Raw genomic sequence first — 57,671 nt, forward strand, 5'->3', positions numbered from 1 at the left:
CGCCGAGGCCCGTGAAGAAGCAGAAAACCTGCTGGCCTTGCTGACCCCCATTTGCAAAGCCTTTATGACCGAGACCGGTCTTGAGGTGACTAACCACGGCATGCAGGTGTTCGGTGGCCATGGTTTTATTCGCGAGTGGGGCATGGAGCAACTGGTGCGTGACTGTCGCATCGCGCCTATCTACGAGGGTACCAACGGCATTCAGGCGCTGGATTTGCTTGGGCGCAAGGTCCTGGGCAGCCAGGGCAAGCTGCTGCGCGGTTTCACCAAGATCGTGCATAAATTCTGCGAGTCGCAAGCGGCTAATCCGCAGTTCAGTGCCTATGTCAGCCAATTGTCTGGCTTGAACAAGCAATGGGGCGAGTTGACCCAGCAGATTGGTATGGCGGCGATGAAGAACCCGGATGAAGTCGGCGCGGCCTCCATGGATTACCTGATGTTCTCGGGCTACGTCATCCTTGCCTATTTGTGGTTGCGCATGGCTTTGGTTGCTTCAGAAAAACTCGCAGCAGGCAGTGGCGATGCTGAGTTCTATCAAGCCAAGCTGGACACCTGCGAGTTTTACTTCAAGCGCTTGTTGCCACGTACCGCAGCTCACCTCGCTGCAGCCCAGGCAGGCAGTGATTGCATGATGAGTATGAGTGCTGAAAGTCTCGCATTCTGACCAGTGGTCGGCTGACCAAGACCCGCCATCTGGCGGGTCTTTTATTTTCAATAATATGCAAACGCTTTGTGAATTAATGGTCACAACTCGACCCTATGTGTCGCCAATGTTGTTCGGGTACACTCGAAAGTCTGTTGCGAATCTGTATTCAAGTTTTGAGGAATGACCCATGGCGGACTACAAAGCCCCACTGCGCGATATGCGTTTTGTACTTAACGAAGTTTTTGAAGTATCCAAGCTTTGGGCTCAGTTGCCAGCTTTGGCTGAAGTGGTTGATGAAGAAACCGCCAACGCAATTCTTGAAGAAGCTGGCAAAGTGACTGCCGGTATTATCGCGCCGCTCAACCGTAGTGGCGACGAGGAAGGCTGCACCTGGAGCAACGGCGCGGTGAAAACCCCGGATGGCTTCCCGCAGGCATACAAGACCTACGCCGAAGGCGGTTGGGTGGGTGTTGGTGGTGATGCCATGTTTGGCGGCATGGGCATGCCCAAAGTGATCTCGGCCCAGGTTGAGGAAATGGTCAACTCAGCTAACCTGTCGTTTGGCCTGTACCCTATGTTGACTGCAGGCGCCTGCTTGTCGATCAACGCCCACGCCAGTGAAGAACTCAAAGAAAAGTACCTGCCAAATATGTATGCCGGCACCTGGGCGGGCTCCATGTGCCTGACCGAGCCGCACGCAGGCACTGACTTGGGCATCATTCGCACCAAGGCTGAGCCGCAGGCTGATGGCAGCTACAAGGTCAGCGGTACCAAGATCTTTATTACCGGCGGCGAACACGACCTGACCGAAAACATCATTCACCTGGTATTGGCCAAGCTGCCAGATGCTCCGGCAGGTCCGAAAGGCATCTCGCTGTTCCTGGTGCCTAAGTTCATGGTCAACGCCGATGGCTCGCTGGGCGAGGCAAACAGCCTTTCCTGTGGCTCGATCGAGCACAAGATGGGCATCAAGGGTTCAGCCACCTGCGTGATGAACTTTGATGGCGCAACTGGCTACATCATTGATGCACCGAACCGTGGACTGGCAGCCATGTTCACCATGATGAACTACGAGCGTCTGGGTGTCGGTATCCAGGGCTTGTCGACCGGTGAGCGTTCTTATCAGAGCGCGATTGAATATGCGCGCGAACGTATCCAGAGCCGCGCCCCGACTGGCCCGGTTGCAACGGATAAAGCCGCAGACCCGATCATCGTGCACCCCGATGTACGGCGCATGCTGCTGACCATGAAATCCTTGAACGAAGGCGGTCGTGCATTCTCCAGCTACGTGGCCATGCAACTCGATACTGCCAAGTTCAGTGAAGATCCGGCTACGCGTAAACGTGCTGAAGAGTTGGTTGCACTACTGACACCTGTGGCCAAAGCTTTCCTTACCGATGTCGGGCTGGAAACCACAATTCACGGCCAGCAGATTTTCGGCGGTCATGGGTTTATTCGTGAGTGGGGCCAGGAGCAGTTGGTTCGCGACTGCCGGATCACCCAGATCTACGAAGGCACCAATGGTATCCAGGCGCTCGATCTGGTTGGCCGTAAGGTGATTGGCAGCGGCGGTGCGTTCTACAAGCACTTCGCTGACGAAATCAAAGCCTTCACCGATTCGGCTGATGCCTCGCTGGCCGAGTTTGTTGAGCCGCTCAAAGGTGCAATCAGCATTCTTGAGCAGATGACAGCGGACCTGCTGGAGCGCGCCAAGAGCAATCCGAATGAAATCGGTGCGGCTTCGGTCGAGTACCTGCACGCCTTCGGCTATACCGCCTATGCCTACATGTGGGCGCTGATGGCGCGCACGGCGCAGGCCAAGCAGGGTGACGATGACTTCTATGCGAGCAAGCTCGGCACAGCACGCTTCTACTTTGCCCGTATTTTGCCGCGCATCCACTCCTTGAGCGCTTCGGTCAAGGCAGGTAGCGAAAGCCTGTATCTGCTTGACGCTGCGCAGTTCTAAGCAGTCGTTTCGGCAACTAGAAAACCCGCTTCGGCGGGTTTTCTAGTACTGGACAATCAGTTATTGCTGATGCGCTCAGCCAGTGATGGATCGTCAATAAAGCGGTTGCGGATGCCTTGTAGCTCGGCTATCTGATCGTTGCGGGCCTTCTCGGCGGTATCGGGCGGATCGATCTGGTTCCACTGCTTATACATCTGCACCGGGCCAATTATCGGCAAATCGTATTCGCTGGCCATGTAGAAAATTGCCCGAGCAATGTTGCCTTTGGCGTCATCACGGGGTTCAACCAATTGAAAGGTGGCCTGCATCTGACAGCCAATGTCGGCCAGCTTATTGGCTGCGCTGTCATTTAATTCCCCGAACTGTGCGTTACGCCGAACTAGCTCTGCACGGGTTAATGCCGGATAGAGGTTGTGTAAATCGGCCTTCATGTAGGGGTAGCGGGGGTTGACCACCGCGCACTGGTTATCGGTGGAGCAGTGCAGGGCGCGCTTGAGTTGCTTGCTGTTATAGATCTCGCTAAGGGTCAGCAAGCCACTTTGCTGGTCGAATGCCTGGCCACAATAGAGGGTTGCGCCGCCGTTTGCGTAAAGCGTTTTCCACAACAGTTGTTCGGCGCTCTTGTGGTCAGCCGTTTGTGTTTGTCCCCCGGTCGGGCCAGCCAGGCTGGTGTTGCAGGCCAGGCTAGAGAGGGTGAGCAGGATCAGCAGTTTTAGAGGTGGCATGGGCGGCGGGTGTCTGTCTGATTGTTTCATCTAAATGTGAGCAAAATCGCAGAAGAATACAAGCCGATCAAACGCTTGGTAGGTTTGATATAGCGAAATGCTTACACGCAGCGTCATGTTTTAGCCCTGTTGCCTATAACGGCAATAGCCTAAATTAGATTGTGTGGACGTAGTGCAGGAAGCACGTATTACTATCATGGATACGATGGAATGCCTGCCAGGATGGCAAGCAGGTCAAGGATGATCGGATACAGTCTGCATGAACCTCGCTTTTAAAGCGGGGTTTTCTTTTTTCCGGGGTTTGCTTTTTGGCAGCCTCCAGCCTCTTTGTGTTGGCGGGTTACGCCGCAACGCTGCGCTGCGGCTTACCTTTCACTCAGGCCTTGTGGTGCAGTTCGACCCACTTTGCATAGGCGTCGATAAATTTCTGTAGAAAGGGTTTGACGCTGTCACTTAGCTGGCCGTTGTCGTCGAAGAAACTACCGGCACCGCCCAGGTAGGCTTCTGGCTGCTGCATCATTTGTACATTGAGAAACACCATCGACTGACGCAGGTGATGGTTGGCACCAAAGCCGCCAACGGCGCCCGGCGATGCGCTTAGCACTGCACCTGGCTTGTCACTGAACACACTCTGGCCGTAAGGGCGTGAGCCAACGTCAATGGCGTTCTTCATTGGGGCCGGTACCGAACGGTTGTACTCTGGGGTGACAAACAGCAGCGCATCAGTTGCCTTCACTTCATTGCGAAACTCTGTGTAGGCATCGGGCGCGGGTTCGACATCGATGTCTTCGTTGTACAGCGGTAAAGCACCGATTTCGATGATCTTCAATTGCAATGATGGCGGTGCCAGGTCAGCCAGGGCCAGTGCAAGTTTGCGGTTGATCGAGGCTTTGCGCAGGCTGCCGACCAAGACGGCAACGGTGTATTGCTTGCTCATAAATGCTCTCTGTGCTGATTGATGGAAACGCAGCATCTACTGATGCGGTAGAACAGACTATAGCTACAAATGGTTGACAGCCGTATTTCACAAAGGTTGAACCGCAGCCAAAAAGGGTAGAACCTGCAGCCTAATCGTCATCTAGTTTGTGGATATTCAACTTACAAAAGTTACTGCCCAAGCGCACGTTGGGCCTTTGCACCATTTCTTTCGCTGAACTGCCTCCTGAGCTCTACCCAATGAAGCTTTCAAGGAGTACATCATGAATACCTACAGTCTCACCCACTTTGATTTGTTCGACCCGGCACTGCAGCTTGAAGCTGAAGAGCTCACGGGGCCATTGTTCGTGCATGACGCAATCGCAAGGCATGACGCTGCGACTGATATCCACCAGAAAATTGTTGGTGTCATAGCCTCGCTTGAGCAGCTGAGTCGTCAGTTGGGCGCTACTGCAAGGCAGCCGAAAGCGGCAAAGCGCATGCAGCGTTAGCCCGGTCGGGGATACATGTGGCGCCGGTTTCAGCCACTGTTTGCTGGGCGCCGTTGCTAGGGACGGCGCTGAGTAAATACAAAGAGGCTGAACTGTCGAGGCAATAGCGAGTCAAAATTTGCGTACCCAATGCCGGGGCATCCACAAAGGAGCTTTTCAATGGATCTGATCCGAATTTTGATCGCCATTTTGTTACCGCCGCTTGGTGTTTTCCTGCAAGTTGGTCTGGGGGGCGCTTTCTGGCTCAATATACTGCTGACCTTGTGTGGCTACATTCCAGGTATCATTCACGCCGTCTGGATTATTGCCAAGCGTTGAGTGCTTTGCCTGGCACCGCGCTTGATGTGCGGTGCTGGAGAGTCATCCGACACCCTGCGAAGACTGGCTTCTCGCAGGGTGTTTTCATGTCTGGAGCATGTTTTTCAAGCTGGCCAACGGTCTGGCAAAGCTTTCGGATTGTGCGGTTTTAATCCTTAATTGAGTGTCGCTTTCAGGCCCATGGCGCCTTCGGCGAAGAGCCGGGCGTCCATCAGTTTGGGGTTGCGTACAAGGGGGGCGAATGCCATGCGCTGCACAATATCGCGCTGCAGGTCTACGCCGGGGGCTATTTCTATCAGCTCCAGGCCCTGCGCCGTGAGTTGGAACACGCAGCGCTCAGTGACGTACAGCACGGGTTGGCCACGCTCGGTTGCGTGTTGTCCGGAAAAGGTGCGGTGCTCGACCTGTTCGACAAACTTGCACATATCGCCGTCCTGATTGATTTTCAGTTGGCCATCGACAATCCGGATATCCTGCTTGCCCGCACAAAAGGTGCCGACAAAGACCACTCGCTTGGCGTTTTGACTGATATTGATAAAACCGCCAGCGCCCGCCAGGCGACTGCCAAACCTGGATACGTTGAGATTGCCTTCAACATCGGCTTGAGCAAGCCCGAGAACAGCCAGGTCAAGCCCGCCGCCGTCGTAGAAGTCGAATTGATAAGGTTGGTCGAGCAGTGCGCTGTGGTTGCTCGCGGCGCCAAAATCCAGGCCAGAAGCGGGTACGCCACCAATCACCCCGGGTTCAGCTGTGAGCGTGAGCATCTCAATAATGCCTTCCTCGGCTGCAACGGCCGCAACGCCTTCGGGCATGCCAATACCGAGGTTGACCACAGCGCCGGATGACAGCTCCATGGCGGCGCGCCTGGCAATCAGCTTGCGTACCTCAAGCGGCATGGGAGCGAGGCTGTCGAAGGGAACGCGGGTTTCGGCGGAAAAGGCCGGGTTATAAGCCGTGGCAAAGGTCTGTTGATGGTTTTCTGGTTGAGCGACCACGATGCAGTCCACCAGAATCCCAGGGATCTTCACATCACGCGGGTTGAGCGTGGCGCATTCAACGATGCGTTCGACCTGTGCAATGACCAGGCCGCCGCTGTTGTGCGCAGCCATGGCGATGGCCAGGCTTTCAATGGTCAGGGCTTCACGCTCAAAACTGAGGTTGCCGTCAGTGTCGGCGCTGGTTGCGCGGACTATTGCGACATCAATTGGAAAGGTCGGATAAAACAGATAGTCCTGGCCATCAATTGGCATCTTGCGCACCAGTTCAGCCTGGGTGCGCTGGTTGAGTTTACCGCCGCCAAAATCCGGGTCGACAAAGGTGCCCAGGCCAACTTTGGACAGCTGCCCGGGTTTGCCTGCTGCGATGTCACGAAACAATTGCGAGATCACCCCTTGCGGCAGGTTGTAGGCCTCGATGCGGTTTTCCACCGCCAGCTTCTGCAAGCCCGGCACCAAGCCCCAATGCCCGCCGATAACCCGGCGCACAAGTCCCTCGTGGGCAAGATGGTTGAGGCCGCGTTGCTTGCCGTCACCTTGACCTGCGGCGTACACCAATGTCAGGTCGCGCGGGCTCTGCTCCTGTTGGAAACGCTGCTCCAGGGCGATGGCGATTTCTTCGGCAAATCCGATGCCGACGAATCCGCCTGTGGCGATATTGCTGTTATCGGTTATGCGCGCCACTGCTGCGGCCGCGCTCATGACTTTACTCATGGTCAATACTCGAAAACTAAAGAAGTCGAAGGCTGGCGTGAAACACCCATGCCGAGGTCGGTAGCCCCGGCATGGTTATGGTTTAAAAGCTGCCGAACAGGGTGCCGAGGGTAATCACCACCACCAAGGCAAGCATTGGAAAGGCCACGGTATTGACGAAGATGAACTTGTACGACTCGCGGTGAGTGAGCTTACAGATCGCCAGCAAGGAGATGACCGCGCCGTTATGCGGCAAGGTGTCCATGCAGCCTGATGCCATTGCCGCGACGCGGTGTAAGAGTTCCGGGCTGATGCCTGCCGAGGTGGCCAGCGTCATGTACTGTTCGCCGAGGGTTTTAAGGGCGATGGACATACCGCCAGATGCCGAGCCAGTGATACCCGCCAGGATATTCACGGCAACCGCCTCAGATATCAGCGGGTTATCAGATACACCGAGGACCAGGTCGCGGATCACCACAAAACCGGCGAGGGAGGCGATAACCGTGCCGTAACCGACTTCGGCTGCGGTATTCAATATCGGCAACATGGAACCAAATGAGCCGTCGTTGACGGTCTTCTTCAGGTCCATCCAGCGCTTCCAGTGCAGCACAATCAGCAGCAGAACAGCGACGGCCAAGGCCACGATAATCGCCCAGATGCCAATCAGGGATTTAGCGTCAGACAAACCACCAAACTCAGGCTTGGCCAAGTAACTGGCATCGATATTCGGCAAGATTTGCTTGGCCATCAGGAAGTTCAGGCCAATAACCAGCAGTATGGGCAGCAGTGCCAGCCAGAAGCTCGGTGTGTAGGCGTGCGTCTCCAGAACCGGATCATCCTGGTGTTCGCCGTAGCCTTCACCGGCTGCTTTGAGTTTGCGCGCTTGAGCGGTCAGCCACCAGGTGCCTAAACCAAACATAATGGCGCCCGCAATAATCCCCAGGCCCGGCGCAGCAAAGGCGTCGGTGCCGAAGAACGGATTGGGAATCGCATTCTGAATTGCCGGAGTGCCCGGCAGTGCGGTCATGGTGAAAGTAAATGAACCCAGGGCAATTGCGCCCGGGATCAAGCGCTTGGGAATACCCGCCTCGCGAAACAGTGCGGCGCCAATTGGATACACGGCGAATGCCACCACGAACAATGAGACGCCGCCGTAAGTGAGAATGCCGCAGGCCAGCACAATGGCCAGAATGGCACGCTCGCTGCCGACTTTAGCGACGATGCCGTGGGCAATGGCGCGAGCAGACCCCGAGTCGTCCATTAACTTGCCGAATAATGCCCCGAGCAAGAATAACGGGAAGAACTGGATCACATAGCCGCCCATGGCCTTCATGAATACTTGGGTGTAGGTGGGCAGCAGCATGCTGGCTTCGCCGGAAAACAGCAGCGCCAGCAGGGCAAGCAATGGGGCGAGGATCAGCACGTTGATGCCGCGATACGCGAGGTACATCAACAGTGCGAGCGAAATCAGAATACCAAGGGTACCCATAGGTCATTCCTTTTTGTTGTTGTTTTAGGCGCCGCTCTGTTTGGCGGGCCGGCCAAAGCTGTGCGTCACAAACAGGCATACGCACATCCCAGGTTCACTAGAGCGAAAGCTGTGCCAAGTGGTTCAAGACTTTAGTTGTATTTAGGTGCAGGCCCCCAAGAGCCGGCCTTTCCAGCATTAAAGAGCAGCAGTAATTAGCGTTAAAACCTGGAGTTGTGCTGGCTAAATGTGTCCATTTAATTAGGCATGTCTTAGATGTTGGAGTGAATAGCGAGTGATGTGTCTAGTTTTTTAGACATTAAACGGCTCGCTGTTTGGCGCAGTCAGCGCTCGGCCAAACCATGCTGCTGCAATTTGTTGTACAGGCTGGCGCGCGATATTCCCAAATGAATTGCCGCTTGCCTGCGGTTACCGGAGCAGGCGTCAAGGGCCACCTGCAGCGCTTGGCGTTCCGCATGTGCCAGGCTGTGAGCCAATGGTGTCGGCTGGTGCGCGTTCGATGGCAGTGTCGATCGGATTGGTACATCGGCAGGCGCAGAGGCGCTCGGGGTGAATGAACCGAGTAGTGGTTGAATCAATTGCGCATCGAGCAAGGTGCCTTCGGCCGCTAATTGCACCCGTTCCAGCAAGTTGCGTAGCTCGCGTACATTACCCGGCCACAACTGCCTGCTCAGCAGTTGCAGGGCGCCTTCGGTCAGTTCCATGGGGGGCTGCCCCGAGCGATTGGCGATGTCATCGAGCAGGTGCTCGACCAGCGCAGGAATATCTTCTCGGCGCTCTCGCAGCGCAGGCACTTTCAGGCTCAGTACATTGAGGCGGTAATACAGGTCGTCACGGAACTGTCCGTTGGCAACCTTGGCTTCCAGGTCGATATGGGTGGCGGCGATAACCCGTACGCTCAAGGGCTTTACCTGATTAGAGCCCAGTGGCTCGACTTCCTGCTCTTGCAGTACCCGCAGTAATTTGGCCTGCAATGGCATGGGCAGGTCGCCAATTTCATCGAGGAACAAGGTGCCGCCATCGGCCAGTTCGAACTTGCCAATCCGGGCTTTGCGATCTGCGCCTGTGTAAGCGCCAGGAGCCGTGCCGAATAACTCCGCTTCGACCAAGGTTTCCGGAATCGCCGCGACATTGACCGCAACAAAGGCACCGTTGGCGCGTGGCGAGAGATTGTGGATGCCTTGGGCGAGCAGTTCTTTGCCAGTGCCGGTTTCGCCACGAAGCAGCACAGTTGCATCCAGCTGAGCAGCGCGCCGGGCTTGGCGTTTGACTTCGCTGGCCGCGTGGCTGGCACCAATAAAGCCGGCGATGGTGTAGCGTGCTCGCCGGGCCTTGGCCAGTTCATGCTGAGTGGCAAGCAACTGATTCTGCAGAACGTTGTACTTGGCCATTAATGGTTTTAGATGGCGGGCGCGGTCAAACAGGACAAACCCCAAGGCGCCAACCAAGGTGCCGTCTTCATCGCAGAGCGGAATCCGGGTCACCACAAAGTGCTCATCGCCGAATGCCATCAGGTCAAGCATGCTCGGTTGACCACTTTCGACGACTTCCCGCAGCCTGCTGGCGGGTAGAACCTCTTCGATTTCTTTGCCCAATACAGAACGGACATCGCTGATGCCAACCTTCTGCGCGTACTTGTCGTTTATCCATACAATTCGCGCTTGGCGATTGACTGCGATGGTGCCTTCGCACTGTGCATTCAGGTGGTCGAACAGCAGCGGCATGGCCACGGCGCGAAAGCGCTCGGGTGAGACGCCGACGATCAAGCCATCATGGTCGAGGTCTTCGCGGGAAATAGTCATCGCCAGCAGCATCCTGATAAGACAATCTGGCGATTATGGCCAGCGCCGGACCCTGTTGTCCAAAGCCGGCGCATCATGCCTTTTGATAATGGCGCTTTGTGCAGGCATTTGAGATAGTTAGTAGGCTATGCGCTCGCCGCTAGCGAGCCACTCGCGACTCAAAAGGTCAAACGAGGGGGTTCAACGCATAAATGCGTGCATTTGGTGCCAACCCGGTACACCCAGGCGACTCATCCGCTCGCCGCTGGATCTGCCGATCATCGTTTTGAATACTGTGATCGAGCCTTGAACCCTATTAAATAAAAAAACGATATCGATCCACATCAAGGATGCCCGATGAAATTTCCCCGTTGCTTTACGTTGCTTGCAACTGCCGCTGCTTTGTCTATTGCGATGACTGCCCAGGCGCGCGAATACTCAGTTTCAACCGTTCTCTCAGATGCCTTCCCATGGGGCCAAGCTGCGCAGAAATGGGCGGACCTGGTCAAGGAACGCTCTGAAGGGCGCATCACCCTGCGGGTGTATCCGAACGCTCAATTGGTTGCTGGCGACCAGACCAAAGAGTTTTCGGCAATGCGCTCGGGGCTGATTGATATGGCGGTTGGCTCGACCATCAACTGGTCGCCACAGGTGCCGGAACTCAACCTGTTCTCCGTACCCTTTTTGATGAAGGACAACGCAGACCTCGACGCCATTACTCAGGGCGAGGCGGGCAAGATGGCGTTCAGTGCGATCGAGAAGCGCGGCATCATGCCGTTGGCCTGGGGGGAAAACGGCTTTCGTGAACTGTCCAACTCGGTCAAGCCGCTACGCGCACCGGCTGACCTTGCAGGCTTGAAAATCCGGGTGGTGGGCTCTCCGTTGTTCCAGGATACCTTCTCTGCGCTGGGTGCCAACCCGACGCAAATGAGCTGGTCCGATGCCAAGCCTGCATTGACCACTGGCGCGGTCGATGGCCAGGAAAACCCAATCTCGGTGTTCGATGTGGCGCGGGTCGATCAGGTCGGTCAAAAGTACCTGACGCTGTGGCACTACATGGCGGACCCTCTGATCTTTGCGGTCAACCAGCGTGTCTGGAAAGGCTTGCCGGAAGCTGACCGTGAACTGCTGCGTCAAGCTGCACTGGACGCGGGTAAGTGGGAAATCGAGTTGTCCCGTGGTCAGCAAGCACAACGTTTGGCCGATATCCGCTCGCGTGGCGTGGAAGTGGTTGAGCTCAGTGATGCTGAACGCAGCGCCTTCGTTGAGGCGACGCAAAGCGTTAAGCAAAACTGGACGCCGAAAATCGGTCCTGAGTTGATGAAGGCTGCCGAAGACGCCATCGCCAAGCCCTGATCCTATGTGACCCGCAGGCCTTCAAACTTGCGGGTATGTTTGAGGTTTTTATGAATAAACAACCGGACGCACGCATAGAGCGTGCGCTGGCGACGTTGGCGCTGGTGATCATCAGCCTGATCAGCCTGGCTAACGTGGTGGTGCGTTATTTCACCAACGCATCTTTTGCATTCACTGAAGAGTTTTCAGTGTTCCTGCTGGTGATACTGACCTTTGCCGGTGCCTCTGCGGCGCTACGGCGTAATCGGCACATTCGCATCGGTATGCTCGAACGCATGTTCCCGCGTCTGCGTACACCGCTGATCTTTGTGCAGTGGCTGGCAGCGATAACGGTGCTGGGTTTGATTGTCTGGTATGGCGGTCAATTCGCGCTTGAGGAATATCAATGGGATTCTGAATCACCGGGCTTGGGCTTGCCCAACTGGTGGTATGTGGTGTGGTTGCCGGTGTTGGCGCTGTTTATGGCATTTCGACTGACCCAGATGAGCCTTGATCGGCTGCGCGGGAGACTCAGCGATGAGCCCTGATATGGTGTTGATTGTCAGCTTCATCGGTTTATTGGTGCTCGGTGTTCCCGTTGCGTTTGCCTTGGGGCTTTCCGGTGCTATCGGCATTGTTGCTGGTCTTTCGCCAGATATGTTGGCGACATTGGGCACCAACACCTATAACGGTGTCGCCAAATACCCGCTGATTGCGATTCCGTTGTTTATCCTCACCGGTTTGGTGTTTGAAAAGGCCGGTGTGGCCCTGCGCCTGGTGCGCTTTGCCCAGGCGCTCATCGGGCCACGTCATGGCGGCCTGGCGCTGGTTGCGATCCTGGTCTGCCTGATCATGGGCGGCATGAGCGGCTCCGGTCCGGCCGATGCCGCGGCCGTGGCCATGGTGATGTTGCCGAGCATGACCAAGGCCGGATACCCAAAACCCTTTTCTGCAACGCTGATTGCGGCCTCTGCCTCGACTGCGATTCTGATACCGCCTTCGATTGCTCTTATTCTGTATTCGATCGTGGTGCCGGGTGTTGATCTGCGTGCGTTGTTTGCTGCCGGTCTCTTTCCGGGAATCATCGCGGGCCTGGTGTTGCTGCTGCCTGCGTGGTTGTTGTCGCGCCATTACGGTTGGGAGTCACCCGACAGCGCCGAGCGGCCACCGATTTTGGCAAGTTTCAAACAAGCGCTGCCCGCCTTGTTTGCCCCGGTCATCATTCTCGGCGGCCTGCGCAGCGGCCTGTTCACTCCGACTGAAGCGGCTGTGGTGGGCGTTGCCTATGGTGTGGCGATTGGCTTGTTTATCACCCGTGATCTCGACTGGCGCAGCCTGTGGAAACTATGCGGTGAAGCGGCGCTGATCTCAGGCGTGGTGATGCTGATTATTGCTCTGGCCGGGATCTTCGCCTGGGCGGGCACCATGCTCGGTACATTCCGCCATTTGGCTGAATGGCTGATCTCGCTATCGGACAACAGCACGGTGTTGTTGATATTGGTGATGGTTGCAGTATTGCTCGCGGGGATGTTGCTCGATGCGATATCTATTTACCTGATCCTGATGCCAATCCTGATTCCGGTCATGCAGCATTTTGGTTGGAACCCGGTGTGGTTCGGCATTCTGTTGGCGATGAATATCGCTATTGGGCAGTTCACTCCACCTGTTGCGATCAACCTGATGGTGACGGCTGAGGTTGCCAAGATACGCCTTGAGCAAACGGTCGGTTGGGCGCTGTTATTCGTGTTGGTGATGGGCAGCGCGCTGGTGTTGGTCGCTGTGTTCCCGGAAATTGCACTATGGTTACCGCGTGTGCTCGGCTATGCGGTTTAAATTGCAATGATCGACTGCCGCGCCTCTGCCTTCGCAAGCGCGGCGTCAGGTGCAACGGCAACCGCTGGGGCGAGCAGAGGAACTGCATAAGTTAGTTGTTCGCGCCGAGGTGATTTTCTGTGCTGATCGCTCTGTGGCCTGTGTGGTTATGTTTATAGGCCTATCAAAGCTTCAATTTGGATAGTGGCAATTGATAATTATGACGCTATCGTAGTGCTATAAATTGATAAAGTCGCCCAGCCGGTCAGGATAAAAGGATGTCACTGTTGCGCCCCCAGCACCGCATTAATGACGAGCTGATTGCTTCGGGAATCGAAGACGCCAGCAAGCGTATGATGATGCGCATTATTTTGATCGCGACCGGCATTACGCTCAGTGGTTTTGCGCTGCTGCAGTTTCTTTCCGGCAATCATCTGTTCGCCCTGTTCGAGATATGCGCCTCGGTGCTGCTGGTGCTGGGCGGCTGGCGGATTGTGTATACCCGACACTTGACCCCTTGGGTGTATCTCTACGTCCTGCCGACCTCATGTTTTCTGGTCTACATCATTGTCATGCCTGAAGCGTCTGCGACCGCATTCGTGTGGATTTATATGATTCCATTGCTCAGCTATCTCCTGCTGGGGCGGGCTCGTGGGTTCCTGGTTGCTGTGCCGTTCATGCTGGTGTCGACGCTGTTGTACTTCCAGCAGCACCGCTACACCCTTGATGCCAGTGGCATGATCGATTTAGGCAACGCAATACTCTGTGGCCTGCTGACTATCGCTTTTGTACACATTTATGAAACCCTGCGTGCGCAAGCCTATCGTCAGCTTGAACGGTTGGCGCAGACCGATGCCTTGACTGGCGTCGACAGTCGCGGCTGCTTCCAGCAGGCGCTGGAGCGTAGTATTCACGAGGCTGAGCGCAGCAATCTGGCCCTTGTCTTGGTCATTTTGGATGTCGATCACTTCAAGCAGGTTAACGACGAATGGGGGCATGTAGCGGGTGACTTGGCATTGCAGCACCTGTGTTCATCCATTTTAGAGCGCTTGCGAGTCACCGACAGCATGGGGCGGTTGGGCGGCGAAGAGTTTGGTTTGCTGCTGCGCAATACCGACCTCAAAGGTGCCAAGCCCTTGGTCGAGGACTTGCGCAATCAACTGGCCAGTTCGCCCCTGCAATACGGTAAGCAACAGATTCCACTGTCGGCGACCTTTGGCGTGGCTGAATGGCCAAGCGATGGACGCAGTGTGGATGAACTCTATCGCTGCGCAGACCGGCGCCTGTATTACGGCAAGCAACAGGGTCGTAACCAGTTGGTGACGGCCGACCAAGTTGGGGTGCAGGCAGATCTGGTCGGCGGTGCCAACGCCTAAGCGTTCATGGGTGTGGATCAGCTGGTCGCAGGCTATTGAGCTGTTTGCCCGGCCACTGTTGGTTGGCTAAACACCAGTGCCTTCAAGCCACTGTCAGGGTCTATGTCGGCGAACTCTGGCGGATTGTCCAAGCGTTTCTCGAAGCGCAGGCTTGGAGCATCGCTGGCCATGCCATCAATCAGGAACTGCGGACCCACATCAGGATCGTTGACACAGGCCAGCACCAGGCCATTCTCGGTCAGCAGCGTTGGCAGGCGGCGGATGATCCGCTGGTAATCCTTGCTCAAGGCAAAGCTGCCTTTCTGGAATGACGGCGGGTCGATAATGATCAAGTCATAGGGGCCAAGTTTGCTGACCTTGCCCCAGGACTTGAACAACTCGTGACCGAGAAAGCTTACCCGGCTCATGTCGTGCTGGTTCAAGCGGTGGTTATCACGACCACGACTCAAGGCCGCACGCGCCATGTCCAGGTTGACCACATGCTCGGCCCCACCAGCAATCGCGGCCAGGGAAAAACCGCAGGTGTAGGCAAATAGGTTCAACACGCGCTTGCCTTTTGCATGCTCGCGCACCCATTTGCGGCCGAAGCGCATGTCGAGAAACAAGCCGTTGTTTTGTTTTTTGCCTAGATCGAGCAGGTAGTTCAGGCCGTCTTCACTGATCACGCGCTCATCAACCATTTCCCCATGCAGTACTTCCATGCTGCTGTCTGGCAGGTAGCGGTGCTGCAGGAGCAAAGTCTGCGCTTGGCTGGCTTGCCAGGCCGCTGATTGAGTCAGTTGCTGCAGCTCCTGCTTGAGCGCCGCGAGCTCATCTGCCCCAGGCTCACGGAACAGCGACACCAATAACACGCCTTGCAGCCAGTCAGCCGTGACGTGCTCAAGCCCCGCCCACAAGCGACCACGGCCATGAAACAGACGCCGTGTTTCAGCAGGTGCTGTTTTCAGGGCTTCGATCAGTTGGGTGTTGAGCGTGTTCAATGCTGCTGGGTTCATAAGTCACGACGTTTTGGAGAGTGCAGGGCATTTTAAAGGCAAGTGCATGATCGGGTTGGAAAATTTCGAGCGCCACAGTCGTGTCCTGTCGCGATGGGCTGCTGAAGAGCGTTAAAGCTGTCGGCAAATGACAATTGGCTGGCAGCAAAAGACAATTAGTCAGGAAGGGGGAGTGCGAATATTCAGGTCAAATAACAAGTAAATCCCTAAAAGGGGAAATCCTATTATGCGCAATCATCTAATTGTACTGTCGCTTGTGAGTGTATTCCTGGGCAGCGCCTGGGCTATAAAAGCAGATGTTCAGGCTAAAAAACCTGTTAACTACAGCGTCAGCATCGCCCAAGTATTCAGCAGTCACTGATTCTGCGTTCTCCTCAGGCAGCACAGGCGATACAGCGTGAGCTGTGATGTCCGCTTGTCGCCATGGCGCAATCGCGCTGCAGATACGACCTGCATTGTCATCATCCCCACTTCAACTTTGCTGTCTCACGGCCATATCCGGCATCGAGATGCTTACGCGTGCTGACTCACTTCTAATTCTTCGTCCCACACAGGCATGCACACGCGGCGATAAACCATCGCGTGCAGCCTGTATCCGTGCGCGAGCGATAAGCCCTATGCGTTCGGACGAATCATGATCTTGATTTGATCCTGTGGCGTGGCCAGTTGCTCGAAAGCATCAGCGATTTGCGAGAGAGGCAAATCGTCAGTAATCATCGCGCTGGCGTCGAGTTCACCTTCGGCCAAGTGGTGCAGGGTTTGGGCAAACTCTTCGCCTGAATAGAAGCTGGCAAAGCCCAGGTTCAACTCCTTCATCACCGGAAACACCGGTTCAATCTGGTCTGCCTGCATGCACAGCCCTACAACCATGATGCGCGCGCCGTAGACCGCCCCAGCCATGACCTGTTGGATCATGCCAGGCACGCCTACACATTCAAAAATTACCGATGGGCGACGCCCCGCACCGCCGAGCATTGGCGATATAGCACCGAACAGCTCGGCATCATCGGTCTTGGCTGCTTGTTCCCAGGCTGCGTACGGCGACTGCTGGCGCGGGTCAACCACCACATCGGCGCCGAGTTTTTTCGCCTGGGCTAGGCGTCCAGCCGAAAAGTCAGCCGCAACGATCGGCTGAATACCACGCATTTTCAGCACGGCGATGATAGCCAGGCCGATGGGACCGCAACCGACCACAAGTGGTACATCACGCTGAGTCACTTTGGCTTGGTTGACTGCATGCAGCGCCACCGCCATGGGTTCGGTAAGCGCCGCTATTTCACTGCTCAGCCCATTGGGGACCGCAAGAGCCATGCGGCTGTCGATGATCATGCGCTGTGCGAAACCACCGGGAATATCGGTGGGCGCCGATCCGATAAAAGTCATGCCTTCTTCGCGCGCCAAAAACGGCAAGGCCACAACGCGGTCGCCGGTTTTAAAGCGTGAATCGCCTTTGAGCGGTTCAAGAACCTCTGCACAAAATTCATGACCCAGGGAAATCGGTTGGCTGGGATCAACAATGGCTTTGCCTAATGCGCGCAGGCTGGAGTCGCTCATTTCTTTGGCGCTATGCACACAGTGCAGGTCGCTGCCGCAAACGCCGCAAACCAATGAACTGACAACTAATTCGTGTGGCCTTGGGATTGGTTCAGCAATGTCTTCAATGGTGAGCTTTTTGTCTATAACTACTGCGGCTTTCATGGCAGTTCCTTATTGACCCATGGTGCCAAGGGCACCACAGGATGCTGGTTATTGTTTTGAGCGCCGGTTGGCTTCGCACCCGCGGTTAAACCTGTAAAGCCGTGCCTAAGCGGCGGCTAGATAGCATTTCTGCAATGAGATTGAGGTGCGATTACTTTGGATATTGGGCTGAAGTAGAAACCTGTAATTGTCATTAGACCGTTGTTTTTTAGCATTTGGCGTCAGGGGTGGCGCTGTTTTGGATTGGCGCTATATGTCAAGTATTCGTCGTGAAATGCCCAGCGCAAACTCTTTGCCAAGCGTGAATATGTAGCTTGATTACAGATTCGCCTCCTTAAATCCTCTGGGGGCATATGAGGAGTCGCAAATGCGTTTACAAAATAAGATCGCTCTAGTGACCGGCGCTGCCTCAGGCATGGGCTTGGCTTTTACCCGCCGTCTTGCAGCTGAAGGCGCCAAGGTTTATTTCACTGATATCAATACCGAGGCCGGGAAGCGCGCTGAAGTGGAGTTGCGTGAGCAGGGCCTGGATGTGGTTTTCAGCACCCACAACGTCACCAGCGAAGAAGACTGGTCGCGCGTGCTGGATGTGATTCGTGGCAATGAGCAGCGTCTCGATGTGCTGGTCAACAACGCGGGTATGGTTATCCCTGGCAGCATCGAGGATTGCACCCTGAGCGATTTTGATCGCACCATGGATGTGAACCTGCGCAGTGTGTTTATTGGTTGCAAGCAGTCGTTGCCATTGATGAAAGCCAGCGGTGGCTCAATTATCAATATGTCATCGATTACGGCGATCTGTGGCGAGCCTGCTGCGCTTTCCTACAGCACCTCGAAAGCAGGTGTTCGCTTTCTGTCCAAGTCTGTTGCCTTGCATTGCGCGGCCAAGGGTTACCCGATCCGGGTCAACAGCTTGCATCCAGGCTATATTGAAACGCCGTTGGTGGCAGGTGCCACCCAGGTCATTGGCGAAGAGGCCGGGCAGGAGTTTCAAGCGCGCTTAATGCAGGAAATCCCTTTTAAGCGTCTCGGTAAGCCTGATGAAGTAGCCGGTGCGGTGGTGTTTCTAGCCAGCGATGATTCTATCTATGTTACGGGTACCGAGATGGTTGTCGACGGCGGCTACGCTTGCCACTAAGTACAGACGTGTCATAACTCAGTCTGGCGCAACTGCTTACGTCGCTCTTTGGGCGACGTAGCATGCCAGCGCCTGCAGGCACGATTAAACGAACTCTGCTCTGCATATCCCAACAGGCCCGCCACTTGCGCCATGGGCATCTGTGCTTCTATCAGGTAGCGGTCCGCCAACTCCTTGCGCGTTTGATCAACCAACTCTTCGAATAAAATCTCGCGTTCTGACAGCCTGCGTTGCAGGGAGCGCTCGCGCATGCCCAGTCGTTCGGCAATCAACGGCAGGCTGCAGCGCTGGGTTGGTAGTAAACGCAATATCAGTTGTTCGACCTGGTTGCAGATATCCAGTGGATTGGCATCGCTGATGGTGCTGACATATTCAACCAGTGTGTCACGCAGCTCTTGGTTGTGTTGATCAATAACTTTACCCAAGTGCTCATGCCGAAGAACCAGCGCATTACAGGACTGGCCAAAGTAGACGTGCGTGCTAAAAAACCGCTGGTAACGCGTTTGCGGCAAGTTTGTAGTCGTGCGCATCATGATTGAGTCGGCTTTGAAATTACTGCCAAACAGCATTTGCAGGGTCTTGTGGGCCACGCCCAGGGACAGCTCGGTTATTTGTCGTAGACGATTCAGGCCTGGCAGATGAACGTCTAAAAGTAGCTGCGGGCGCGTTGGGTCGGTCTTGGTGTCGAGTTCAAGCAATATGCCTGGGGTGTAGATATGCAGGAACTTCGCGATTTCTTGCAGGGCATCGCCCACGGTTGAAGAGTTTTGGGCAATAACCGCCAATGGCCCAAGAATCATCATGCTTTGTCTTTCTGCTAGCTGCAGGCCGAAGTCCGGGCAGTTCAATTGTTCTGCCGAGTATTCCAGCAAGTTAATCATTGAGCGATACGAAATGACGGCCGAAATGCTCTCGAGCAAGTGCGGTTCGATATTGAAACGCTTGAGCATTACATCGGGGTCGCCACCAAGCTCGCGAACGAGATCAGGGAAGCCTGTAAGCGATGTAATTCGTATGAGTGCTGTCATGAGTTCCGAGTGGCACGTTGCTGTCTGTCAATGCAGGTGACTATGGGCGCTATGGCTGCTTGGCGCCACTGCGTGGCGTGAATTTTCCATGCAACCTGCTGATATGGCAAATCAGGGGTTGTTGCGGATTTCTCTCTGGCCTTGCAGTCGAAACGCGACTCTTTGGTTCTCAAAAGGCCCGGTCCAGACGAGGCGACAGCTGTTTGTCGGGTATTGGATGTTTCGACTTGATCATGACAGCTAAAGACAAAAATGTGTCATGTGGCGACAAATTTGTTCGACGGGTGGTTAAGCATAATGTTGGCAACAACAAAAATGCTCATCCCAGGCGCGCAGAACGTGCCGAGGGCAAGAGCGCACCCGGAGGTCGCCAATGCATAACAATAAATTGAATTTCTGTGCCTTGCTAAAACCGCTGTCCATCGCGGTCGCCTGTGTAAGCGCTGGTTCTGCAAATGCCATTTCTTTCCAGACTGAAAACGGTTGGGAAGGGCAATGGAACACCACGCTTACTATTGGTTCGCAGTGGCGGGCCGAAGATCAAGACAGCGCGCTGTATAACGGATTCAACGGTGCCTCTGTCGGTAAGTCCGGCGGCACAAGTGGTCCTGTCGATGCTGGCAACCTCAACTACGACAAGGGTGACCGTTTCTCAACCATTGGCAAGTTCGTGACCGATTTGTCGATGCGCAATGGCGACCTGGGTGGCTTCATTCGTGTCAAAGGCTGGTACGACTACACCCTCGACCATGAAGATGTAAATTACGGCAATATCTCCAACGGCTATCAAAAGAAGCCACTAGACGATGACGGCTACAGCGACCTGCAAAAGTACAAGGGCCTGTATCTGCTCGACTCCTATGTCTATAACACCTTTTATTTTGATGACACTCCGGTTCAGGCACGCCTGGGTCGTCAGGTCGTTAACTGGGGTGAGAGCCTTTATATCCAAGGCATCAACCAGATTAACCCGCTCGACGTTCCAGCCCTTCGCCGTCCAGGTACCGAGCTTAAAGAAGCGCTGATCCCCGTTTGGATGGGCTACCTCAATATCGGTTTGCCAGCAGGCATTTCGATGGAAGCCTTTTACCAGCTCAAGTATGAAAGCACCGAGGTTGAAGGTTGCGGCCATTACTGGTCGGTGACCGAAAGCAATATCGGCCAGTCATTTGGCGATTGCGATGTAGGTACTTTGCTGGGCGGCGCTGGTACGTCTGCAGACCGCATCAATAGTGGCCGTTATGTTCCTCAGTACAAGGGCGACAAGCCAAGCGATAGCGGTCAGTGGGGCTTGTCCTTCCGTATTCCAGTCGATGCGCTGGATGGCGAGCTCGGCCTGTACTACATGAACTACCACTCGCGCACGCCATACCTGAGCATTCGTAACGGCAACCCAGGTTCGCCGAAGCAGTTCGATGGCGCGCAATCAGTTGTGGTTGGCGCAACGGGCCAGACACCTGGACCAGCATGGGAATACCCAGAAGATATCCGCTTGTTTGGCGCCAGTTTCACCACCGCAATTGGCGGCTGGTCGATTGGCAGTGAGCTGAGCTACTCGCCAAACCAACCGGTACAGCTAAACGGTGCTGACCTATTGAACGGTGCGATAGGTGGCATTGGTCCTGTGGCTGAATTGCAGCAAGCGGTATTGCTGGAAGGCGCGTCCATGGTTGAAGGCTGGGATCGTTATGAAAAGACCCAGTTCCAAATCAACGGCGTAAACCTCTATCCAAACGTGCTGGGCGCACAAAACCTGACCGTGGTGGGTGAGGTTGGATTCCAGTGGAACAACGTGCCGCAAGGTGAGGGTGATCGTCGCTATGGCCGTGGCTTTATCTACGGACTGGGCTCGGATCCATCTATTCCGGCTGGTGGCAGCACCTGTTCAAACCCGGTTGCAGGTCTGGTTAACAGCAGCCCACAAGGCTGTAAAAACGATGGTTATGTAACCGACTTCGCCTGGGGTTATCGCCTGCGCGGGCAGTTGGATTACAACAACGTATTTGGCACCAGCATTACGGCTTCACCGTTTGTCTTCCTCGGTCAGGATGTGGACGGCGTGTCGATGGATGGCCAGTTCAACGAGGGTCGACTCACCACATCGATCGGCCTGAGTTTGGATTACAACAAGCAGCAAAAAATCGACTTGAGCTATGTCAGCTTTGATAACAGCGCTCAATACGATCCGCTGCACGACCGTGATTTCTATGCGGCTAGCTACAGCTATAGCTTCTAACAAATAGAACAACCAGAGGTTCTGTAAATGATAAATAAAATAAATTCTGCTCGAATGGGTGGACTCACTGTTGCTGTACTGCTCGCGCTGAGCGGTACCGCGCAGGCTAAAATTACTGCCGATGAAGCCGCGCGCCTGGGCGCTGACCTGACTCCGCTGGGTGGCGAGATGGCGGGTAACGCCGACGGTTCCATTCCTGCTTACACCGGCGGTATGGCTCAGCCACCTGCGGGTTGGAGTGCGACTAATGGCTATGTTGACCCCTTCGCTGACGAGAAGCCGTTGTTTACCATTACTGCGGCTAACCTGGCCCAGTACAAAGACAAAGTAACCCCGGGCATGCAGGCGTTGCTGGCCAAGTACCCAAGTTTCAAAATGCCGGTGTACACCACTCACCGTACCGCCATGGTCCCGGCTGATGTAGCGGCCAAGGTCAAGCAAGAAGCGGTTAATGCTGAGCTTAATGGCTTCGGCCTGGTCAACCTCAATGGTTCGACGACGCCGTTCCCGATCCCGAAGAATGGTCTAGAGGCTATCTGGAACCATACCGTGCGTTATCTGGGTGGTGGTCTTGAGCGTAGCTACAGTTCGTTCCCGGTGCGTGGCAGCGGTGATTACTACAACCTGCGCATCAAAGAGAATCGCGTATTTGATGCCAACATGGACAAGCAATCGGACAACCGCTTGCTTAACTACACCGCGCGCTTCCTCTCGCCTGCGACCTTGGCCGGTACTGTGCAGTTGGTGCATGAGCCTATCGATCAGGTAAAAGAAGTACGTAATGCGTGGATCTACAACACTGGCCAGCGCCGTGTTCGTCGCGCTCCTGATCTTGCCTACGACAACGTCAACGACGGTACAGAAGGCCTGCGGGTAACTGACGACTTTGACGGCTACAACGGTGCGCCTGACCGGTTTGACTGGAAACTGGTCGGCAAGAAAGAAATGTACATCCCGTACAACGATTACAAACTTGGTTCCAAGGACGTCAAATACAAGGACATCCTTACACCAAACACGCCGAACCCGGATTACATGCGCTACGAGCTGCACCGCGTATGGGTGGTCGAAGGCACGCTGCGTAAAGATGCCAAGCACGTCTACGGCAAGCGGACCATGTACCTCGACGAGGACTCCTGGACCGTAGTGGCTTCGGATGCATATGACACCCGCGGCACTCTGTGGCGCATTGGTGTGCACCCGATGATCCAATTCTACGATGCCCAAGTGCCTTGGTATCGCGCCAACATCTGGCATGACCTGAGCAACGGTGGTTACTACTTGGCCGGCCTGGCCAACGAAGAGTCCACGCCATGGAAATTCGGGATCAAGGGTCGTTACGTTGACTTCCAGCCGGACGCACTGCGCCGCTTGGGTAAGTAACACCTTCGACGTCTTTCCAGCACAGCACAGGCTTCCTTCATGGAAGCCTGTGCGTTAGCTATACAGGTTTACCTTTATGTTGTTTTTACGCCACTTGTCATGTCTGGCGGGGCTCTGTCTGGCCTTGGCCAGCGGCCTGAGCTGGGCTGAGAAAGCTCCGCTTGATTATCCGATTCACCCTAATCGCGTGTTGCTGCTCAACATCGTCGATAGTGGCAAGCAGCTCGTAGCCGTGGGTGAGCGCGGTGTGGTCATGTTGTCTGCTGACGCCGCCAAGACCTGGAAAAGCATTCGTACGCCGAGCAACAGAACCCTGACCGGGGTTGCCTTTGACAGCCCTGAAGTCGGCGTGGCTGTTGGTCACGGCGGGGTGGTCTTGCGCACCGAGGATGGTGGTCAATCCTGGAAACCGGTTGAGGCCGACACCAATGGCGATGCGCTGTTAGGCGTCATTTCCATGGGACAGGGGCGCATGGTCACTTGGGGTTCGTTCGGGCTTTATCTGGTCTCTGATGATGCAGGTGCCAGCTGGCAGCGAATCAGTATTATCGACCCCGACTTCGATCGCCATATTTCACAAGTCATTGCGCTGAAGGATGGTCGCTGGCTACTGGTCGGTGAAAGCGCAACTCTCGCGGTATCTGCTGATCGCGGCATGACCTGGCAGCGCCTGGAGAGTCCTTACCAAGGCAGTTACTTCGGTGCATTGCAAACCGCATCGGGTGACCTCTTGCTGTTCGGTATGCGCGGCAACGTCTGGCGCTCAACAGATATGGGAGCCACCTGGGCCAAGACTGACACGGCCACCACCATAGCCTTCAATGGCGGGTTGCAGCTTAAGTCCGGGCGCATTGTGCTGTTAGGCAACAGTGGTTTGCTTATGGCCAGTGATGACCAGGGCCAACAGTTCCAGCGTCTTGCTGCAACCCAGGCAAATTTGGCCAAGGCCTTGCAATTAAACGAGGGTCGGGTTGTGGCGGTTGGCGACCGTGGCGTGATGACCATCAATGCCGGGCGCCAGGAGTAACTACGTGAAAAAGCATGAAGAGACTGTAAAAAGCGCCGACCAACTTGACCGCAAGGATTTTTCCCGCGGCATCGTTGGCAAGCTTTCCTATTGGATTTTCCATCAGCGCAAGCCGTTGTTGGCGTTATTCATTTTGATCACCCTTGGCCTTGGCTACAGCGCCACTCAATTGAAGATTGAGGCGGGCTTTTTCAAGATGATCCCGCTGCACCACGAATACATGAAGACCTTCCTTGAGTATCAAAAGGACTTCGGTGGCGCGAATAAAGTGTTGGTGGCGGTGAAGAACAAAAAGGGCGAAGTCTTCACGCCTGAGGCAATGAGCATCCTGCGCAAAGTCTCGGATGAAGTGTTCTTTATCAACGGTGTTGAGCGTAGCTCGGTCACCTCGCTGTTCACCTCCAACGTCCGTTATACCGAGGTTGTCGAGGACGGTTTTACAGGCGGAAACCTGGTTGAGTCCGATTATGCGGGACGGCCCGAGCAAATCGCCCAGGTACGTGAGCGCACACTGAAGTCAGACTGGGTCGGGCGGATTGTCTCCAATGACTTATCTTCGGCGATGGTTGTGGCCAACCTGCAGGAAAACGATCCGGAAACAGGCGAGCGTCTTGATCTGCAAACGGTCGCCAAGAAACTCGAAGCCATTCGCCAAGAAAACCAGACCGATGATGTCAGTATTCATATCATCGGTTTTGCCAAGTCGATTGGCGACATCGCCGAAGGCGCCTCGGGCGTCATGGTGTTTTTCATCGTTGCATTCCTGATCACGGCGGTACTGCTGTTTTGGTACTCCGGCTCAATGATGCTGACCAGTTGGGCGTTGATTTGCGCGGTGGTCCCGGTGGTTTGGCTGCTGGGCTTGTTGCCGCTGGTTGGACTCACGCTTGATCCGATGTCGATCCTGGTGCCGTTCCTGATCTTCTCGATCGGGGTCTCCCATGCGGTGCAGATGACCAACGCCTGGAAACTTGAAACGCTGCATGGTGCCGACGGTGTCACCGCATCGCGCAATTGCTTCCAGAAACTGTTCATCCCGGGCGCGGTGGCCTTGCTGGCGAACGCCCTGGGTTTTGTGGTGATTGCGGTCGTCGATATCGAAATGGTTCGCGAGCTGGCAATCACCGCCACCCTCGGCGTTTCGGTGATGATCATCACCAATAAAATGCTGCTGCCGATTTTGCTTTCGTTCATGCGCTTGTCGTCTGATGACGCCCAGCGCCTGCGCGGTAAAGAAACCATGGGCGCAGGCTTGTGGGAAAAGCTAGGGGTATTGGCGACGCGCCGTGGTGCAACCGTTGCATTATTGATTGCTGCCTGCTTGCTGGCTTTCGGCCTGAATGAAGCGCGCAAGCTGCATGTGGGAGACCTGGGCGCTGGCGTGCCTGAGTTGCGTCCTGATTCGCGGTATAACCAGGACGTAGCCATGATTACCAGTGAGTTCGCCATTGGTGTTGACCTGTTGCAGATCATCGTCAAGGCGCAGGGCGATGAAACACCCTGCGTTAAGCGTGAAGTTCTCGACCCGATTAGCGAGTTCGAGCTCTACTTGCGTCAAGACGATGGTGTGTCTTCGGTGCGCAGCCTGTCGGGTTTCGTCAACAACGTAACCCAGGCTTATGCCGAGACTGACTTGAAGTGGCGCGTGCTGCCTGAGTCGACGCCGCAAATCGCCCAGGGTGTTGGCTTTGCAACTCGGGTTGGCACCGAGTACATGAACTCGGCGTGTAACGCGATTCCGGTGTCTATCTACACCAAGGATCACCAAGCCGACACCATCAGTAAATTGATGGACAAGGTTAAAGCCTTCAAGGCCGCATACGACAGCGACGAAATCGAGTTTCAGCTGGCTTCTGGGAACGTCGGCGTGATGGCAGCGACCAACGAAGTGGTGCATGCCGGTGACAAACTGGTGAATATCGCGCTGTTCGCCTCAGTCAGCATTCTTTGCCTGATCATGTTCCGCTCACTGCGCATTACCCTGTGCGTGATCATTCCTCTTGCATTGGTAACCGTGCTCTGTAACGCGCTGATGGCCTTCCTTGGGATTGGCGTCAAGGTCAATACCTTGCCGGTGGTTGCCTTGGGTGTTGGTGTGGGCGTGGACTACGGCATCTACTTGTTTGAGCGAATCAAACACGAAATGCATGAGCGCAATCTGGACCTGCGCGAGGCCTTTGTTGAGTCGCTCAAGCAACGTGGTACCGCTTCGGTATTTACCGCTGTGACCATGACCTTGTCGATTGCTACCTGGGCGTTTTCAACCCTGAAGTTCCAGGCGGACATGGGCATCCTGCTGGCGTTTATGTTCCTGGTAAATATGTTCGGGGCGATCTTGCTTCTGCCTGCTCTGGCGGCTTGGTTAATCAAGCCGACTGCTCACCAAAAACACTGACCTGTTTATTGAGCAAGGCGGTAGCTTAACTGGCTACCGCTTTTTTTTGCCTGTTGTTTGGTGGTGCAAGAATGTGGGCTGTCGAACAAGGCTACGGCGCTTTAGCCTGCTGTATTGATCGACCATCTGGATTGCCGGCCTTGAAACAGCGTTGGCCCGCATCATCTATGGCAACAATGAACAGATCCACATACCTATGGCTAGGCTGTGCTGGCGCGCGTAGCAACGTGGTGCAGGGGAGGGGGATCGACCGCATCAGTGGCGATTTATCGAGTGTTCGGGCAGATGGGGCGCAGCGAGGTCAGTTTGGGAGGGGCCATATCATCGCGCTTCCTATGCGCAATGAATTCAATGAGTGAAGCTGCCCGATAGCTCTGCAGGTGTGAGCTACCGGGCAGCGAGACAGTTAAGGCTTGACCACTTGCAGAGGCGGAAATTTATAACTGCCTTTCTGCACGTCTTTGCTAGGGCCGTACATACGCAAGATGATGTAGGCGTCCTTCTCAGGGATCGGCAAGTAATTAGGGTTGCTAGCGTCTCCTTTGGCAGCAAGCTCGATGGTGTACATCCCGTCAGCGTCCGGCTTCAAGGTGCGGTCGCCACGGCTATGACGGTTCAGTTCGTTATGGGCCATGAGTCGGTTGTCGGACCCATATACGGTGTATGACCAAAACTGGCTAGCGTCTGGAGCCTTGAAGTGCATACGGTACGTCTTGCCATTGGAGCCGTTGACTGGCTTGCCGTCGCTCCCCGTTTCCGATTTGAGGTAAGTGCTTTCCTCTGGCGGCAGGCCCCACTGGCCAAGGTATGTGCCTTCGGCGAACAGGTCACGTGCGCCATCGCCAAGCTGTTCACGGGTGCCCAGTAACTTGGTGGAGTCGGTCATTTTCGGCGCGAGTGCCTTGATGTGCTTCATGCCCAGTTCTTCGCCTTTTTTCGCAGCGGTGAGTTGATCCTGGGTGAAGTCTTCCTTGCACGGCTTGAGGCCGACAGAAGTGAACTGGTCCAGCCACATTTTATCAGCCTTGCCCATGTTGCCGTCGCAGAGCACGTAGTTGACTCGTTGTAGCCAGTTAGTCTTTTCCGGATCGGGGTAGGTTCGCTGTTTTTCTTTCGGTCCAGGCAGACCTAGGTAGGCCGAAAGCGTTCGCACGTTCCAGTCATCCATATAGTTGAGCGCTACCTTTTCATCCTTTGGCCCGGTGGCCATGATCCGCCCCATGAGCTTGATCAGGTTAGAGTCAACCCGTACCACCTCGTCCACACTGGGAGGTACTTCACCTTTCCAATCGGTAGCGGCGAACATGAAATTGCCGCCTTCGGTGCCACGGGTGCGCGAGCCGATCATCGATGTTGTGTAGTGACCCATGTCCATGGTGTGCAAGATCCAGTAGCGGCCCTTGTCCATGTTTGGCACGCTGATAATCACAGGTTCAGAGGCCACATCCAGCCAGCCCATGAGGTGTAGGGTGTCGTTGTTGATGGTCGGGTGATCCGTGTAGGTGTCATCGGCCAGGTGCCTGATGTTCTGGAAGCGATTCAGTGGGGTATCGGTCTTGACCGCCGTTTTATAAAAAAACTTGTAGGCCTCATCAATCGAGTAGGCGTAGATGTAGGCGTCTTGCGCAACCTTGTCCGGAATCTGGGCGAAGGCTGGAATCGCCAGTGAAAACAAGGTGGCGGCAAATATGGTTCTTTTCATGTGAACTTCCTGTAGTGCTTCATTAATCTTGTACTTAACGCATCCTGAGTGGTTCAGGAAACATACAGCTGCAGCCCGCACGGCTAGGTGTTGGGCGCAGCTTATAAGTAGGTGAGCCGCCCTTATTTGAGGTCGATCACTACTTTTTCGATTTCACCTTCGAACGGGAATGGGGGCTTGTAGGTGTTTACTACGGGCTGGGCGCTGTCTTCGCCGATGCCGAACGTATCAATACCAAAGCGACCTGCCACGGTTTTGTCGACACGACCTTCAGCGACTTTCTTGCCATTGAGCGAGATGGTTGTCATGCCGCCTTTGCCAGCACCGCCACCATCGTAGACAAAGTCGACCTTGAGTGTGGATTTGCCTGCTGGCAGTGGCTTGTCGCCTTTGATTATGTAGCGATTTTCTTCAAACCAGTTGTAATGGAATACCGGCACACCTTTATCGAGGTAGATCGAAATGCCTGCTGCGACACCCCCGAAGGCCATGATCACGCCACTTGTTTTCGCACCTTCGGTTTTAATGTCTGCAGTTAAAGTCCAGGAGCGGTTTTTCATCTGTGGTGCTGCGGTTTCTGGCAAATGAGTTGCCCCAGCATAGTAGGTGTACTGCTTGGCTTTAGGGTCCGAGCCGGGTACACCAGGCTTAGGCACGGCCAGGCGGGCAGCGCCACGGTCGTCCAATGGATAGACGTTGTATTTGGTTGCCAATTCGTCAAACTTCTTCTTCATTTCCTCTACTTTTTCAGGCATCTGCGCAGCTAAGTCGTTAGCTTCGCTGAAGTCTTCGTCGAGGTTATAAAGCTCCCATTTGTCCTTGTCCCAATTGCCTGGAGCAAGGTCTTGGCGCCAAGGCAGAGTGTGCTGCGCATCAGCTTTCCAGCCATTGGAGTAAACCGAACGGTTGGACAAGACCTCGAAGTATTGCTCGTCACGAGGCGATGGAGCCTTGGCGTCGGTAAATGCACTGAGAAACGATGCACCGGCAAGAGGCTTTTGCTCAACACCGTTTACCTTGGTCGGCATTGGCAGGTGTGCTGCTTCAAGAATGGTCGGCACTATGTCGACCAAGTGCAGAAACTGGTCGCGGGGATGCGAGTCTGGCTTGATCTTGGCCGGCCATGAAACCACCATTGGGTTGCGTGTGCCGCCGAGGTGCGAGGCCACCTGTTTAACCCACTGAAACGGCGTGTTGCCTGCCCACGCCCAGCCTACGGGATAATGTGGCTCAGTATTAGGGCCGCCGATTTCATCGTAACGCTTGAGGGTTTCCTCAATGGTGGTTGGCTGTCCATTGAGCGCCTTGATCTCGTTTACAGTGCCGTCCGGGCCACCTTCTGCCGAAGCGCCGTTATCACCTGCGATGTAAATCACCATGGTGTTGTCGGCATCAGGCAGTTGCTTGATCGAATCCAACAGGCGGCCAATTTCGTGGTCGGCGAAGGCAAAGAAACCGGCGTAGTTTTCCATCAGGCGGGTATAGAGTTTTTTCTGATCAGCAGACAATGAGTCCCATGCCGGCACCCATTCAGGCCGTGGCGTAAGTTTTGTGCCTTTAGGGATGATGCCCATATCAAGCTGTTGCTGGTAAACCACCTCGCGGTATTTGTCCCAGCCCATGTCGAACTTGCCCTTGAACTTGTCGCGCCACTCTTTGGATACCTGGTGCGGGGCATGCATGGCGCCGGGGGCAAAGTACATAAAGAACGGCTTGTTGGGCGCAATGCTTTTGGAGTAGCGCACACGGGCAATGGCTCGATCCGTTATGTCAGTCATGAAGTGGTAACCCTCTTCAGGTGACTTGTCCGGATTTACAGCTTTGGTGTTCTCGAAAATAGTCGGGTAGTACTGGTTGGTTTCACCGGCGTTGAAACCGAAGAAGTATTCAAAACCCAAGCCGGTTGGCCAACGGTCAAAAGGACCGGCAACCGAGCTTTCCCAGTCTGGTGTGTTGTGGTTTTTGCCGAACCAAGAGGTGCTGTAGCCGTTGTCCTTGAGAACCTCACCAATGGTCGCTGTGTCACGCTGGATCATGGTGCTGTAGTTAGGTAGGCCTGTCGCCCACTCCATCAAGAAACCATTACCTGCATCGTGATGATTGCGCCCGGTAAGCAAGGCTGCGCGTGATGGGCCACAGATAGCCGTGGTATGGAATCGGTTGAACTTCAAACCTTCGGAAGCCAGCTTGTCCAGGTTCGGTGTCGGGATCAAACCGCCAAAGGTGCTGGTCTGACCAAAACCGACGTCGTCGAGCAGCACCACCAGCACATTGGGGGCGCCCTCTGGGGCTGTTGGTACCTGTTGCCAGTCATCCTTGGTTTGGGTGTAGTCCTTGCCAATTTTACCTTTGAAGGGGGATAGCGAAATGGGTAGAACGCTACGATCTGGCCAGTCGGCCACCTCCGCCGCCATCGATAGCACAGGGGCTGCCAGCAATATAGCCACGGCAGGTAGGTTCCAGATTCTCATTGCACAATTCCTTTTATTCAGGGGTTGGATTGGTCGTGGAATGCCTAATCTCGAATGGGGTGTCAGTGGTTGCATGACACTAGCTATGCGTCATGAGTAGGCATTCTTACTTGGGGAACAACAAAACAAAGTTGAGGCGAAAAGCCAGACCCTCGGGACCCGACTCAGTGCTTTGCGCCCAATAACGCAGGCCAGCACCGTACTGGATCATTTGCCCAGCAATTTTGCTGACCTTGTTAATTTGAAAGTTGATAGGGATGGCACCTTCATTACCTTTCCAGTCGTACGTCGCTTCCGTATTGACGGTATAGGTCACGCCATTGGGTGTTCCGTAAACCAGGAAGGGTTGCAATAGCGTGCTGCTCACATCGGTGCGGTCATCTTCGCCGGCAACACTGGAGATATGGTTGGTCAGCGCGCCGAAGGTCCAGGGGCCTGACTGCTTTAGGGCCACGGCGGTAGGCCCAATGCCCCATTTATCAGCCGTGAGCAAGTCATCGGAACCTGTGGGCAAGAGAAACGCCGGGCCAACACCCCAGATCCAGCCGTTGGATGTTGGCGCCTTGGGTGAGAGGAACAGGCTCTGTACCACATCGCCAGTACCGCTTTGGTTACCAGCCCCAGGTGCGATATCGGTTTGGTCGATTATCGGCAAAATAGTCCGGGAGATAAGGTTCCAGTCTTCACTGATATCCATCGGGATGACCGGTTGGATATTCAAGGTGTGGCGGCTGCCTTTATCATCCGGGCCGATGTTTTCATCGTAGTTGTACTGGAAGGGCACGCTGATCAATGCCGCGACAGGGTTGGCCAGTTGCTTGGCCAACTCTGCGCTGCTTTTTTCCGCCGCGTAAGTACTGCTGCCGAATGACATGACCGATGACACTGCCAATACGCTTGCCGGTGCGAGTTTATTGTTCATCAACTTCATTCCCTGCACATCATTGAATGAGTGCATGCCCTTAGGCAGGCACGAATTCAAGCATAGACCGGCTAACTAGACTGACGCGGTAAATATGATGGAGGTCTGGCTTCTGGCAACTCGCACGCATGCGCAACGCTACACATTGGCTGAAGCCATGAAACGCCTGGCAAAGATCGCATTCAACAGGCGTTTTTAGGTGGTGTTTTGCGCAGCTCAGGACTTGGTGTAGCTCGGCGCCGGGCTGCTGATGTAGCGGACATCTTCCGCGCCTGGCTGCTCCTTGATCGCTTGGTCAACCCAAGTCTTGATCAGGCCCGCGTCCATCATATTGATGTATTCGCCGGTTTCGGTGAAGTTGACGTTTGCGCCGAAAACAATCATGAAGGTATCAGTGTCTTCGGTGTTGTCGGCAGGGACATTCAATTGATGGATTGATCCACCTGGTTCGAACAGATAGCTGCCAGCAGTTTGCTTCTGGTCCGGGTACTCGGTGTAGTACCAGCAACCAGACATTGTGTAGAAGTGAACCACGCCGGTGTGGTAGTGGAGCGGCAGGGTTACACCTGGTTTGAACTTGACGCGCAGGCACCACACTCCGTTGTGTGTATCAAGAAACATTGGCGCAACGCTGATGCCGGGGTGCAGCAGGCCATCAAGGAAGGGCTGGGCGTTGCTTGAGATCGTGAGCAATTCGTCTTGATGGGTAAAGGTTTCTGGCAGGGCCATATCAGGTTCCTCGTTATTGTTTTGGCTTATCAACAGCTTCGGCTGTGATGGTTTGGCTAGAGGACGCAGTCAGCAGCATTGAGCCGAGCTTATGGAAATACCTCCAGCCATTGCTGCATCTTCATGTGCATAGCCTTGATTCTGGAACTTAATCAATTGCAAGTATTGGCATCAGCCGCCATATACTTGACAATTTGCGCCAGGTTTCTCAGCGCTGGTTCTCTCTGTGGTCCCCAGTAACTTGATGCCATTTGGTGCGCTGAAGCCCGCGCACGCTGCTGGCCGGTCAGACCATAAATTCAGTGCCAAGTGCACAGTTTGCAAGCCGGCTGATGGCTCCGCATCAGGTCTTTAATTGGTCTACGCTTGCGGTAAGTTGTACTCAAGCCCGCCCCTAGGATTTGAGCCGATCGGTTATTCCTTGCCTGAGGAGCACCGGTTTAGTTCGCTATTTGTTGTCGCTTTCGCTGTTGAATGATGTTCCCGCTCGCTTTTGTGCAGAGTCTTGAAACGCTCTTGCGTCAGCGCGATGGTGGGGGCCACAAAACTTGAGTAGTCCGCATGATGGAGAGTCAGTAATGCGCGTTGTAGGCAACTTCTGGATGGCTGTTTGCTGCTGTGTTCTGTGGTTAAGTTGGTTTTCTGTGGCCTCTGCTGAAGATGCCTCGCCGATGGTTGCCGAAGGTGTGCCCGCCGAGTTGAAAATTGCTAACAGAAGCATCGTTGTGTTGCGTGCAACGCTGCTTAGCGAGACACCTGAGCAACGTGTCAGGCGCGCACGCGCGATTGTTGATGAGGCACTGGATGGCAATGAAGCGTTAGAGGTCAGGATTGAGCCGATATTGAAGAGTTACGTCGTCCTGCTCGGGCAGCGGCGTGCCTTTATTATTTCCCCCGGCGACATTGATACCGCAGCTAGCTCCGCCCGTGAGACCGCCGAGATAGCCGCCGAAAGACTGCGCATTGTGGTGGCCGAGACGCAGCAAACGCGCAATGTGCATTTTATGCTTATGGCCGCAGGCTTGAGCCTGGTCGCTACATTGATCTACGTTGTGCTGCTGCGTGGCGTGAGCTGGGTCCGGCGTATGCTCGCCAGCCAGTTGCCTCGCCTGATGCAGCGTCACACCAGCGCTCTAAAAGTGGGTCACACGCCGCTGATCGATATCAAGAATATCTATTATGTGGTTGATCGTCTTCTGTGGCTCTTGTACTGGATGTTGGTGCTGCTGTTCAGCTATCAGTGGTTGAGCTTTGTGCTCTCGCGATTTCCTTATACCCGGCCATGGGGGGAGGGGCTCAACGTTTACCTGTACAACTTGGCCAAGTACGTTTTGCAGGGTGTTATAGATGCCTTGCCGGGTCTGGCCATCGCCGTTGCCATCTTCTTTATGGCACGCGGGATTATTGGTTTTACCCGTAGTTTGCTGATGCGCATGGCGCGCCCCGGAACCATCAGTTGGCTGAGCGGTGAAACGCTGCAGCCGACGATGCGACTCACCTCCATCGCGATCTGGCTGTTCGCCCTGGCCATGGCTTACCCGTATTTGCCGGGCGCCGGAACGGATGCATTCAAGGGGCTATCGGTGTTGGTCGGCTTGATGATCTCACTCGGCGCATCCAGTGTGGTCGGGCAAGCCGCGGCGGGGCTGATCCTCACTTATTCGCGGACTTTGCGTCCGGGCGAGTTCGTCAGTGTAGGCGGGCACGAAGGCACGGTTACCGAGCTTGGCATGTTCACCACCACTATTCGTACCGGGTTGGGTGAAGTGCTGACAATTCCCAACGCGATGATCACCAGCGGCGTGACCAAGAACTATTCACGCACTGTCGATGGCACGGGCTACGTGGTCGATACTGTGGTCACCATCGGTTATGACACGCCCTGGCGCCAGGTCGAAGCCATGCTGCTTGAAGCAGCCAAGCGCACCGATGGCATCGTTCAGGCGCCAGCGCCGCAAGTGTTCCAGACTGCGCTTTCAGACTTCTATCCAGAGTATCGTTTGGTCGCGCAGGCCATCCCCAGCGAGCCACGCCCGCGTGCGCAATTGCTCAGTGTGCTGCATGCCCATATTCAAGATGTATTCAATGAGTACGGTGTGGCAATCATGTCTCCGCATTACTTAAGTGATCCGCAAGATGCCAAGCTGGTGCCCCGTGAAAACTGGTATGCGGCTCCAGCTCAGGCACCAAGCGCTGCCTCGGATAAATAAAGCGCGGTGCAGGTGGCAAAAGCTGCGCGCAATAAAAATGGCGACAGAGATTAATCTGTCGCCATTGTTGTGCTGCCTTGCTGCTAAGGCGAGTACCCGGTTTGGATTCTCAGATACGGAACTGGCGCGCCAGCGAGCCCAAGCGGTCACCCAATCCTGACAAGTGGCGCGCAGTTTGAGCGCCTTGTTGGGTTTCATCTGCCACGTTGTCCACCGCCACTGCAATCTTGTGCACGCTGCGGTTGATCTCTTCGGCCACTGCGGTCTGCTCCTCGGCTGCGCTGGCGATCTGCGCGTTCATCGCATTGATGGTGCCGATCAGCTGTGCAATGGCATCCAGCGAGGTGCCCGCATGGTTGGCTTGCTCGCGGGTTACATCGCCAGCGTCACTGGAGCGTTGCATCGACGTGACGGCGTCCTGCGTGCCTTTCTGCAAACGATCGATCATGCCTTGAATTTCTTGGGTGCTCTGTTGCGTACGGCTGGCAAGCGCCCGGACTTCATCGGCAACCACGGCAAAGCCGCGACCCGCTTCACCGGCACGCGCGGCTTCGATAGCAGCGTTAAGGGCGAGCAGGTTGGTCTGTTCAGCAATTGAGCGGATCACATCAAGCACGCTGACAATCGAGGTCACGTCCTTTTGCAAGGTATCCAGCGACAAGCCGCTGTCGCGAATGTCCTGCACCAGGGTGTGGATACGCTCGATACTGCCGTCGACCACCTTCTTCGCGGCCTGGCCTTCGGTGTCGGTCTTTTGCGCGGCCTCTGCTGCACCTTGGGCACTTTGCGCAACCTCTTGCGCCGCTGCCGACATTTCGTTGATTGCGGTGGCAACCTGATCGGTCTCGTGGCGCTGGCGCTCCATGGCATCTTCCGAACGCTGGGCTTGTGCCGATACCTGGCCGACCAGCTCGGTCAACTGGCTGGTCACATCGACCATCTGGCTGACCATGCCGTGAATCTTCTCGATAAAACGGTTGAACGAGCCCGCCAGTTGGCCAAGCTCGTCGTCGCCATTGATGGGCAGGCGACGGGTCAAGTCACCTTCACCGGCGGCGATGTCATCGAGGTTGTTCTTGATCTGCTGTAGAGGGCGCAGGAAGGTGTTGCTCAGCACCACGCCGGCAATACCGAACACCACCAGCAATATAATGGCGACCACCACAATGCTGCTGATGATGGTGCTGATGCGTTGGTCAATCGCAACTTGCACCTTGGCTATTTGCGCCTCGACACCGTCCAGATTGATCGCCGTGCCCAGGGCCATGTCCCACTTTGGCAGGTAATAGCTGTAAGCCATTTTCGGCACCATTACCGAGTCGTCAGTCGGCAATGGCGAGCTGTAATTTACGTAGTAGGTGTTGTCCTTGGCGACTCGTACCAACTCGCGGTTGATGTACACGCCGTTGGAATCGCGACGGTCGCTCAAGTTCTTGCCGACATCCACCGGGCTGTCGCCGCGGAACAGGCGAACCACATTGGAGTCATGGCCGAAGAAGTAGCCGTCTTTGCCGTACTTGATCTTCGACAGAATGGCGATGGCTTGCTCGCGGCTGGCCATATCGCCTGGCGCTGCGTTGTCGTACAGCGCCTGCACCGAGCCCAGTGCGATTTGCGAGTAATTCTGCAACTCATTGCGGCTTTCCTGCAGCAGGCGCTCGCGCGTTTCTTTGAGTTCCTGGGTGGCCAGGCTCTGCAACACCCACGCGGCGGCGCCGCTGATGACCAAGGCGAACAGTAGTACAGGTATCAGTGCCAGCAGCACCACTTTGGTTTTCAGTTTAAGCAGCATTCGGTTAATCCTCGTACAGCGCCAAAGGGCAGATTACTAGCGCGTCGAATACCTTATCGGTCGACTAGCCGAAAGATTGAGTGTGAATTGCTGCGCGGGGATGAATCGTCATCATCCAGCAAGTTTCAGTCGGATCCTTGTTGCTGGCTTTATTTCAAAATGTGTCATTCGTTTGTAACCTTACCGACATAAGTTGGCAGGCCAATAGCTGTGGGCCTCGGCGCCACGGCTGGTTTTCCTTGTCGGACGCGATGATCAAGTTGGAATTACTATGACGGCCGGAGCTACTCGCGGGAAAGTGGTGATCAGGTCTGATGACATGAACGCTGATGATTTTATGCAGCTGTCCTCAATGATGTTTGGCACTGTCTATGCCAACTTACCCCGCCTGGACAAGCGCATTAATATCGCTGGCGTCTATGGCCGCTATGAAGGGGTCAGTTTTCGCCACATGATTTATCGCGGAAACTTCACGATCGAGTTGCCGCCGATCAATGATGAAATAACCTTTGTGCTGCCTATTGCGGGCAAGATCATGTTCAACCAGGCAAGCGACTTGCTCGGTGTGCCCAGTGTTGGCATCGCCATGGACAAAGCCGACCTGCGCTCAACACGCTTTATCGACAGCCATGAACAATATGGCTTTTCCATTCGCCGGGGCTTATTTGCCGAACGGCTTTCAACGCTCTTGGGCAAACCCATCCTGAACAGTGTCAGGTTCCAGCCGATGGTGGATTTGAGCCAGCCCGCGTTTGCGGGCGTCAGGTCATTGCTGCAGTTTGCCACCGGCGCCGATGCCGAAGTCTTGATTAACTCCAGTTCCCTGATGCCGATGCGTATTCAAGAGATGCTGGTGGATGCGGTGCTGGAGAGCTGGCCACACAATTACACTGACTGGCTGCAACGCAAGGGGCCGCTTATTGCACCGCGTCATGTGAAGTTGGCTGTTGAGTTTATTCAGGAGCACCCGCACGCGTCAGTCAGCGGCACTCAACTGGCTGAGCTGACCAATGTCAGCCTGCGCGCCCTGCAAGATGGCTTTCGCCGTTTTATGGGCACCTCAATTGCGGCCTACCAAAGGCAAGTACGTCTGGAGCGTGCCCACAGCGCTATTATCCAGGACCCGACCCGCTCAATCGCCGAGATTGCCCTGGGTCTGGGGTTTACCAACGTGGGGCGCTTTAGTCAGTATTTTCAGAATGCCTTTGGGCAAAGCCCGCTGGACGTGAAGAACGGTGTGCGTAGGCGTTAACTTCGCCGCACACTCTGCCTTTATTCGAGGCAGGGCATGCGGCGAGTTAGCCATTCAGAATTTAGAAGGCAATGCTGGCGTTGATCTGGCCGCTCAGGCCACTGCTGTCACCGCCAGACAGCACATTGAAATCGGCACCCAGGGTCAGCGCCTGGTGCGATGCGCTGATGTTCATCCCGGCTTTGATCATGTTGTCTGAATCGAAGGCCGAATCCTGATCAATGCCCAAGCCTAATACGCTGGCCGAGCTTTTAACCTTCGGATCATTGAGCATGTGCTCATAGCCCAGTTGCAAGCCGGGCGTCACGCGCCAATCAGCAACCAAGCGCGACTCGAAGCCAAGCTTCACCCCGGCAACCACGCTGTTCAGGCTCTGGTCGGTGCTGTCGACGTCCAGCGCAAGTTCGCTGCCTTTTTCCTTGAAACCGTCGAGCTGTACATGGCTGGTGCGCAAGCCAATTTCCGGCTCAATGATCATGGAACCCTGTGTCATGCGGTAACCCAGGCTGCCCTTGGCACCATAGAAGCTGCCATGGGTGTCGCCCTTCGCCGTCCCGAGGCCGCCACTGAGGTCGCGCTTGCTGCTGTAGTCGATGTAGCCTGCATCGAGTTGGACGTCCAGATAGGCGCCACTTTCGAGGCTGTCGAAGGCATAGCGACTGCCCGCGCTGATAAAGGTTGAGTCGGTCTTTGCATCGCTACTGGCACTGCCGATGGTGCCCTTGTTGTAGCCAAATGCGAGGTTGGCGCTGGTGCGCTCGTTGAAGCGGTGAACACCACCGACCACCGCACCCTTGGTGTGTTCGTTACTGCTGGCGGTGCCATGAGAACCGTCGGTGCCCAGGTAACCGGCGAGGCCCGTCATCCACAGCGAAGATTCACCAGCCTTGAGGTTGTTACCCGCAGCATAAGGGCTCAAGGCATCGTCTATCAGCGAGGCCTGCCGGAGCAAGTAGGCGCTGGCATCGGCATGTACCTGGCCGCCCACTTGAGATTCCAGCCCGCCCAGGCTGCCAGCATCAATAGCCGACTGCAGATAGAAGTTATAGGCGCTGTAGGTGCCTGCAAGGCGGGTGTCTTGCAGGTTATTGAGCAGGGCTGCACCTGCAGCAGCGTTGCCGCTGAAGTGTTCCTGACCCGGTAGCGTGGCGTAGCGAACCATCTTGCCGCGCAGCACATAAATGGTTTCCTGATCCAGACCAAGGCCTTCCTTGAGGTAGTTATCCATGCTGCCATAACTGCTTATGACCTGGTCCAGGCCCGCTTGCAGGAAGCTGGCCTGTACACCCAAAAGTGGCTCATAGGCGGCTGCCATCTCCGGAGAAATAGCGTTCAATTGATCCAAGGTCGCAGCGACACGTTCAGCTGTGTAGGCGTTGGTTGAAAGGTAATCGGCCATCACCGTTTCCTCATCAACCCCGGCCAGGCTTTGCAGAACTGCTGCTGTCCAACCGGTGCGATCCTTACCCGCCGTGCAGTGGAATATCGCTGCGTCCTCGCTGCTGGCTAGTGCGCGCATCAGCTTGCCAAACTCTGAGCGCACATTGGGGTTGGTGACGAACTCGCGCTCACCCGCTTCCATCATCGCAATGCTATCGGCCGCCGAGCTGAAGTTGATATCGGTAAAGGCCTGGCCAGTGACATTGAAGTTGGTGTAGCTGGCGCCTTCAGGCAGGAGGTCCGGCGCCGTTGCAATTTCACCGGGCGTGCGCAGGTCGAAAACATTGCTGATGTTCAGGGTGTTAAGGGTCGCAAGATCAGCCGGCGAAACCGTAAGTTGGTTTGACCGGTAAAACACGCCGCCGCGCATCACGCCATTGTTGCTTGTGGTGTAAGGCGTGTTATTGCCAGCGACATCGCGGAAGTTGTCAGCGCTTGCCAGTCTCGGTGTATTGAGAGGGGTTGTGCTGGCAGCCTGTGCGGCGGAAATGGACAAACTAAGAACGGACAGGGAAAACAGAATACGGTGAAACACTGAGTAGCCTCCTAAGGCATTGGCTTGCCCGGCTACTATCGGTACTCAGTTGTTAACTCATGTTACAGAAATTGTTTTGCGCAAAATGGCTGCGCGATCTGTCCTTTTGCTGCGCAAACTGTCTGTTTGGCAGCGTGGGCAGGCGAGGACAGATTCATTTCACGAGCCTCATGTGCCGCGCTAATAAATCTGCCCCCTGATTTGCTGCCTAGACGAATGCCTGTTTGGCGGCGCCGCGTGGCAAACGGTTGCGTCCCGGCATTTGCTCAAGTTTCTGACGCCATGCACTGCGCACACTCTGGCTGGTTTTAGGCGTTGCAGCTACAGGCGCAGCCTTCGCGGCTTTGGCCGCAGCGCGCAACTCGGCAAGGCTCGGTGAGCGATTGACAACGGTTGGCGCGGCTTCTTTCTCGATACTGCGCAAGCAAAGCTTGCATGAAACCTGCGCCTTTTCCTCAGTGCTGCTAAGGCTTGCACCAGTACGACCGCACGCAACGGCATCAGGGGTTGGCGAGTAGTGAATAGCCAAGTGTAGATCTCCAGCTTTTTAACAAAGCCGGCGATTTTACCTAGCAACTACCGTCCCTGTCCTTGGAAATCACAACGTAAGAGCTACGAGGCTTGCGTTGGGTCAATGGATGGTGATTTGTCGGGCGTGGGGTGTTGGTTGAGTATTCAAAATGATTTGAGAGTGTGTGTTTGATAGTTGAAGTTCTTTAGATCAGCCAGTAAGTCATGGTCTTGCCACAATGTTCGGGCAGAAAAAAGCCGCGCAGTGCGCGGCTTTGGTGTTGGTGGGCCCACACGGACTCGAACCGTGGACCAAAGGATTATGAGTTGCTGGGCGAGCTGATATGCCTAGAGAAAGCGTTCGTAGGTGAACGTAGCTTGGCATAGCTGTAGGGCCCGTAGTTACTGGAATATAGCGTAGTTTTGAGAAGCTTGTTCAAGCTGGGTACTGTACCGTGAGTGTACTCATAAGTAGAGTTGGCAGGTCTAGCGCTATCCCTTGCTCTGTACCCAATTGGTTATGGTTTCGTGCAGAAACGAGTAGGGGATGAGATTGGTGCAGGCGAATCCGATGCCAATCACGCCAACCACGAAAAATGAAAGCCGGAAGCATCGGCCATATGTCCAAGGGGATCGAACGTAAAGATAGCTATTGTTTAAACTTCCGGAGTCTTCAATGAAAATACTTTCAATAGGCAATGCTAGTTTTTTCTCTATATTGATTATACTTTTTTCTGAGGCTTTTATCATGAGCGACACGCGTTGATCGAGCTTCCAGAATATAAAGCTTACAAAACTTAAAAAGAGCCCTAAGACTCCCGCAACGATTGATAATTTTTCCATCTGTATCACGCACGCGCTAAGACCCGCAGCTACGAGTCCCGTGATGATTAAATAAAAATTAAATACCGCCATCCTTTGCTGTGCGTGTAACTGGAAAAAACGCCAAGCATTTTCGAGTGACACTTTGTAAGCTTCATTGGTTTCCATTCTGCTCTCCAAAAAAACGACTGCCATATCTGTCAAAAAATCTTTCTAAAACTTTTGCGCTTGCAAAGGCCGCGTACGCCTGTGCTTCATCTTTTTTATCAGGGTCAGCGTAATCACAAACTCCCTTTAATGCAAAAGTTCTAGGTTGCAGGCCACTTGCGTTGAACGCCGCGGCGTATAATCCATAAATCTCCATTTCCACGCCCAGCAGCTCTCTTTGTTGGTCTTTGATTTCCTCAATTGTATGGCCGTCAGCAAGAACAGCGGAGCCCGACGCTACGGGGCCAATGCGCAGTGTTGTTGTGAATTCACATGCTTGCGAAAATAATTTAGGAAGTTCCGTAAAAAAGGCCCTGTCAGATCTTAGTTGCTCAAAATGTGCTCGAATTCTGTGGTCTGCGGGAAGTTGATGAGGCGCGAACGAAAACTTTCGAGTTCCGGCATCGATAACGCGTTTGCCGCTTTGAAAGTCCCATGCTGGATCCGCAAAGAGTACATCTCCTAATCCAACTTTTTCTTTAACTCCAGCGCATATACCAGTCATGACCAATATTTTTGGCCGTAACGAATTTATCATGAGTAAGCTTTTTATTGCTGTGGATACCATGCCCATGCGTGTTGAAAAAGCTGCGGCGACTGTCACCTTTGTTTGTCCGACGTAGAACCATCCATCATTGACAAATACTGAATCGTCTACTGGGCGGGACGGCTGCCAGTTCCACGGCAGAGCTAGAATCGCTTCTAGTTCAGGTGTTTCAAGAGCACAAATGACAGCAATGTCGACCGATGGAGTTTCGATTGCGCGAGGCTCATGATTTTTGTTGTTCTTTAAGTATTCAACGCAGTTGATGATTCGATGCATCCAGGTGTCAGACTGCGCAGTATAATCTATGATTGCCCAAGTATTTTCATCAAATTGATCACTTGCGGCAATGGCTGCAGCCTTATCTGCAGTGATACCAATAACTTTTCCTGGTTTGTTGATCTCTTCGTCAACATGGATTCTGTGAAGCAAATCCAAGGAGTAAGTATGTGTGGTTGCTTGGTTATATTTATATAGTGGAAGAATAATGTCTAGGATAAGTAGGTCGTAGTGTTTCGACTCTAGCTCTGAAGCTGCCTCATCTGCACACACTACAAAGCAGATTTCTTTCGCGGGATCTACCCCTAGAGCACTGAGTTTTACGAGTAGCGGCTCGTATCTCGCCGGATGATCATCTGCAATCAGAATTCTCATTATTCGGCTTCTCTATTTAGCTTGAAATCTTTGAAAGCAACTCTGAGCTCGTTCTTCCAAGTGTCGTAGGTTGAGTTGTAATGTAGGACGCTATGTAAAAGATTTGGAAACTCTTCCTTGAGCTCTTGAGTAATGCCTGAGATGTCTACGCTGCCCCCTTGGCGTGGAAAAGCTTCATACCCAGTTATGACGATCACTGGGCAGGAAATACTTCCATACTCCATGTTGCGGAGGATTTCAATGCCTCCAAATCCTTGAGGGCGTCCACCGGCTTCGCCGCCGGCGATATCAATGTCCATAGTTGGTAACGACATGTCAAGAAGTATGAGGTCTGGCGTGCTTTCTTCTAATTTGTCTAAGGCAGAGTTCACGGACTTAGCATGATCTATACGCATAGGAATGCATAGACTCCGTAGAAAAAGCTCAATCTGAGTTATTTTCGGAGTTTCGTCTTCAATTATAAGTATTTTTATCTCTTGGTCGGTCATTTAGCTTCCGCCGCCTGTCGAGTCTGTACAAGAAAGTTGTAAGTTACTCGTATTGAAAACTGTCCATCTTTATTGAAGCCGAATTTTAATATGCCTTTTGCCGATTGCTTAACAACAGCAGCTATTTTATAAAGACCGCTGCCGCCCTCAGTTTTTGTCTTGGTGACATATTCTTGTCGATCAATTTTAGTACGAATTTCGGTAAGCTTTTTCTCCGCCGCGGCTCTAATGCTTGGTTTCGAGTCGCACGTTACGCTTATAGTAAAAGTTCCACCATGCACGTCAGGTTCAACTGAGATGGTGATTGTGGGCTGCTTAAGTCCGGAGTGTATGCGAGCATTGTCGAGAGATACAAAAAGTACATCATGCAAAAAAACTAAAGTGCTTGGCATTAGTTGCAAGTTATTATTTACGAAATTAGTCTTTATTTCAGGATCAAATCCGCGCAAACATTTCTTAGCTGCTTTAATTGAGATTGCCAATGCCTGCTCAATGTCAAACGTCTTGCGAAGAGCTTCGCTGTCATTTATTTTGTGAAACCAGCTTGTAGCGTCGTCGAGGGCGCGTTGCACATCTACAGAACACTCACCTAGAGTCCTATCAAGTTCATGATGACTTGTGCTATTGGGGGCTATCCGTTTAATACTTGCTCGGAAATCGTCAAATATGAATGTTATCTGAGACTTAAGCTCCTCCGAAAGAAGCTTTCTCGCGTCTCGTAAAGAATTCTCTAAATAAGCCCATAGAATACTGATGAACCCTTTGACAAAGTTACTAAGATCGCTATCTTGAAGTAAGATTCTAACGACCGGGATTATTTGTGGGCTTATCTCAAGGTGAAATAATCCAAGTGGTTGTTCCTTAGAAAGGATTTGTAATTTTTTATCTTTTGCGTCGAGTAGTGCTTGATCAAAGTTTAGTGAGAATTTTTGAAATTCACTGCTTAGATTGCGTAAGTTTTCTTTTCCGCAGTCAGTAAACTTTTCAAGCCAAACGTTATTATCATTATAGCGCTTGTCATCAGCCTCCTTTGTGGTTATTAGCTGTTGGAGCTGAAGGGGGCCTCTAATCAGTCCTATAAAAGATTGGTGTCTTATACGCTTGCTTAGGTAGTAATCAAGCCCAAATAATGAGTTGTTCAAAAATTCATGGCTGATTTTTGTTAGCAGTGAATATAGCACTGCGTCGGCTTCATCAAAACTAGACGCGCTATTTGGTAGCTGTCCATCTATCAATAAGTCCTCCATGACATCGTCGAACTCAAGCGTTGTGACCACTTGAGCAAGATCTCGATATCGATAGTAATCTTCTTGTAGCTCTCTTGTTGCCCACCTGGCTAGTGCTTCCGCATCAACATGTATACGAGTTCCATCGACAATTCTTTGGCCTGTTTCTAAAATCTGTCTATTGGTGATTTCATAAATTTCTGTCTCGTACACATCTGAGTTTTCAACGTCTAACTCTCTAAGTACGCTGCACACGTCTAGTCTTTGATCTAATACTTCAGCGGTGGTACTCACTACCCGTGCCTGATCAATTAGAGATGGTACGCACACATTTCTTAGAAAATACACTAGGAGGTGGTCGGGAACTAGACCTTGTAAAAAGTTTAGTTTTGCTGGATTCCTAACCTCTTTACGCCTGATAATTTGGCCTATTTTGAATCTTAGGTGAGAAGCTGTTGTGTCATTTTCGGTAATGTCCCAGAGCATATACAGTGCAGTTGGAGCTATGAGCCAGTCCGTGATGTAATCAAAATCCCGTGTTGAATACCCTGCTAAAGTGTTTTTTATAGGGATTAAGCTAAGCTTGCTTTCGCAATTGGAGCCTTCTAGCGCGATTAATCGAATTACTTCACCTTTATTTCCTGCCGCGTACTGAGCATGTAATAGGAGGGGAATGTCGATGCCCGAAATAAGTGTCTTCGGTTTTTGCTCTATTTCATTTAATGTTGTTAGCGCTTGGTCAAACTTATTTATTGCAAGATAGCCGGTAGCTCTAAATATCGATGCGGAGTATCCATCTGCCTCGGTATGTTGAGCAGGATTCTTTAATAGAGCCCAGCATCGAGAGGCGATGCCACCCGATAGAGACATTGAGCTGCTTAATAAATCTTCACACCCTAAATACGCCGTGTTAAGCGAAGGTAGTTCCGGTTGCCATGATTGATCGGGTTGTTCTCGGTATATGAACTTCATAAACGAACTAATGGCAGTTGCTAGCGGCAGGCCGCATAAATTTACTGTGAGTTTTAACAGTGCGGAGTAGGCGTCAGCTGATGAAAGATCCTGCCTAAGGATTTGCCCAATAAGTTTTGGTATGGACTGTGGGCTAGTAGAAATAGATTTGCATTTGGTCTGTGAGTACAAAATTCCAGAATAAATATAGGCCCAAGCATCTACAGTCTTGGATTTTCGTTGTGTGCGTAGTATTTTTGCTGCTTGGACTAAATCACCGCTAAATAGAGCCTCGGCGCCTGACTCTTCTCTTTTTGGTAAGTTGGAGAAATTATCGTCGATATTAAAAAACAGGCGAGCTTTCTTAAGTCTAAAGTCATCTATTCCTTTTGTCTGTATAAGTGCGGTGCGAACAATTCCTTTTAGCTCGGGGTTTTCGTTGTTAGATACAACATGCTGGGCCAGATTGACAAACGTCTCATAAACATCTACGAGTGAGTGGCTTTGCTCTATCCTGAGTACGTCAGCAACCCTTTCACTAGTTGAGGGCCACTCGCCCAACATTCGATGATGCATATAAATTTTTACTGCTTCGCCATACTTTGAGTGGTTGGTGATTTTTTGTCTAATATCCTCTTTGAATTTTTGTATCCCTACGCGCTCTTCGTTTCTCACGCTTGTATTGTAGGCAATAAAATTCAAAAGCCCGCTTTTATATATAGATCTAACTTCAGAGGTGTATTTTTTTTGTTTCTCGAGCCCTCCGGCAGCATTTTCTAATGCGATGCGTAATTGGACTGACCAGAAGCTGGAGCCATGAGACTCATCAAATAGTTTTAAAACGTCAATGCTTTCATCAATGTATCCATTGATCCATAATTTTTCAATTAATTCAGCCGCTTTTCTGAAATTATTAATTGCTTCCGAGTCTTCGCTAATTCGCGCGACAATCCAGAATACTTCCCTCTCTAGCGTCACAAGAGGTGCATGTATCGATACCCCTTCTAGTTCATCATATCCAGTAGGGTATCTTGAAAGTTCAGGAAGTTGTTGCTTTATTTGAGATGATGCCCACGATAGATAATCGGTAAAAGACGAAGTATGCAGCGCGGAGCGCGCCTCTAGCATATGGTTTCGATAGCTGCTTCTGAATTTAAACGATTTTCCGAAGCGAGGATTTTTTTCAAACTTCTTGGATTTAAAGTCAGCGATAATGCCTCTGAATTTATGTTGGCAACTTATGAATATTCTTGAACTTTCGCTGACTAAATCCATTTTTTCCTGCCATCGTTATCATGAGCCAGACTCCATCGCTAGGTATGACTCAAGTAGAGAAATTGATCCTGCACGGGTTTCCACAGCTCATAGCTTAACGCTGGCATGGCACCTTGCCCACGGTTTTAGCTCTAAATCAATTTTTGGGTGCTACCACGCGCTGGAGTTACGCCTAGCTACCAGGCGGGATATGAATATGCAGGCGTGTGAGCATTGCGGAAGGTGCCTGTCAAGGCATAGTGCATGGGAGGTAAGCGCTTAACAAAAGTCGGATTCCGCTCCGATAGGTGCCAACCGGTGCTTGGGCTTCACTGATAGTTGTGAAATGAGGGGGGGCAAGTATTGTTGCGCTTTGCTGGCAACTGATGTCACTTGATACCCTCGCACTCAAGGCTTGCTCCGATAGCCCGGCTGACGACTTCAATATTTTTTCAAATTAATCCGCTCAACGCTTCGATCCTCGCGCTCTGAGGCGGTAGGTAATCTGGTGCTGGGGGATTGTTACGAGGTGATTTTCCACCGGCTCAAGCTAGCGTCTTGGAGTTCAGCTACAATTTCGGTATGGCTGTAGATGTAGTCTGAAAGCTGCTTTATTTCCCTGGCTGAAATCTCCTGGCTGCCGCCCTCATTCAGTTTTTTAGCTAGTTGGTTCAGGTTTCGCCCTATGGCTCTGAGCTGCCCCGACGAATCCCAAAGCGCCTTAGTGGTCTCCATGGTGAATTGGGCCGATTGGTCAAACTAGCTCGTACGCAATTGATTACCCAGCGTTGGAAAACAATAGGGGACAGACCACGATTTTCGGTTTTCTTCTACTCCTCACAGACTCTGCATCGTCCGGCACTTAGGAAACCCAGAGCATCCCCAGAACTGCTCTCCAGCCTTAGCCCCTGTTTTCCTTGTACGAATCAGCAGGGCGCTGCCGCATTTCTGACACTGCCGCTCGGCTGTCGGATCGCTACGGCGCTTAAGGTTTTGCACGTGCTCGCGATGGGTGGCGAGGGTCGGCGCGCGGCGGCCGGTTTGCAGGGCGTGCAGCATGGCGTCGACTTCAGCCTCGCTGAATACCGGTTGCTGGAATGACTTGATATAGCGGATAAAGCCGATGCCCTGGGTCACGTTGGCTGGCACTTCGGTTTTGAAGGTGCTGCCGCCGACAAAGGTGATAACTGAATGCAGATGCTCGGGGTTTACGCCAAGGGTGGCTTCAAGGGCTTTGAGGTGTTTGTAGTTCTGCCGCAGTGGGTTTTGGAATTTGAAGCGTTTTTTATAAATCTGTTGGGTCCACTGCGCCTGCTTCTCACTTCCGAAAATCCAGCCGCTCATATTCTTCGTTTCCAGCACGAAGATGCCGTAGGGCGAGATGAATACGTGGTCGATCTGCGTGGTGCCGTCGGGCGTATTGAGGGTGACGTTGTGCAGGCGACGGTAGGTTTGCTTATCCAGTTGCAGGTGAGCAAATAGTCGCACCAACTGCTCACCGATGTAGCCCTTGAACCAAGGCGACTTGAGCAGAGCCGCTAAAAACGCTAGCGGAATCAGCCAGCCCAGCGTGCCCCAGAGCTGAGCGATGATGGGGGTAAAGTCCATTTCCTGACCTTAAGTAATCCTGAGTTACCGGATCTTACCGAAATTTGGCGTAATAGCACGATAGTATTAAAAGGCGTTTATCGGCTCATTCGGTGAGCCGATTGTGCCGGCTATTCGGCTCACAAGCTTCCTAGCTCTTGTGCTTCAGCGCTTCTTTGCCAGCAGTTCAGAGCGACCAATCACTTCACGGCTGCGCTCTGGTTTGCGCGGCCCTGAGAAACCGGCTTCTTCGATGGCGGTGTCCAAGCCACGAAAATGCGGGGCGGCTTTGGGGCTGCGCAATGTCTCCATGCCCTCGTTCCAGGCATGCACCATCTGTCTGGCCACATCGCGCCAGGCGGGCTCGTTTTTCGCGGCCTCGATCACTTCGTTACCGACCTCTACGGCGGATTCGCAGAGTTGTTCGACCATGGCGGCATACTGGCGCGGTGGAATACCTAAGACAGCTTTGAAAAATGTTTCCAGCGACCGACCCGGTGTCCAGGTTTGTCTTCCGCCTACGGACAGGCCAGGCGGGTTGCTGGCGAAGCGCGGGTAGGCCTGAGTTGTCACTAGGCCATAAATCGGGGTAAAGGCCACGTCAGTACGCGAGCTGTAAAACAGCGCGATGTTCTTTGAGTGACAGTCGGCATTGCGCACCACATAGTTGGTCAGCAGTTGCCAGCCGAAGTGCTCGCGTTGCGTTTGGAGACGGTCGGTGGGGATATAGGCTCGTGTGGCATTCCACACCCGTTCGATGGTGGGGTTGTACTTTTCATGTGGCGGCAAACCCAGTAGCCCGCAGGCGTCCTCGACGCCGCAGCGGGCGATGCCTTGCTCGTCCACATCGAAGCGATCCACTACCAGGATTTTTCCATCTTCAGACATGCGACATGCTGCGACTGGCACGACGTTTAGCCGCTCCAGCACGCGCATGGTGTAGAACTCATTGAAACCCAGAAACGGGGTCGTGTCGTCGGAGCCTTTTATGATGTGAAAGCCAGTGCGCAGGGTTGGTTTGCCTAGTGGTTCCCGAGGTTCGGCGGCGTCGGTGGCAATGAACTTTGGCACTACCCCTGACACGGCTACCTGAGCGTATTGCCGTACCAGTGCCGCGAACCGGTCAGTGGTGTTTTCCGTTTTGAGCAGGTGTTCTATCTCCAACGGTGCCATCTCGACGCCAGGCTGAATGCCTTCAGGTGTGACCGAGACCCTGCCGATGCCGGTGCCTCCCACCACGCCCAGCAGCGACAGGTCGGTGCCATCGAGCAGCGGGCCAAATTCCTCGCGGATAACGCCCAGCAAATACCCCTCTGGAAGGTTTTGCCGAAAAAATGGAAACAAATCGCGGGGCCAACGCCATGCTTGTTCACGAACCGGCATCGTTAGGCTGACAAAGTCTTCCGGCGCTGCTGTTGGAAGATACTTCAGCACGTATTCATCGCGTTCCCGGTAGACCTTGGCTACTAGCCTCGAGCTGACGTGGACGTCGAGGATCATGCTCAAGCGCTCTCTGACCGCTGCTCGTTGAGGATGTCTTCGACCGTGCGCTCATGGCCGGCCTTGACCAGCTTTAAGTCATAGCCTGCCGCTTCGAGCAGGCGAACCAGCGCGGAAACGCTCATATCGCCTTTGGCCAACGTTTCCATTCGGGCTACCGTTGTGCGCGAGACACCGGCACGGTTGGCGAGGGCTTCTTGGCTCAGCTTTGCATCGCCACGTGCCTGTTTCAGCATTTCCGAAACATCGTAGAGAGAAGTCATTTGTAGCCCTTGGGCGTCAACAATAGATGTGATACTTGAAAATGTAGCTCCTGGGCTACATTCACTCAAGGAATGCCGAGATTGATTTGTAGCTCTCGGGCTACAAAATGAATTTATCTGCCTCAATTTGTAGCCTAAAGGCTACAAATTAGCGCCTGTGATTAAGTGCATAACTGCGTCTTAGCGTTGGCGAGGGGGAGGCATCAACTGAGGAGGGTCTGCTGGTCCAGACCCACGCCAGCGCTTGTTACTAACAGTCATCATCACAGCTGCGAGTGGCGGAAGTTGGGCGCTGCACCGAATTTCTACCTTTGGACTTATAGGGCTTTTCTTGCGCACAAAAAAGCCGCGCAATGCGCGGCTTTAAAGATGGTGGGCCCACACGGACTCGAACCGTGGACCAAAGGATTATGAGTCCTCTGCTCTAACCAACTGAGCTATGGGCCCTCAGAAGCTGGCGGATTATACCGGCGCCTTCCGCGTCATGCCAACTGATCGCTTCGGTTGAAGGAATTTATCTGCAAAAAGTTGGGCAGACAGGGGGCGATTTATGAAAAAGCCCTGTATCTGTTCACAGCCAGCGTCGGCCAGGAACTGCGCTTGGGCTTTGGTTTCGACACCTTCGGCAATTACGCTGAGTTGCAGGCTGCGGCCCAAGGCGATGATGGCGCGGGCAATTGCTGCGTCGTGGGGGTTTTGCGGCAAGCCTCGGACAAATGACTGATCAATTTTCAGCGTGTCCAGGGGCAATCGCTTCAGGTAACTCAGAGATGAGTAGCCGGTGCCGAAATCATCAATCGCCAGTTGTAGGCCAAGGGCTTTGAGTCGATGCAGGGTCTCGAGGGCATCTTCTGTCTGGTTCATGATGAAGCTTTCGGTGATCTCCAGCTGTAGCAGGTTTGCGGCTAAGCCATGCCGCTGGAGCATGGCTGCGATCATCTCAACCAAGTCAGGTTGGCGTAGCTGTTCCCCGGCGAGGTTGACTGCGATGGCGCCGAACGGGGCATGAGTCGCCTGCCATTCGGCCATTTGCTTGCAGGATTGCTCCAGCATCCAGCTGCCTAGCGGGAGGATCAAGCCGCATTCTTCGGCCACCGGTATAAAGCGGTCTGGCTGGATTTCTCCCAGCTCCGGATGCGCCCAGCGAACCAATGCCTCGGCGCCGATCAGTTGGTTGTTATCGAGGCTGAACTTGGGTTGGTAGACCACATGCAGCTGGCCGTGCTCCAGGGCGTGGCGCAAACCAATTTCAAGGTTCATGCGTTCGGTCGCGATAGAGGACAGCTCAGGGGTGTACAGCTCCAGGCGGTTGCGGCCCTTGGCTTTGGATTGGTACATGGCCGTGTCGGCGTTTTTGATAAGAGCAGCGACATCTTGGCCGTCACTTGGATAGAGGCACAGGCCAATGCTGGCGCTGATAAAAAACTGATGTTGTTTGATGATGAATGCCTGGCTGAAGCAGGCCAGGAGGTTTTCGGCGGTTTGCGCCGCCAACTCATAGGTGCTCTGGCCCGGCAAAAGAATAATGAATTCGTCGCCGCCAAGCCGGGCGATTGTGTCGTGTTCGCCCAGTTGGGACTTGAGGCGTTCGGCAATGCTTTTGAGCAGTTGGTCGCCAACGGGATGACCGAGGCTGTCGTTGATGTGCTTAAAGCGATCCAAGTCCATGAACAGCACAGCACCTTGGCTCTCGCCCGCATGGCCGTGTTCAAGTTCGGCCCTGAGCCGTGTTTCAAATAGCAGTCGATTAGGCAGGCCGGTTAATGAGTCGTGGTGGGCCTGGTGATCCAGTTTGGCTTGTGCTTGTTTCAGCGGTGTGATGTCTGCAAATACACCCACGTAGTGCGTGATTTGATCAAGGGTGTTGCGCACCGCGCTTATGGTGAGCCACTCAGGGAATATTTCGCCAGATTTACGTTTGTTCCAGATCTCGCCTTGCCAATGGCCATTGAGGCTCAGCTGTTGCCACATGTCGGCGTAGAAGCTTCGGTCGTGACGACCAGAGGACAACATGCTGGCATGCTTGCCCAGGGTTTCATGCTCGCTGAACCCGGTGATTTGGGTGAAGGCGCGGTTGATGGCGGTGATGTATTGGTGGGTGTCGGTAATCATCACGCCTTCAGCCGTATTTTCGAACACGGTGGCTGCTTGCAGGAGCTTTTCCTGCATGACTTGCCGCTCAGTCACATCGCGGGCGATGGTGAGCAGGCAGGCCTGGTTGCCGATGGTCATGAACTGGGCTGAAAGTTCGCAAATACGTACAGCGCCGTTGCTTGTCCTAATCGAGGCGGTGTAGTTCCGTATGCTGCCGTGGCTCTGTAGTTGCTGAAGCACATAGGCGCGTTGTTCGGGGTCGTTCCAAAGCCCGAGCTCCAGGGTTGAGCGATTTAATACTTGTGTTGCGCTGAAGCCGGTTATGCGGGTGAAACCTTCGTTGGCATCAAGCAGCACGCCATCTTCGACGCGGGTAATCAGCATGCCGTCCGGGGATGCATGGAATGCCTTGGCGAATTTTTCCTCGGACAGCTCGAGCATTTGTTGAGTGCGACGTATATGGCTGATGTCGCGGATAACAATGACCAGCGTACTGTTGTCCGAGTGATTGAGTGCTTCAGCTGAGATGAGGCCGGTAAATAGCTCGCCGTTACTGCGCCGAAATGGCAGCTCGAGATCGCGGAGCGAGCCATTTGCCATTTTTTGATTAAACGCGATATCAGCGTCCTTCCTGCCCCAGATATTGAGTTGGTATGGGGTTTTCCCCATCGCCTGGTCGCTGCTGATGCCGGTTTGTTGTTCAAATGCCTGGTTTACTTCAAGAAGTTCACCGCTCTTGCGATCGGCAATAACCATGATGTCCGGGCACTGTTGGAATACCGAAATAAACATTTGCTTGGAGACAAGCAGCGCCTGTTCAGTGTGCTTGGCCTCGCTGATGTCGATCATCAAACCGCGCAGTGTCAGGGTGTCTTTCTGCCGGCTCAGGGTGACGATGTCACGTACCCAGACGGTGTGGCCATCTTTAGCCAGTAAACGATAGTCGAGGCTATGGTCGCGGCCAGCTGCGGTTTCTGCACGGGTAAAGGCTAGGGTCCTGGCGGCATCCTCGGGATGTAAAATACTCTGCCAAAAGCCTGGTTCCTTCCAGCTCTCAAGCGGGTAGCCCAGGAGAACTTCAGCATGAGGGGATACGTATGCGTAGCAGAGTGAGTCTGCCGTTGACTCCCAAGTGATGGCCGAGAGGTTTTCAACCAGGCTGCGGTAATGATGCTCGCTTGCACGTAACTCCTGTTCGACCAGGCGGCGCTTGCTGGCCTCGTTGCTCAGGCGACGATTGTTGATTATGACGGTTAATAATATGGCGAGTAGCGCCACTACAAAGGGTAAGCCGTAGATCAGCACTTCACGCCAGTGGTTGCGGCTATCTACTACGCCGCCAATCCAGGGTTCCTGCAATTCATTGATCTGCTCACTGCTCATGTCATCGAAGACTTTGTCGAGGATGCCGATCAGGACCTGGTTGTTCGCTGGAGTGGCCATTGCAAGCTGGTAACGATAAGGGGTTTCGCCGCTGATGGAGACGCCTTCGAGCTTAAGTTGACGCAAGCGCCAGACGCTGGAGGCAAGGTCGCCGACCAGGGCATCCGCGCGGCCGGTGCTCAGGGCTTGCAGGGCGGCATCCACTGTGGGCAGGGGCAGTAAGTTGAGATCGGGGTTGTTGGCGCGCAGTAACTCGTGTGGTGCGTAGTCCTTGACGATGGCAACTTTCAAGCCGTACAGCGCTTTGAGGTCGCGGGGCTGAGGACCGTTATTGCGCGCCAGGATGACGATGGGGAAATCCAGGTAAGGACGGGTAAACGCCAGGTACTTTTGTCGTTCGGGTGTCGACATGATGCCTGGTAGCAAGTCGATATCGCCGGCCTTGGCGAGTGTGAGTACCGCACTCCAGTTACGCGGCTCAACGGGCCTGACTTTTATCTTGAGGGTTTGTTCGATGTGCGTAACGTAGCTCGCGGCGAGGCCTCGATACCTGCCTTGCTCATCACGAAACTCAAATGGCGCCCAAGAGGTGTCTATGCCGAGGCGCAGGGTGGGGTGCTGCTGCAGCCATTTTTCTTCTGTTGGCGTTAGTGTCAGTGCCGCTGCGGCCGATGCCCAGAGCGTCAGACCAAACAGGATAATGGCTGGCAATTGCCGCATCACTTGCGTAGTCCGTATCGAGTAGGTAGGTACGCCAGAGTGTAGTCCGGGTCTTACTTTGCTGGGAACTATAAAATAAAAACCCCGGTAAATTTACCGGGGTTTTTAGTCTTACTCGTCGAGGAAGGAGCGTAGATGCTCGCTTCGCGTCGGGTGGCGCAACTTGCGTAGCGCCTTGGCCTCGATCTGACGAATACGTTCACGCGTTACATCGAACTGCTTACCCACCTCTTCAAGCGTGTGGTCGGTATTCATGTCGATGCCGAAGCGCATGCGCAGTACCTTGGCTTCACGTGCTGTGAGGCCGGAGAGTACTTCGCGGGTGGCTTCCTTGAGACTTTCCACTGTCGCCACATCAATTGGCGATTGCATGGTGGAGTCTTCAATGAAGTCGCCCAAATGCGAATCTTCGTCGTCGCCGATCGGGGTTTCCATGGAGATCGGCTCTTTAGCGATCTTCAATACCTTGCGGATTTTGTCCTCAGGCATTTCCATGCGTTCGCCCAGTTCTTCCGGCGTCGGCTCGCGCCCCATCTCTTGCAGCATTTGACGAGAGATGCGGTTGAGTTTGTTGATCGTCTCGATCATGTGCACAGGAATACGGATGGTCCGTGCCTGGTCAGCAATGGAGCGAGTGATCGCCTGGCGAATCCACCAGGTTGCATAGGTCGAGAACTTGTAGCCGCGGCGGTATTCGAACTTGTCCACTGCCTTCATCAAGCCGATGTTGCCTTCCTGGATCAGATCAAGGAATTGCAGGCCACGGTTGGTGTACTTCTTGGCGATGGAGATAACCAGACGCAGGTTAGCCTCAACCATTTCTTTCTTGGCGCGACGTGCTTTAGCTTCACCGATCGACATGCGACGGTTGATGTCTTTGATTTCAGCCAGAGTCAGATCGCACTCTGCCTGCAAAGCCACCAGCTTCTGCTGGCAACGCTGAATATCCGCAACGCGGGTGCCAATGGCTTCGGCATACTTCGCCTTGCCTTTGGCCAGGTTTTCAGCCCAGCTTTCGTCGATTTCATTGCCTGGGAACTGGCGCAGGAAATCGGCACGCGGCATGCGTGCATCGCGAACACAGATTTGCATGATGGCGCGTTCTTGGCCACGAAGGCGAGCAAGCGCGTCACGCAGGCGAACAACCAGTGCTTCATACTGTTTAGGCACCAGCTTGATCGGCATAAACAGCTCAGCCAGAGCTTTGAGCTCGGCATTGGCCTGTTTGCTGCCGCGACCATGCTTTTTAAGCGCCTTGTTGGCGATTTCGAGCTGTTCGGCTACTGCGGTGAAGCGGCGCAGGGCTTCTTCCGGATCCGGACCACCGTCGCCTTCTTCTTCCTCGTCGTCGCCGTCATCGCTGTCGTCGTCATCGTCTTTGTCGTCTGCGCTATCGTCCTTTGCAGGCGTCGGTGCAGCCGCTTCGGCAGGCAAGGTGCCGTCGTCCGGGTCAATATAACCACTGAGGACTTCAACCAGACGACCACCTTCGGTGGTGACGCGGTTGTATTCGGCAAGAATGCTGTCGACTGTTCCTGGGAAATGGGCAATAGCGCCCATAACTTCGCGGATGCCTTCCTCTATGCGTTTAGCGATTTCGATCTCGCCTTCGCGGGTAAGCAGTTCCACGGTGCCCATTTCACGCATGTACATCCGCACCGGATCAGTGGTGCGGCCGATATCGGTTTCAACGGCTGCGAGTGCTGCTGCGGCTTCTTCAGCGGCAGCTTCGTCGGTGTCGGCTTCAGCCAACAACAGAGCGTCCGCATCGGGAGCACTCTCGAATACGTTGATCCCCATGTCGTTAATCATGCGGATGATGTCTTCCACCTGTTCCGGATCGGAAATATCCTCCGGCAAGTGGTCATTGACCTCCGCGTAAGTCAGGTAACCCTGCTCACGACCGCGGCTGATCAATTCTTTCAAACGAGATTGCTGTTGAGCTTTTACGGACATAACACCCTATCCATTGAAGGTCTTGGCGGGCTAAAAACAAGCCGAGGATTATACCTCGGAATTGGGCTCAAGCGCCAGTTGAGCTCTTCTCGCTCTTTGAGGAAGGGCTGCTGTAATGTTCTCTGAGCAGTGCTTTTTCCTCATCGGTCAGTTCGCTGGGACGCTTTTGCATGACACTGCGCAAGGCCTGTTCACGCCGTCTTTGCGACTGGTTGTGTGCAAGTCTAGTTATGGTGTCGATAAATTGTTGTTCAAGGTTGTCGTGATCAATTAACCATTCCTTTTCTGCAAGTGCCTGTAATAAACGTCCTTGTTCGGTGCCGTGCCAGCGCGCAATCAGTTGCAGTGAGCGTAGGCTCGGGTTTTTCTGTAGCGCGCCAACCAAGGCGACGAGAAGCTGCGCGTAAGTGTCGTCTTCTGCCGCGAAGTGGCTGACATTTTCGACCTGTTGCGCAAGTTCGGGGTGGTGAAGCAGTGTGCGCAGTGCACTGATGTTGGGCGATTCAACACTGATAACCGTGCGGGGTTTCCGGGGTTGAAAATCGTCACGACCTTTCTTGCTCCACTTGCCGTCCTGTTTCTTCCAGTTGCTTTTGCTTTTGCCTTTGCTCTTTTCCTGACTGTTGAACTCAAAGTTTAGCTCTGGTTCAGCATGTTGGTAGTCGTCGTAGTCTGGTTGTCCATCGAAATACGCGCTATCCGGAATATCGGTGAAATCATTTGTCGCGCCAGTGTCTTGATGGCTGTGAGCGGGAGCCATTTGATTGACTGTTTCACCGCTAAGGCCGGTAATCTCGCTTAGGCGCTGACGCATCAGAATGCGCAGGTTGTTGCCCGGGATTTTCTCAATCATTGGGGCGGCGAGGGTGACCAGATGTGCTTTGCCTTCCAGTGAGCGTGGGTCAGCTTCTTCGCTCAGGTGCTCGAAAAAGTAATCGGCCAGTGGTTGGGCTTGCTGGTTGATTCGTGCGCGGAAGGCTTCGGTGCCTTCGCTGCGAACCAGGGTGTCTGGGTCTTCGCCGTCCGGTAAAAATAAAAAGCGTGCGCGCCTGCCGTCTTGCAGGTTGGGCAGGGTGGCCTCCAGGGCTCGCCATGCCGCATTGCGTCCGGCTTGGTCGCCGTCAAAACAAAATAATACGCTTGGCACTATGCGAAACAGACGCTTGAGGTGTTCTTCGCTGGTCGCGGTACCAAGTGTTGCTACGGCATTGCGCAGGCCTTGTTGGGCGAGTGCAATGACGTCCATGTAGCCTTCGACGACCATTATTTCGTCAAGGTCACGGTTGTTTTTACGGGCTTCAAATAAGCCGTAAAGCTCTTGGCCTTTATGGAATACCGGGGTTTCTGGCGAGTTCAGGTATTTGGGCTTGTCGTCGCCCAGTACGCGCCCGCCAAAGGCAATCACCCGGCCACGGCTGTCGCGAATCGGGAAAATAACCCGGTCGCGAAAGCGGTCGTAGCGTTTGCCGCTCTCGGCGTTTTCCACCAATAGGCCGGCGTCAATCATGGCTTTTTGCTGGAGATTGTCGCTGGCCAAATATTTGTGCAGGTTGTCCCAGCCGGGCGGGGCGAATCCAAGGCCGAAGTCGCGGGCGATTTCGCCTGTCAGGCCGCGGCCTTTGAGGTAGTCGACGGCGGCTTTGCGCTGCGGATGGCTTTTAAGCGCCTGGCGGTAGAACTCTGCGGCTGCTGTCAGTAGCGGATAGAGTGGTGAATCTGTTGGTTGGCGCGGCTTGTGGTTGCGTCCGCCTTCTTCGCGCGGGACCTCCATGCCGGCACGCTTGGCCAAGTCCTCGACAGCTTGCGGGAAATCAAGCTGGTCGTGATCCATCACGAAGCCGAGTGCGTTGCCGCCAGCGCCGCAGCCGAAGCAGTAATAGAACTGTTTGTCCGGGCTTACACTAAAAGAAGGGGTCTTCTCTTTATGGAACGGGCAGCAGGCGGTGTAATTCTTGCCAGCCTTTTTTAACTGGATGCGCGAGCCCACCACTTCGAC

General features: G+C 53.9%; 41 protein-coding genes and 1 tRNA gene (2 of these 42 running past the window's edge). 15 read left to right on the forward strand and 27 right to left on the reverse strand.

Going from position 1 to position 57,671, the window contains the following annotated elements; genetic code table 11:
• Together AACY26_RS16045 and AACY26_RS16050 are read left to right on the forward strand one after the other, a co-directional pair.
• Nucleotides 1-664, forward strand: partial view of an acyl-CoA dehydrogenase C-terminal domain-containing protein gene (locus tag AACY26_RS16045; protein WP_339515600.1) — the end only. Its footprint begins 1,136 nt before the window's first position; 664 of the gene's 1,800 nt are visible here — the last part of the coding sequence; its start codon lies beyond the left edge, outside the window; it ends in the stop codon at nt 662-664.
• Between the two features lie 169 nt (nt 665-833).
• Nucleotides 834-2,612, forward strand: coding sequence for an acyl-CoA dehydrogenase C-terminal domain-containing protein (locus AACY26_RS16050; protein ID WP_339515601.1), 1,779 nt, complete (start codon nt 834-836; stop codon nt 2,610-2,612).
• A 56-nt stretch (nt 2,613-2,668) separates the two neighbouring features.
• Here AACY26_RS16050 and AACY26_RS16055 read toward each other — a convergent pair whose 3' ends face one another.
• A complete protein-coding gene (locus tag AACY26_RS16055) occupies nt 2,669-3,337 on the reverse strand; it encodes an endonuclease (protein WP_339515602.1) in 669 nt (222 codons plus the stop codon).
• A gap of 376 nt (nt 3,338-3,713) precedes the next feature.
• Entirely contained in the window at nt 3,714-4,274 is a 561-nt protein-coding gene (locus tag AACY26_RS16060) for an NADPH-dependent FMN reductase (RefSeq protein ID WP_339515603.1), read from the reverse strand.
• A 262-nt stretch (nt 4,275-4,536) separates the two neighbouring features.
• On the opposite strand from AACY26_RS16060, the gene AACY26_RS16065 reads away from it, so the two are divergent.
• Complete coding sequence (locus AACY26_RS16065) at nt 4,537-4,764, forward strand: hypothetical protein (protein WP_339515604.1); 228 nt, start codon at nt 4,537-4,539, stop codon at nt 4,762-4,764.
• A 159-nt stretch (nt 4,765-4,923) separates the two neighbouring features.
• Nucleotides 4,924-5,082, forward strand: a complete 159-nt coding sequence (locus AACY26_RS16070; RefSeq protein WP_339515605.1) for a YqaE/Pmp3 family membrane protein — start codon at nt 4,924-4,926, stop codon at nt 5,080-5,082.
• Between the two features lie 155 nt (nt 5,083-5,237).
• Here AACY26_RS16070 and AACY26_RS16075 read toward each other — a convergent pair whose 3' ends face one another.
• From AACY26_RS16075 to AACY26_RS16085, 3 genes are all read right to left on the reverse strand, one after another.
• Nucleotides 5,238-6,791: an acyl CoA:acetate/3-ketoacid CoA transferase gene (locus AACY26_RS16075; RefSeq protein ID WP_339515606.1), complete on the reverse strand. Its 1,554-nt coding sequence runs from the start codon at nt 6,789-6,791 to the stop codon at nt 5,238-5,240.
• Nucleotides 6,792-6,873: 82 nt separating this feature from the next.
• Complete coding sequence (locus AACY26_RS16080) at nt 6,874-8,259, reverse strand: GntP family permease (protein ID WP_339515607.1); 1,386 nt, start codon at nt 8,257-8,259, stop codon at nt 6,874-6,876.
• 323 nt (nt 8,260-8,582) lie between these two features.
• The gene (locus AACY26_RS16085; RefSeq protein WP_339515608.1) at nt 8,583-10,061 is read right to left on the reverse strand and encodes a sigma-54 interaction domain-containing protein; all 1,479 of its coding nucleotides are present in this window, start codon (nt 10,059-10,061) and stop codon (nt 8,583-8,585) included.
• Nucleotides 10,062-10,397: 336 nt separating this feature from the next.
• On the opposite strand from AACY26_RS16085, the gene AACY26_RS16090 reads away from it, so the two are divergent.
• From AACY26_RS16090 to AACY26_RS16105, 4 genes are all read left to right on the forward strand, one after another.
• Nucleotides 10,398-11,396, forward strand: a complete 999-nt coding sequence (locus tag AACY26_RS16090; protein ID WP_339515609.1) for a DctP family TRAP transporter solute-binding subunit — start codon at nt 10,398-10,400, stop codon at nt 11,394-11,396.
• A gap of 50 nt (nt 11,397-11,446) precedes the next feature.
• Nucleotides 11,447-11,923 carry a TRAP transporter small permease gene (locus AACY26_RS16095; protein WP_339515610.1) on the forward strand — a complete coding sequence of 159 codons (477 nt, stop codon included), beginning with the start codon at nt 11,447-11,449 and terminating at the stop codon, nt 11,921-11,923.
• Nucleotides 11,913-13,208: a TRAP transporter large permease gene (locus AACY26_RS16100; protein ID WP_339515611.1), complete on the forward strand. Its 1,296-nt coding sequence runs from the start codon at nt 11,913-11,915 to the stop codon at nt 13,206-13,208. Before AACY26_RS16095 ends, AACY26_RS16100 begins: the two co-directional genes overlap by 11 nt.
• A gap of 257 nt (nt 13,209-13,465) precedes the next feature.
• Nucleotides 13,466-14,563, forward strand: a complete 1,098-nt coding sequence (locus AACY26_RS16105; RefSeq protein ID WP_339515612.1) for a GGDEF domain-containing protein — start codon at nt 13,466-13,468, stop codon at nt 14,561-14,563.
• Nucleotides 14,564-14,595: 32 nt separating this feature from the next.
• On the opposite strand, the gene AACY26_RS16110 is transcribed toward AACY26_RS16105, so the two are convergent.
• Together AACY26_RS16110 and AACY26_RS16115 are read right to left on the reverse strand one after the other, a co-directional pair.
• Nucleotides 14,596-15,558: a class I SAM-dependent methyltransferase gene (locus AACY26_RS16110; RefSeq protein ID WP_339515613.1), complete on the reverse strand. Its 963-nt coding sequence runs from the start codon at nt 15,556-15,558 to the stop codon at nt 14,596-14,598.
• 615 nt (nt 15,559-16,173) lie between these two features.
• Nucleotides 16,174-17,256: a zinc-binding dehydrogenase gene (locus AACY26_RS16115; RefSeq protein ID WP_339515614.1), complete on the reverse strand. Its 1,083-nt coding sequence runs from the start codon at nt 17,254-17,256 to the stop codon at nt 16,174-16,176.
• A 367-nt stretch (nt 17,257-17,623) separates the two neighbouring features.
• Between AACY26_RS16115 and AACY26_RS16120 the strand changes: the two genes are divergently transcribed.
• Entirely contained in the window at nt 17,624-18,394 is a 771-nt protein-coding gene (locus tag AACY26_RS16120; protein ID WP_339515615.1) for a glucose 1-dehydrogenase, read from the forward strand.
• Nucleotides 18,395-18,405: 11 nt separating this feature from the next.
• Here the strand turns inward: AACY26_RS16120 and AACY26_RS16125 are convergent, their stop codons facing one another.
• On the reverse strand, nt 18,406-19,422 hold the full coding sequence (locus AACY26_RS16125; protein WP_339515616.1) for an AraC family transcriptional regulator: 1,017 nt from the start codon (nt 19,420-19,422) through the stop codon (nt 18,406-18,408).
• Nucleotides 19,423-19,795: 373 nt separating this feature from the next.
• Here AACY26_RS16125 and AACY26_RS16130 point away from each other — a divergent pair, with 373 nt between their 5' ends.
• The 4 genes from AACY26_RS16130 (at nt 19,796) to AACY26_RS16145 (ending at nt 26,463) form a co-directional block, all read left to right on the forward strand.
• A complete protein-coding gene (locus AACY26_RS16130) occupies nt 19,796-21,658 on the forward strand; it encodes a DUF1302 domain-containing protein (protein ID WP_339515617.1) in 1,863 nt (620 codons plus the stop codon).
• Nucleotides 21,659-21,685: 27 nt separating this feature from the next.
• Entirely contained in the window at nt 21,686-23,041 is a 1,356-nt protein-coding gene (locus AACY26_RS16135; protein WP_339515618.1) for a DUF1329 domain-containing protein, read from the forward strand.
• Nucleotides 23,042-23,117: 76 nt separating this feature from the next.
• Nucleotides 23,118-24,068 carry a WD40/YVTN/BNR-like repeat-containing protein gene (locus AACY26_RS16140; protein ID WP_339515619.1) on the forward strand — a complete coding sequence of 317 codons (951 nt, stop codon included), beginning with the start codon at nt 23,118-23,120 and terminating at the stop codon, nt 24,066-24,068.
• A gap of 4 nt (nt 24,069-24,072) precedes the next feature.
• Complete coding sequence (locus tag AACY26_RS16145; protein ID WP_339515620.1) at nt 24,073-26,463, forward strand: efflux RND transporter permease subunit; 2,391 nt, start codon at nt 24,073-24,075, stop codon at nt 26,461-26,463.
• Between the two features lie 406 nt (nt 26,464-26,869).
• Here the strand turns inward: AACY26_RS16145 and AACY26_RS16150 are convergent, their stop codons facing one another.
• The 4 genes from AACY26_RS16150 to AACY26_RS16165 all read right to left on the reverse strand — a co-directional run bounded on the left by AACY26_RS16150 (nt 26,870) and on the right by AACY26_RS16165 (nt 32,287).
• Nucleotides 26,870-28,165 (reverse strand): DUF1254 domain-containing protein, encoded by a 1,296-nt coding sequence (locus AACY26_RS16150; RefSeq protein ID WP_339515621.1) that lies wholly within the window; start codon nt 28,163-28,165, stop codon nt 26,870-26,872.
• A gap of 122 nt (nt 28,166-28,287) precedes the next feature.
• On the reverse strand, nt 28,288-30,636 hold the full coding sequence (locus AACY26_RS16155; RefSeq protein WP_339515622.1) for a sulfatase-like hydrolase/transferase: 2,349 nt from the start codon (nt 30,634-30,636) through the stop codon (nt 28,288-28,290).
• Nucleotides 30,637-30,742: 106 nt separating this feature from the next.
• Nucleotides 30,743-31,558: a transporter gene (locus AACY26_RS16160; RefSeq protein WP_339515623.1), complete on the reverse strand. Its 816-nt coding sequence runs from the start codon at nt 31,556-31,558 to the stop codon at nt 30,743-30,745.
• Nucleotides 31,559-31,774: 216 nt separating this feature from the next.
• Nucleotides 31,775-32,287, reverse strand: coding sequence for a 2,4'-dihydroxyacetophenone dioxygenase family protein (locus tag AACY26_RS16165; protein WP_339515624.1), 513 nt, complete (start codon nt 32,285-32,287; stop codon nt 31,775-31,777).
• A gap of 578 nt (nt 32,288-32,865) precedes the next feature.
• Here AACY26_RS16165 and AACY26_RS16170 point away from each other — a divergent pair.
• Nucleotides 32,866-34,497 (forward strand): mechanosensitive ion channel family protein, encoded by a 1,632-nt coding sequence (locus AACY26_RS16170; protein ID WP_445261315.1) that lies wholly within the window; start codon nt 32,866-32,868, stop codon nt 34,495-34,497.
• Between the two features lie 109 nt (nt 34,498-34,606).
• On the opposite strand, the gene AACY26_RS16175 is transcribed toward AACY26_RS16170, so the two are convergent.
• The gene (locus tag AACY26_RS16175) at nt 34,607-36,289 is read right to left on the reverse strand and encodes a methyl-accepting chemotaxis protein (protein ID WP_339515625.1); all 1,683 of its coding nucleotides are present in this window, start codon (nt 36,287-36,289) and stop codon (nt 34,607-34,609) included.
• A 319-nt stretch (nt 36,290-36,608) separates the two neighbouring features.
• Between AACY26_RS16175 and AACY26_RS16180 the strand changes: the two genes are divergently transcribed.
• On the forward strand, nt 36,609-37,541 hold the full coding sequence (locus AACY26_RS16180) for an AraC family transcriptional regulator (protein ID WP_339515626.1): 933 nt from the start codon (nt 36,609-36,611) through the stop codon (nt 37,539-37,541).
• 61 nt (nt 37,542-37,602) lie between these two features.
• Here the strand turns inward: AACY26_RS16180 and AACY26_RS16185 are convergent, their stop codons facing one another.
• The 14 genes from AACY26_RS16185 to dnaG all read right to left on the reverse strand — a co-directional run.
• The gene (locus AACY26_RS16185; RefSeq protein WP_339515627.1) at nt 37,603-39,516 is read right to left on the reverse strand and encodes a tyrosine-protein phosphatase; all 1,914 of its coding nucleotides are present in this window, start codon (nt 39,514-39,516) and stop codon (nt 37,603-37,605) included.
• Nucleotides 39,517-39,724: 208 nt separating this feature from the next.
• Nucleotides 39,725-40,045 carry a hypothetical protein gene (locus AACY26_RS16190; protein WP_339515628.1) on the reverse strand — a complete coding sequence of 107 codons (321 nt, stop codon included), beginning with the start codon at nt 40,043-40,045 and terminating at the stop codon, nt 39,725-39,727.
• Nucleotides 40,046-40,518: 473 nt separating this feature from the next.
• A complete protein-coding gene (locus AACY26_RS16195) occupies nt 40,519-41,016 on the reverse strand; it encodes a hypothetical protein (protein ID WP_339515629.1) in 498 nt (165 codons plus the stop codon).
• A complete protein-coding gene (locus AACY26_RS16200; RefSeq protein WP_339515630.1) occupies nt 41,003-42,253 on the reverse strand; it encodes a 5'-methylthioadenosine/S-adenosylhomocysteine nucleosidase family protein in 1,251 nt (416 codons plus the stop codon). The genes AACY26_RS16195 and AACY26_RS16200 overlap by 14 nt, the downstream gene beginning before the upstream one ends.
• Nucleotides 42,253-42,741, reverse strand: a complete 489-nt coding sequence (locus AACY26_RS16205; RefSeq protein WP_339515631.1) for a response regulator — start codon at nt 42,739-42,741, stop codon at nt 42,253-42,255. The genes AACY26_RS16200 and AACY26_RS16205 overlap by 1 nt, the downstream gene beginning before the upstream one ends.
• Complete coding sequence (locus AACY26_RS16210; protein WP_339515632.1) at nt 42,738-46,193, reverse strand: hypothetical protein; 3,456 nt, start codon at nt 46,191-46,193, stop codon at nt 42,738-42,740. Before AACY26_RS16210 ends, AACY26_RS16205 begins: the two co-directional genes overlap by 4 nt.
• Before the next feature lie 501 nt (nt 46,194-46,694).
• Nucleotides 46,695-46,907, reverse strand: a complete 213-nt coding sequence (mobC, locus tag AACY26_RS21395; RefSeq protein WP_445261316.1) for a plasmid mobilization relaxosome protein MobC — start codon at nt 46,905-46,907, stop codon at nt 46,695-46,697.
• 102 nt (nt 46,908-47,009) lie between these two features.
• A complete protein-coding gene (locus AACY26_RS16215; protein WP_339515633.1) occupies nt 47,010-47,780 on the reverse strand; it encodes a nuclease-related domain-containing protein in 771 nt (256 codons plus the stop codon).
• Nucleotides 47,781-47,924: 144 nt separating this feature from the next.
• On the reverse strand, nt 47,925-49,259 hold the full coding sequence (locus AACY26_RS16220) for a type II toxin-antitoxin system HipA family toxin (RefSeq protein WP_339515634.1): 1,335 nt from the start codon (nt 49,257-49,259) through the stop codon (nt 47,925-47,927).
• 2 nt (nt 49,260-49,261) lie between these two features.
• Complete coding sequence (locus AACY26_RS16225) at nt 49,262-49,522, reverse strand: helix-turn-helix transcriptional regulator (protein WP_339515635.1); 261 nt, start codon at nt 49,520-49,522, stop codon at nt 49,262-49,264.
• A gap of 370 nt (nt 49,523-49,892) precedes the next feature.
• Nucleotides 49,893-49,969: transfer RNA gene (locus AACY26_RS16230), tRNA-Ile, on the reverse strand.
• Nucleotides 49,970-49,984: 15 nt separating this feature from the next.
• The gene (locus AACY26_RS16235; RefSeq protein ID WP_339515636.1) at nt 49,985-53,719 is read right to left on the reverse strand and encodes an EAL domain-containing protein; all 3,735 of its coding nucleotides are present in this window, start codon (nt 53,717-53,719) and stop codon (nt 49,985-49,987) included.
• Nucleotides 53,720-53,830: 111 nt separating this feature from the next.
• Entirely contained in the window at nt 53,831-55,675 is a 1,845-nt protein-coding gene (gene rpoD, locus AACY26_RS16240; protein ID WP_339515637.1) for an RNA polymerase sigma factor RpoD, read from the reverse strand.
• A gap of 67 nt (nt 55,676-55,742) precedes the next feature.
• Nucleotides 55,743-57,671: the 3' portion of a DNA primase gene (gene dnaG / locus AACY26_RS16245; RefSeq protein ID WP_339515638.1), read on the reverse strand. It continues 57 nt past the right edge of the window; the window shows 1,929 of its 1,986 coding nt (coding positions 58-1,986); the start codon falls outside the window, past its right edge; it ends in the stop codon at nt 55,743-55,745.

The organism is Pseudomonas sp. RL_15y_Pfl2_60 (assembly GCF_963970595.1).
Classification (GTDB): domain Bacteria; phylum Pseudomonadota; class Gammaproteobacteria; order Pseudomonadales; family Pseudomonadaceae; genus Aquipseudomonas.

What these genes read in the sequence shown, in the direction of transcription:
- AACY26_RS16235 (WP_339515636.1), bottom strand. Translation starts at nt 53,719, where the DNA reads ATGCGGCAATTGCCAGCCATTATCCTGTTTGGTCTGACGCTCTGGGCA.
- AACY26_RS16195 (WP_339515629.1), bottom strand. Translation starts at nt 41,016, where the DNA reads ATGGAAACCAATGAAGCTTACAAAGTGTCACTCGAAAATGCTTGGCGT.
- AACY26_RS16120 (WP_339515615.1), top strand. Translation starts at nt 17,624, where the DNA reads ATGCGTTTACAAAATAAGATCGCTCTAGTGACCGGCGCTGCCTCAGGC.
- AACY26_RS16110 (WP_339515613.1), bottom strand. Translation starts at nt 15,558, where the DNA reads ATGAACCCAGCAGCATTGAACACGCTCAACACCCAACTGATCGAAGCC.
- AACY26_RS16225 (WP_339515635.1), bottom strand. Translation starts at nt 49,522, where the DNA reads ATGACTTCTCTCTACGATGTTTCGGAAATGCTGAAACAGGCACGTGGC.
- AACY26_RS16070 (WP_339515605.1), top strand. Translation starts at nt 4,924, where the DNA reads ATGGATCTGATCCGAATTTTGATCGCCATTTTGTTACCGCCGCTTGGT.
- AACY26_RS16125 (WP_339515616.1), bottom strand. Translation starts at nt 19,422, where the DNA reads ATGACAGCACTCATACGAATTACATCGCTTACAGGCTTCCCTGATCTC.
- AACY26_RS16060 (WP_339515603.1), bottom strand. Translation starts at nt 4,274, where the DNA reads ATGAGCAAGCAATACACCGTTGCCGTCTTGGTCGGCAGCCTGCGCAAA.
- AACY26_RS16155 (WP_339515622.1), bottom strand. Translation starts at nt 30,636, where the DNA reads ATGAGAATCTGGAACCTACCTGCCGTGGCTATATTGCTGGCAGCCCCT.
- AACY26_RS16055 (WP_339515602.1), bottom strand. Translation starts at nt 3,337, where the DNA reads ATGCCACCTCTAAAACTGCTGATCCTGCTCACCCTCTCTAGCCTGGCC.
- AACY26_RS16130 (WP_339515617.1), top strand. Translation starts at nt 19,796, where the DNA reads ATGCATAACAATAAATTGAATTTCTGTGCCTTGCTAAAACCGCTGTCC.
- AACY26_RS16050 (WP_339515601.1), top strand. Translation starts at nt 834, where the DNA reads ATGGCGGACTACAAAGCCCCACTGCGCGATATGCGTTTTGTACTTAAC.
- mobC (WP_445261316.1), bottom strand. Translation starts at nt 46,907, where the DNA reads ATGGAGACCACTAAGGCGCTTTGGGATTCGTCGGGGCAGCTCAGAGCC.
- AACY26_RS16095 (WP_339515610.1), top strand. Translation starts at nt 11,447, where the DNA reads ATGAATAAACAACCGGACGCACGCATAGAGCGTGCGCTGGCGACGTTG.
- AACY26_RS16150 (WP_339515621.1), bottom strand. Translation starts at nt 28,165, where the DNA reads ATGAAAAGAACCATATTTGCCGCCACCTTGTTTTCACTGGCGATTCCA.
- AACY26_RS16080 (WP_339515607.1), bottom strand. Translation starts at nt 8,259, where the DNA reads ATGGGTACCCTTGGTATTCTGATTTCGCTCGCACTGTTGATGTACCTC.
- AACY26_RS16215 (WP_339515633.1), bottom strand. Translation starts at nt 47,780, where the DNA reads ATGGACTTTACCCCCATCATCGCTCAGCTCTGGGGCACGCTGGGCTGG.
- AACY26_RS16210 (WP_339515632.1), bottom strand. Translation starts at nt 46,193, where the DNA reads ATGGATTTAGTCAGCGAAAGTTCAAGAATATTCATAAGTTGCCAACAT.
- AACY26_RS16065 (WP_339515604.1), top strand. Translation starts at nt 4,537, where the DNA reads ATGAATACCTACAGTCTCACCCACTTTGATTTGTTCGACCCGGCACTG.
- AACY26_RS16200 (WP_339515630.1), bottom strand. Translation starts at nt 42,253, where the DNA reads ATGAGAATTCTGATTGCAGATGATCATCCGGCGAGATACGAGCCGCTA.
- AACY26_RS16085 (WP_339515608.1), bottom strand. Translation starts at nt 10,061, where the DNA reads ATGACTATTTCCCGCGAAGACCTCGACCATGATGGCTTGATCGTCGGC.
- AACY26_RS16170 (WP_445261315.1), top strand. Translation starts at nt 32,866, where the DNA reads ATGCGCGTTGTAGGCAACTTCTGGATGGCTGTTTGCTGCTGTGTTCTG.
- AACY26_RS16220 (WP_339515634.1), bottom strand. Translation starts at nt 49,259, where the DNA reads ATGATCCTCGACGTCCACGTCAGCTCGAGGCTAGTAGCCAAGGTCTAC.
- AACY26_RS16175 (WP_339515625.1), bottom strand. Translation starts at nt 36,289, where the DNA reads ATGCTGCTTAAACTGAAAACCAAAGTGGTGCTGCTGGCACTGATACCT.
- AACY26_RS16165 (WP_339515624.1), bottom strand. Translation starts at nt 32,287, where the DNA reads ATGGCCCTGCCAGAAACCTTTACCCATCAAGACGAATTGCTCACGATC.
- AACY26_RS16100 (WP_339515611.1), top strand. Translation starts at nt 11,913, where the DNA reads ATGAGCCCTGATATGGTGTTGATTGTCAGCTTCATCGGTTTATTGGTG.
- AACY26_RS16140 (WP_339515619.1), top strand. Translation starts at nt 23,118, where the DNA reads ATGTTGTTTTTACGCCACTTGTCATGTCTGGCGGGGCTCTGTCTGGCC.
- AACY26_RS16075 (WP_339515606.1), bottom strand. Translation starts at nt 6,791, where the DNA reads ATGAGTAAAGTCATGAGCGCGGCCGCAGCAGTGGCGCGCATAACCGAT.
- AACY26_RS16105 (WP_339515612.1), top strand. Translation starts at nt 13,466, where the DNA reads ATGTCACTGTTGCGCCCCCAGCACCGCATTAATGACGAGCTGATTGCT.
- AACY26_RS16160 (WP_339515623.1), bottom strand. Translation starts at nt 31,558, where the DNA reads ATGAACAATAAACTCGCACCGGCAAGCGTATTGGCAGTGTCATCGGTC.
- rpoD (WP_339515637.1), bottom strand. Translation starts at nt 55,675, where the DNA reads ATGTCCGTAAAAGCTCAACAGCAATCTCGTTTGAAAGAATTGATCAGC.
- AACY26_RS16180 (WP_339515626.1), top strand. Translation starts at nt 36,609, where the DNA reads ATGAACGCTGATGATTTTATGCAGCTGTCCTCAATGATGTTTGGCACT.
- AACY26_RS16115 (WP_339515614.1), bottom strand. Translation starts at nt 17,256, where the DNA reads ATGAAAGCCGCAGTAGTTATAGACAAAAAGCTCACCATTGAAGACATT.
- AACY26_RS16090 (WP_339515609.1), top strand. Translation starts at nt 10,398, where the DNA reads ATGAAATTTCCCCGTTGCTTTACGTTGCTTGCAACTGCCGCTGCTTTG.
- AACY26_RS16135 (WP_339515618.1), top strand. Translation starts at nt 21,686, where the DNA reads ATGATAAATAAAATAAATTCTGCTCGAATGGGTGGACTCACTGTTGCT.
- AACY26_RS16205 (WP_339515631.1), bottom strand. Translation starts at nt 42,741, where the DNA reads ATGACCGACCAAGAGATAAAAATACTTATAATTGAAGACGAAACTCCG.